The organism is Roseisolibacter agri, assembly GCF_030159095.1.
Classification (GTDB): domain Bacteria; phylum Gemmatimonadota; class Gemmatimonadetes; order Gemmatimonadales; family Gemmatimonadaceae; genus Roseisolibacter; species Roseisolibacter agri.
In genome coordinates this window covers 396,886-453,895 of sequence record NZ_BRXS01000001.1, presented here as the reverse complement: position 1 = coordinate 453,895, position 57,010 = coordinate 396,886, and the positions used below count along the sequence as shown (strand labels likewise).

Sequence of the window (57,010 nt, the reverse complement as noted above, 5' to 3'; positions counted from 1 at the left end):
GAAGATCGACTCCGACTGCCGCACCAGGCTGTCCATCGTGTAGACCTGGTACAGCGCGACCTGCGGATCGAGCGCGCGCACCGCACCGCGGATCGCCGCCTCCAATCCGCCGACGTCCCCGCGCGTACGGAGCACGACGCGCATCGACACGTCGGGCAGCTGGCCGAACGGCAGGTAGAAGGTCGGCGCGACCCCTTCCTCCAGGCGGCCGATGACGACGTCGCCGACGACGCCCACGATCGTCGCCGGCTCGGCGTTGATCGTGAGCTGGCGGCCGATCGGGTCCTCGCGGCCGAACGCCTCGCGCGCCAGCGACGCGCTGACGATCACCAGCGCCGGCGTCGTCGAGTCGATGCGCGCGGGGAAGGTCGCGCCGCGCAGCAGCGGGATGCCCATCGCGCGGAAGTAGTCGGGCGTCACGCTGCGGAAGCTCGCCGACGGCTCGCGCCCTGGCGCCGGCTCGGGTGCGCCGACCACGCGGTAGCTGCTGCTGTTGCCCGCATCGAGTGGGAGCTTCGATGTCAGCCCCACGCTCTCCACCCCCGGCAGCGCGCGCAGCCGCGCCTCCAGCCGCGTGAAGAAGTCGATGCGCGAGGCCACCGGCGCGTACGCCACGCGCGGCAGCGGGATGAACGCGGTCGTCACGCGCTCCGCGCGGAAGCCGGGATCCACCGCCATCAGCCGCGTCCAGCTGCGCGCGAACAGCAGCGCGCCGCTCAGCAGCACGACCGTGAGGCCCAGCTCCGTGGCGACCAGCCCGTCGCGCAGTCGGCCGCCCGCGGCGCCGTCCGAGAGGCCGCGCCCCTGCCGCAGCGCCTCGAAGGCCTGCGGGCGCACGAGCCGCAGCGTGGACAGCAGCCCGAACGCCGCCGCCGCGAGCAGCGACCCGGCGACGGTGAACGCGGCCAGCCGCCAGCCGCCCACCGCCGCGAGGTACGGCATGCCGCGCAGCCGCTCCGGCGGGATCGCCGCGATCAGCGCGCGCACGCCCGCCTGCGCGAGCACGAAGCCCAGCGCGCCGCCGAACGCCGCGAGCAGCGCGCTCTCGGTCAGGAGCTGGCGCACCAGCCGCCCGCGCCCCGCGCCCAGCGCGGCGCGCACGCCCAGCTCGCGCGCGCGTCCGGTGCCGCGCACGATCAGCAGGTTGGCGACGTTGGCCAGCGCGACGATCAGCACGAGCCCCGCGCCGCCCAGCAGCGTCACGAGCAGCGGACGCACCGGTCCCGTGATCTCGTCGCGCAGCGGCACCGCGCGCAGCCCGCGCTCCGCCGACGTCTGCGGGAACTCGCGCGCGAGCGCGGCGGCCACCGCGTCCAGCTCCTGGCGCGCGCGTGCGACGGTGGCGCCCTCGCGCAGCCGCGCGAAGCCGCGGAACCAGCTCATCGAGCGCCGCGTGCGCCAGTCCGCCGGCCGGTCGAACGGCACCCACACGTCGGCCGCGCCCACCGGCGCGAACTGGAACGTGGCCGGCAGCACGCCGACGACCGTGTACGACGCGCCGTCGAGCTGCACCGCGCGTCCGACGATCGACGCGTCGCCGGCGAACTGCCGCTGCCAGAGCGCGTGCGACAGCACCGCCACGCGTGCGGCGCCGACGGCATCCTCGCCCTCGGCGAACAGGCGGCCGGCCGCGGGGCGCACGCCCAGCACGGCGAAGAAGTTGGCGCTCGTCTTCCCCGCCCACAGCACGCGCGGCTGCTCGCCCGTGCCGAGCACCATGCGGTTGCTGTGGTAGCCGGCGACGCCGGCCAGCGACCGCGCGCGCTCGCGCAGGTCGAGCAGCTCCGGGTACGAGAGGTCGCCGCGCGCGTCGGGCGCGTTCGTCGCGGTGCGCCACAGATGCACGAGGCGATCGGGCGCGGCGTACGGCAGCGGGCGCAGGAGCGCCGCGTCGGCGACGCTGAACACCGCCCCCGTGACGCCGAGGCCGAGCGCGATCGTGAGCAGCACGGTGGCGCTGAACGCGGGGCGGCGGCGCAGCGTGCGCCACGCGAACCGCAGGTCCTGTCGCCAGCTGGCGAACGACTCGGCCCAGCCGCGCCGGCGCAGCCGCTCGCGGTCGATCGCGGTCAGCTCCTCGCGCGCCGCGCGCACGTCGCCGAACTCGCGCGCCGCCAACCGCTCGGCCTCCTCGCGCGGGTGGCCGGCGGCGAGCAGCTCCTGCACGCGCGACTCGAGGTGGAACTGCAGCTCGTCGTCGACGTCGCGCGCCGCGCTGCGGGCCGAGGGCGCGGGGCGGACGAGCCGGCGGAATCCGTCGGATCCGGTCATCGGGGGCGGTCTCGGTGGGGGTCAGGCGGTGCGCAGGATCCGGAAGACGGCGGTCGCGTAGACCGTCCAGTCCTCGGCCTTGCGGGTCAGCTGCTGGCGCCCCAGGTCCGTGAGGCGGTAGTACTTCGCCTTCCGGTTGTTGTCGGAGAGCCCCCACTCGCTCTCCAGCCACCCGCGTGCCTCCAGGCGGTGGAGGGCGACGTAGAGGGCGCGGTCCTCCACCTGGATGGTCCCGTCGCTGGTGTCGCGGATCCAGCGCGCGACGGCGTAGCCGTGGCGCGGGCCCCAGGACAGGGTCTTGAGCACGAGGACGTCGAGCGTCCCCTGCAGGAGGTCGAGATCGGTCGGCGGCATGGTCTCCCCGGAACGTTTCCGGTGAGACAGTACGCGGCGCCCGATGGTTTGCGGGGCCCGCCCCGGGCTTTTCACCGCACGAGAACACGACGCGGGCGGCCACCGCGACTGCCGGCGACCGCCCGCGCGTCTCCCGCCAGGGAGGCTCAGCCCTCGTGCAGCACCGCCGCCGGGTCCACCCGCCCCGCCCGCCGCGCCGGCCACACGCTCGCCGCCAGCGCCACCGCGCCCGTCACCACCAGCACCGTGACGAACGTCGCCGGGTCGGTCGGCGCGACGCCGTGCAGGAACGCCCGCATCACGCGCGTCAGCGCCAGCGCCGACACGACGCCGATCGCCAGCCCCGCGCCGGCCTGCACCGCGCCCGCGCGCAGGCTCAGCCCCACCAGCTCGCGCGGCCGCGCGCCGAGCGCGGCGCGGATCCCGAACTCGTGGCTGCGCGACGCGACCACCTGCGCGACGATGCCGAAGATCCCGATCGCCGACAGCGTCAGCGCCAGCACGCCGAACAGCCCGAGCAGCCCCATCGCGAAGCGCGGCTCCGCGATCGACTGCCCGACGACGTCGTCCATCGTGCGGATCTCGGACACCGGCAGCCGCGGATCGAGCGCGCGGATCTGCGCGCGCACCGGCGTCACGAGCGTCGCCGGATCCCCGGAGGTGCGCACGACGAGGCTCATGCTGCGCGCCGTGTTGCCCGGCGCGCGCGCGTACTGCGCGAGCGTGGCGTAGAACTGCGGCTTCACGTCGAGCGTGAGCGCGTTGTGTCGCACGTCGTCCACGACCCCCACCACCGTGTACGTCAGCGAGTCGGGGCTGCCGCCCACGCGCACGCGTGCCCCCAGCGGATCGCGGCCCGCGAGGTACTTCTCGGCGAAGCGGCGGTTGATCACCATCGCCTGCGGCGCGCCCATGCCGTCGCGCGCGTCGAGGAAGCGGCCCGCGCGCAGCCGCAGCCCCATCGCCTCGAAGTAGCCCGGCGTGACGACCTGCCAGTCGCCCGGCACGCCCTCGCCCGGCGGCGGCGTGTAGCCCTCGACCCTGAGGCCCCAGTCGCCCATCTCGCTCGCCAGCGGCAGCAGCCGCGCGGCGCCCACGCGCTGCACGCCGGGCAGCGCGGCCACGCGCCGCTGCAGCTCGTCCCAGAAGCCGGCCACGCGCACCGAGTCGCCGTACCACGTGGACGGCGTCGACAGCCGCATCGTCAGCACGTGCTCCGCGCGGAAGCCCGCGTCGATCGCGAACAGGTTGCGCACGGAGCGGATCATGAGGCCCGCGCCGGCCACCAGCACGACCGCGAGCGCGACCTCCGCCACCACGAGCGACTGCCGCCAGCGCAGCCGCGCCGCACCGACCGTCGCGCCGCGGCCGCCGTCGCGCAGCTCGTGCGCGGGTGCGACGCGCGTCCCCTCGAACGCGGGCAGGACGCCCGACAGCACCGCCGCGATGGCCGCCACGCCCAGCGCGAAGCCCAGCACCGGGAGGTCGAGCTGCGTGTCGGCGACGCGCGCGAGCCCCGCGGGCGCGGTGTTCCGCACCAGCCACACGCCGAGCGCGGCGAGCATCACACCCAGCGCGCCGCCGAGCACCGCGAGGATCAGGCTCTCCATGAGCAGCAGCCGCGCGAGCCGCGGCGCGCCGATGCCGAGCGCCACCCGCACCGCGAGCTCGCGCCGCCGGTGCTCGCCGCGCACCAGCAGCAGGCCCGCGACGTTCGCGCACGCGATCAGCAGCACGAGGCCGACGGCCGCGAAGACGACGAGCAGCACGGGCCGCACGCGCTGGGTGATCTGGCGCTCGACGGGCACCGCGTAGGCGCGGAACTGCGGCGGCATCTGGTAGCCGTTCTGGCCGTCCACGCGCGCCAGCAGCGCCTTCAGCTGCGCGTCCGCCTGGTCGGTCGTCGCACCCGGCGCCATGCGCGCGACGCCGTAGTAGCCGTGGTTCCCGCCGTTCGGGTTGAACGCGGGTCCCGGCGTCGCGCCGTTCTGCGACGCATCGGTCGCGAGCGGGAGCCAGAGCTGCGTCGCGCCCGCGGCGCCGTAGTCGAGCGGGAGGCGGAAGCCCGCGGGCATCACGCCGACGACGGTCGATGCGCGCCCGCCGATCTGGATCGCGCGCCCGACGATCGCGGGATCGCCGCCGAAGCGGCGCTGCCACACGTCGTGCCCGAGGATGACGACGTTCGCGCCGTTCGGGCGGTCCTCCTCCGCCGTGAAGGCGCGGCCGAGCTGCGGCGAGACGCCGAGCACCTGGAAGAGGTTCGCGCTCACGCTGCCCGAGCGCACCCGCTCCGGCTCGCCCGTGCCGTCGGTGAGCATCGCCGCGCCGTCGGTGAAGATCGCGACGTCCTGGAAGGCGCGGATCTCGGTGCGGTACGCCTCCCACTCGTCGTACGAGAGCCACGTCTGGTCGAAGCCCTTCCACGCGCTCCAGACGACGGCGAGGCTCTCGGGGCGGCCCCACGGCAGCGGCGTGAGGAGCGCGGCCTTCACGACGCCGAACAGCGCCGTCGTCGCGCCGATGCCGAGGGCGAGCGTCAGCGCGGCGACGAAGGTGAAGCCGGGCCGCCGCCGCAGCGAGCGCCAGGAGAAGCGCGCGTCGTGCGCGACGTCCTCCAGCCAGCGCGTGCCGCGCTCGTCGCGCACCTCTTCCTTGTAGCGATCGACGCCGCCGAAGTCGCGCCGGGCGCGACGCCGGGCCTCGTCGGGCGGCACGCCGGCCTTCTCGAGCGCCTGCGCTTCCATGTCGAGGTGGAAGCGGACCTCCTCGTCGAGCTCGATCTCGTCCTGCCGGCGGCGACCCAGCGCGCGCGCGGCGGCCGCGAGCTCGTGGAACCGACCCATGTCACCCTCCCTGGAAGGCGTAACGGAGCACCCGATCGACGGCGCGCGAGGAGTGCTGCCACTCGGCCCGCTGCTCGGCGAGCTGGCGCTCGCCGGCGGGGGTGAGTCGGTAGTAGCGCGCGCGGCGGTTGTTCTCCGACACCCGCCATTCGGCCTTCACCCAGCCGCGGCGGAGCATCCGCTGCAGCGCGGGATAGAGCGATCCCTGCTGGACGTCGAACACCTCGCCGGAGATCTGGCGCAGCCGCACCGAGATCCCCCAGCCGTGCATCGGCTCGAGGGACAGGGTGGTGAGCACCAGCAGCTCGAGGGTGCCCTGCAGGAGGTCGCGGCGGGGATCGGGCATCGGAGTCTCCTTTAGACCAACTACAGGAAGAGATGGTTTGCATCCCGGTTCCGCGCCAGCTCCGGCGGGTGCCGCGGGCTGCGTGGCCGGCCCGCGCACCGGACCCATTCCCCTGTGGGGGAGGATGCGGATGCTCCGGATGAAAGCGGATCAGACGGATCGCTCCGTGTGGCGCATGGGACGTCGCGCCGCGAGGGACGATCCGAAGCATCCGTCTCCATCCGGAGCATCCGCATCCCTCCCACAGCCAAGGGGCCCGGGCGCGCCGGCCCCTGAAGAGCAAACGACGTTGACGGGATGACCGGATGACCAGGAGGCCCCGCGCCGGCGCTTGGAGCAATGCGCCACACGGAGCCTCCTCGTCATCCTGTCATCCTGTCTGCTCTTGCAGTCGATCCGCAGCCCGCAGACCGCGGCGCTCGAACGACTACCAGTCCGTCGGCTTGTAGTCCTTCAGGAACTGCCCCCACGTGTGCTCGCCCGTGTTGATCCCGGCGATGATCGGGTCCACGATGCGTGCCGCGCCGTCCACGATGTCGAGCGGCGGATGGAAGCGGTGCTCGGCCGTCTTGCGGGCCGCGATCTCCACCGGATCCTCGTCCGTCACCCACCCGGTGTCCACGGCGTTCATGTGGATGCCCGAGCTGTGGTAGTCGGCGGCCGAGGTGCGCGTCATCATGTTCAGCGCGGCCTTGGCCATGTTCGTGTGCGGGTGGCGCGTCGTCTTGAAGCGGCGGTAGAACTGCCCTTCCACGGCCGACACGTTCACGATGTGCTTGTCGCGCTCCGGCGTGCGCGTCATCAGCGGCTTGAGGCGCGCGTTGATGAGGAAGGGCGCGACGGCGTTCACGAGCTGCACCTCCAGCAGCTCCACCGACGGCACCTCGTCCATCTGCATGCGCCACGAGTTGCGGTCGCGCAGGTCCACCTGCTGCAGGTCCTGGTCGAGGCGCCCCTCGGGGAAGAGGTGCGCCTGCGCCTGCATCTCCTCGGGGAGCAGCGCGACCTGCGACAGCTCGGCCGCGTGCGTGAGGCCCGCCACCACCGTCGCCGCGCGCGCCACCTGGCCGCCCGTCGTCGCCAGCGCCAGCCCCGCGTCCTCGGCCCCGCCCTCGGGCAGCATGCGGTAGCCGCGCAGCCCCTCGTACGCGCCGAGCACGCGGCGCGCGCTCTCGGGCAGCTCGTGCAGCGCCGCCGTCTCGCCCGCCATCATGTGGGCGTAGAAGTCGGGCGGCCGGCGCACGGTCTGGCAGGCGTTGTTGATGATGAAGTCCAGCCGGTCGCGCGTCTGCAGCAGGTGGTGGCAGAACGCCTCGACGCTGGGCGTGTGGCGCAGGTCGAGCCCGAAGATCTCGAGGCGGTGGCCCCACTCCGCGAAGTCCGGCTCCGCCGCGTAGCGCGCGGCCGAGTCGCGCGGGAAGCGCGTCGTGACGATGAGCGACGCGCCCGCGCGCAGCAGCTTGAGGCCGGCCTGGTAGCCGATCTTCACGCGCCCGCCGGTCAGCAGCGCCACGCGGCCGGTGAGGTCGGCCAGCTCGGTGCGCTTCCGGTAGTTCAGCTCCGCGCACTCGGGGCAGAGCTGGTCGTAGAAGTGGTGGATGGCCGAGTAGTCGCGCTTGCAGATGTAGCAGTTCTGCGGCTCGACGGCCTCGCGGAACTCCGGGTCGCCCTCCACGTCCTGCTGCTCGAAGTTCACCGGCGGGAAGTAGTTCTGCGCGGTGAACACCGGCTCGCGGCGCAGCTTGCGGATGCCGGTCGCGTTCAGCACCTGCTCGGCGCGCTCGACGCGGGTCGCCTTCCGCTGCCGCTTGCTCGCCTTCACCAGCTGGCGCCGGTCGACCGCGTCGGGACGCGAGACCTGGCCGGCCGCCTTCAGCAGGCGCGTGCGGTCCTCGGGCGACACGCGCGCCAGCAGCGCCCGGTCGTCGACGATCGCCTCCAGGAGCTCGGCCGCGGCGCGCAGCCGCTCGGCCAGCGACTCGGCGTCGTCGGCCGGCAGGAGGAAGGGGTCGGTGGAGGTGGAGCTGAGCGTCGAGGACATGCGGCGAAGCGACTGCGGGACGGGCCGCGGGAGGGGCGTGCGGCTGGCACCCCGGGGACTGGAGCGTGCCCGGGGCCCTTGCAACATAACGACTTAGGCCCGCTTTTCGACCCCATCGGACCGCCTGCGGTTCCCGCGCCGGCCCCCTGTGGCTCTTGGAGAGGTTACGGATGCTCCGGATGATACGGATGCTTCGGATCGTCCCGCGTGGCGGCGACGTCCCATGCGCCCGAACGGTGCGATCCGAAGCATCCGCCAGATCCGGAGGATCCGTATCCTCCCCAAAGGCGAACGGGCCCCGCGCGTCGCCATCACGGCGAACGATCGACTTCCTCCGGCGTCTCGACGCCCGGCTCCTTCCGCACCCGCAGCCCGTCCACGACCGCCTGCTGCACCAGGTCGTGCACGCGCCGCCGCGCTCCGCCGATCCCCACGCTCTCGCCGCGCTGGTGCACGCGGTGGAGCAGCAGCACCACGAACAGCTCGCGGTCCGGGTCGATCCAGAGCGAGGTGCCCGTGAAGCCCGTGTGCCCGTAGCTCCGCCGCGAGAAGAGCGTCCCCGCGCCCGTCGCGGGCGCCATCGACGTGTCCCAGCCGAGGGCGCGGCTGGCGTCGGCGCGCTGGGCGGCGGTCCAGCGCGCGACCGTCGCGGGCGACGCGATGCGCGCGGTGCCGTAGCGGCCGCCGTTCAGCATCGTCTGCGCGAACACCGCGAGGTCGCGCGCGGTGGCGAACAGTCCGGCGTGTCCCGAGACGCCGCCCATCGCGCGCGCGTTCGGGTCGTGCACCACGCCCCACGCGACGTCCGTCGGCGCGATGCGGCGGCGCAGCGCGTGGTCCGACGTGTCGGGGCGGAACCGCGCCTCGCGCATGCCGAGCGGGCGGAAGATGCGGTCGCGCACGAAGGCGTCGAGCGGGCGGCCGGTGACGTGCTCGATCACGGCCTGCAGGAGCACCATGTTCCAGTCGCCGTACTCGGTGTACGCGCCGGGCGGCGCCTGCACGGGGCGCGCGTTGATGGCGCGCACGTACGCCTCCTTCCCGCGCACGTGCGCGTAGAGCGGCGCGCCCGCTTCCAGCCCGCTGCGGTGCGTGAGCAGCATGCGCACCGTGATCCCCGCCTTGTCGCGCGCGTCCAGCGCGGGCACGTAGCGGCGCACCGGGCGATCGAGGTCCAGCCGTCCCGCGTCCTCCAGCGCCATCGCGGCGGTGGTGGTGGCGACGACCTTCGTGAGCGACGCGAGGTCGTAGAGCGTGGACGCGTCCGCGACCGGCGCGCCCGCGCGCCAGTCCGTCGTGCCGTAGCCCTGCAGGTGCACGAGCCGCCCGCGCCGCCCGACGGCGAGCACCGCGCCCGGCACCTTCGCCTCCGCGACCAGCGCGCGCATCGCGGAGTCGAGCTGCGCGCTCAGCCCGGGCGCGAAGCCCGCGGCCTCGGGCGGTGCGGCGACGAGCGTGTCGCCCCACGTCGCGCGCGCCTGCGCCGTCGCGCCGCGCGACGCGAGCGCGAGCAGCAGCGCCAGCCGCGCGACCCGTCTCACGGCGCCGAGACGCCCGCCGGCAGCGTCGGCGCCTCCCACTGGATCAGCGGCGCGTCGGTGATGGCGCGCTGCACCGCGTCCGCCACCTGCCGTCGCAGCGCGGGGTGCAGCGTCCCCTCGCCGCGCGAGTGCACGCGGTTCAGCAGCAGCACGACGAACACGCCGCGCTCGGGATCCATCCAGAGCGACGTGCCCGTGAAGCCCGTGTGCCCGAAGCTGCGCGGCGAGAAGAACTGGCCGGCGCTGGAGCTCTGAGCGGGCGTGTCCCACCCCAGCGCGCGGCTGGCCGAGGGCCCCTGCGGCGACGTCCAGCGCGCGACGGTCTGCGGCTTCAGCAGCCGCACGCCGCGGTAGCTCCCGCCGTTCAGCAGCATCTGCGCGAACACGGCGAGATCGCGCGCGGAGGAGAAGAGCCCCGCGTGCCCCGACACGCCACCGATCGCCCACGCGTTGCCGTCGTGCACGGTGCCCCACTGCAGGCCGCCGCGCGACGTGTCCACCATCGTCGGCGCGATGCGGCGGCGCAGCGCGGCGTCCGACGTGTCGGGCGTGAAGCGCGTGTCGCGCATCCCCAGCGGCGCGAACACGCGCTGCGCCACGAACGCGTCCAGCGCCTGCCCGGTGATGCGCTCGATCACCGCCTGCAGGAGCACCATGTCCCAGTCGCTGTACACGGTCTGCGTGCCGGGCGCGGAGCGCAGCGGGCGCGCGTTGATCTGCGCGAGGTACGCCGCGCGGCCGCGATGCTGGCGATACAGCGCCGCGCCGGCCTCCAGCCCGCCCTGGTGCGTCAGCAGCATGCGCACGGTGATGCCGGCCTTGTCGGGCGCGCTCAGCTCGGGCACGTAGTCGCGCACCGGCCGCGCGAGGTCCAGCCGCCCCTCCTCCTCGAGGATCATCGCCGCCGTCGTCGTCGCCACGACCTTCGTCAGCGACGCGAGGTCGTAGAGCGTCGCGGCGTCCACGCGCGGCGCGCCGTCGGGCCAGTCGGTCGTGCCGTAGCCCTTCAGGTGCACGAGCCGTCCGTATCGCCCCACCGCCAGCGCCCCGCCCGGCGCGGCGCCCGCCGCGAGCGACGCGCGCATCAGCGAGTCGAGGCGCGCGGTGAGCGTGGGCGCGAGACCCACGGTCGGCGGTGAGCCGACGACGAGCGAGTCGGTCGCGGCCAGTCGCGCGGGCGCGGCCACGGGCGTCGGCGCCGTCGCGATGGGCGTGACGGCGGGCGCGCACGCCGCGCTGCCGAAGAGCGCGAGCAGCGCGAGTGGGGAGAGGGGTCGCGGGAGCATCACGCCGCCCCGTCGCACGCTCCGCGCCGCGTGAGCCGAACTGCTCATGCGACGCGCGCCCGCGATCCGTACGATGCGCGCGTTCGTCGATCCTTCCGATTCCGTCATCACCGCCGTCTTCACCGTGGGCTTCACCGTCATGCGACTCCCGATCCTCTCCCTGATCGCCGCGGGCCTCGTGGCCGCGCCGGCGCTGCACGCGCAGTCCGTCGTCACCGAGACCGGCACCACGTACACCACCGCCCGCCTCTCGTCGGCGTCCACGACCGGCTCGGCGATGGCCGGCATGCAGGTGACGGCCACCTTCGCCGACGGCGAGATCGTCTCCGGCGTGTGGGGCGACCTGGGCGACGAGCTGTTCGGCGTCAGCACGCAGCGCTTCCGCCTCTCCCTCGGCGCGGAGCTCAACACGGGTGCGCCGTTCGACTTCCTCTGGTCGCTCGACAACCTGTGGTCGGGCGGGCTGACGCGGCTCGTGCTGAGCGGCGCGCCGGGCGGCACGGTGTTCGACATGAACGGCGACGAGGTGCTGACCGAGAACTCCGCGCTCGGCATCGCGCTGCGGCTGCAGGGCGAGGATCCGTTCAGCCCCTCGCGGTACGACGCCACCGCGACGGTCACGTACCGCAACGCCGTGGCGCTCGTCGGATCGTCGCCGATGGGCGACCTGTTCGAGCAGGTGGACCTGCTCTTCGGCGGCGCGTCGCCGCTCGCCGCGGGCACCAGCGTCGCGTTCGACCTCGACACCGACACGATCGGCGAGGGCACGACGCTCGATCCACAGGGCGGCACCGGCGGCGGGAACGGCGGCGGCGGTGGCGCTCCCGTGTCGACGGTCCCCGAGCCGACGACCGTCGCGCTGCTCGGCGGCGGGCTCGCGCTGCTCGGCGGCGTGCGCGTGCGGCGCCGCCGCACCGTCACCCTGGGCTGACGGGGAGCGCGGCCAGCGCGGCGCGGGCGCGAGTCGCGATCGGGCCCGCGCCCACCGACTCCGCCAGCTCCGCGGCCAGCGTGTAGCAGCGCGCGGCGACGCCGTCGAGCATCGGCTCGCCGCGCGCGCGCTGCACGTCGCCCAGGATCACCAGGCACTCCGCGCGGCGCGCCTCGTTGCCCACCTTCGAGAAGTGGCCGAGCGCCTCGCCGATGTACTGCTCGGCCTCGTCGAGGCGGCCGAGCTGCAGGCACACCTCGGCCTCGTTGCGCACCGTCAGCAGCAGGAGGTCGAGCTCCTGCAGCTCGCGCGCGATGGCCGCCGCCTCGCGCAGCAGCGGCACCGCGGCCGCCGGCTCGCCCACCTCGATGCGCGCGGCGCCGAGGTTGTTGAGCGCGATCAGCACGCCGCGCCGGTAGCCCGACTCGCGGAAGCAGCCGAGCGACGCGACGAACAGCTCGACCGCGTGCGCGTGCTCGCGCCGCCGAGCGGCGAGCATGCCGACGTTCTGCAGCAGCAGCCCGCGCACGCGCGGGCCGGGATTGCACTGCAGCGCGCGCTCGAACACCGCCGTCGCGCGCTCCGCGTCGCCCTGCAGGATGGCGACGCCGCCGTCGGCGTTCAGCGCCTCGGCGTACAGGTCGGTCAGGCCGGCCTCCTCCGCGAGCGTGGCGCTGCGGTCGTAGGCCGCGCGCGCCTCCGTCCACGCGCCGCGCGCGCGGTGCGTGTCGCCCATGCGCCGCACCGCCTCCGCGCGCAGCGCCGGCGTCTCGGCCAGCGCGAGCGCGGTCGCGTACGCGCGGTGCGCGCGCGCCTGGTCGCCCGCGTACTCGAAGCGCTGGCCCTGCGCGATCGCCTCGCGGACCTCGTCGTCGGCGCGCTGCACGACCGGCGTGTACGCGGTGCGCGGCGGCATCGGCGACGTCCCCTGCGACGTCGACTGCGGCGCCGTCACCAGGCGATCGTGTAGCCGGAGAAGTGCGGCGTCTGGAACCGCAGCGTGCGCGCCGTCGGGTCGAGCAGGCCGCCCATCGGCGCCAGCAGCGCCTTGGTGTCCGAGTCGATGTACCACGCCTGTAGCCCCGCGGGGAGCAGCCCGCCGCACGTGGACAGGTCGAGCGTCACCGTCACCGGCCGCGCGAACAGGTAGTGCGCGTAGCCCTCGGCGTGGACCTCGATCTCGAGGTTCTGGCCGGCGACCACCTCGAGCGAGAACGTCTCCGGCTCCGGAACCGCGCCCGCGGGGAAGTCGACGCGGAAGCCGTCCACCACCAGCGCGCCGCCCTCGGGTCCCACGACCGCCGTGCCGCGCCGCGACGCCTCGGTCGGACAGGCCAGCCGCGTGACGGTGCCGAGCACGCCGCCGACGACGCTGCCGAGGAGGCCGCCTGACGGCGCGGCGGTCGGGGCCAGCGCGCGCGGCGCGGTGGGGGCATCCGGGCGGTCGCAGCCGGCGCCGGCCAGCGCGAGCAGGAGCGTGGCGGCGCGGAGGAAGCGGAAGGCTCGCATGGACGGGGAGTGCGCCCGCACGCCACGGGGACGTGCGGAGGGTGGTGCGTCCTCCCCTGGTGGAGGAGGACCGCGCTGCGGACCGCCGGACGACGGCCCTCCGTCGGACGCGCCTGGGGCGCGCGACCGACACTGGCGACGATGGATCAGCCTAGCGCGTCACGCAGCCGGGGCCGCGTGACGCAGCGCACCCAGCCATGCAATTCTCGGGCACGCCAGAGGCCGTCCGTCGTCACGCTGCGGGCCATCGGCGCACGGTGTGCGCGACGGGCTCGACCGTCGGAATCGACGTCAGGATCGCGCGCCGCGGTCAGTCGGTAGCGCGGGGCAGCGCGCGTCCGACGACGAGGGTGACGTTGTCGCTGCCGCCGCGGTCCAGCGCCAGCTGCAGCAGCTCGCGCGCGACCTGCTCCGACGACTGCATGCGGCGCAGGCGGTCGGCGATCTCGTCGTCGCTGACGTGCTTCGTCAGGCCGTCGGTGCAGACGAGGATCACGCTCCCGCGCTTGCCGACGTCCACGCGCGTGATCTCGGGGAGCGCCTCCTTGGCGCCGATCGCGCTCGAGAGCACGTGCGCCAGCGGCGACGCGGTCGCGCGCTCGCGCGACAGGACGCCCTGGTCCACCAGCTCCTGCGCCAGCGTCTGGTCCTTCGTCACCTGCTGCAGCACGTCGTCGCGGAAGAAGTAGACGCGGCTGTCGCCCACCTGCACGACGTACATCCACGGCCAGATGACGATGCCGAGCGACAGCGTGGTGGCCATGTCGCGCGCGTCGCTGCGCGTGCTCGCCTCGGCGCGCACCGCCTCGTGGGCCTCGATCGCCGCGGCGCGCAGCGCCTCCATCAACTCGGCGTCGCCCGCGGATCCGGCGGCGTGGTACGAGCGCAGGCTCGACGCGACGTAGTGCGTCACCGCCTCGGTGGCGAGGCGGCTGGCCATGCTGCCGGCCGCGCTGCCGCCCACGCCGTCGGCCACGAGCATGATCGTGGCGAGCCGCTGCCCGCGCAGCGACATCGCGGCCGCGTCGGGGAGGCTGGTGCCGTGCACCACGACCTGCGGGTGCACCGTGCAGAGGAGGAAGTGGTCCTGGTTCTCGGTGCGCACGCGGCCGGCGTGCGTCAGCCCGTAGAGATCGAGCTCGTCGTCGCGCGGGCGGTCGTCGCGCGCCTGGGGATCCTGGGTGGCGAAGGGCGAGGCGAACTTCATGGCCGACTCGGCTCGGGGGAGCGGCGGGGACTCCGGACGGTCCGGGGCACGATGCGCGAGCAACGTCGGCGCCACAAGGCACGGGCGGCACCGCGCCTCGCCGCGCCGCGCCCCGCCTCGCCACGCCGCGCGACGAGCGAATCCGCGACGGCGGATCGCCAACGCGCGGACCGCAGGCGATATTCGCGCAGGACGGCCCGGGCACGCACCCCGGGCGACCGCCGTCCATGCCGCCGTCAGCCGCCGAGGAGGGTACGGTGCAGGCCCAGGAATACGATGCGATCGTGGTGGGGTCGGGGATCTCCGGCGGCTGGGCCGCCAAGGAGCTCACCGAGAAGGGGCTGCGGGTCCTGATGCTCGAGCGCGGGAAGAACATCGAGCACATCAAGGACTACGTGAACGCGACCAAGGGGCCGTGGCAGTACCCGCACCGCGGGGGACGCACGGTGGCGATGGAGGAGCTGTATCCGGTCCTCAAGCGCGACTACCCGCTGAACGAGAAGAACCTCGACTGGTGGGCGAGCGACCGCGACGCGCCGTACACCGAGGTGAAGCGGTTCGACTGGTACCGCGGGTACCACGTGGGCGGCCGCTCGCTGATGTGGGGGCGCCAGAGCTACCGCCACGGAGACCTCGACTTCACCGCCAACGCGCGCGAGGGCGTCGCGACCGACTGGCCGATCCGCTACGCCGAGATCGCGCCGTGGTACGACCACGTCGAGCGGCACGCGGGGATCGCGGGCACGCGCAACGGCCTGGAGGTGCTCCCCGACGGGCAGTTCCAGCCGCCGATCCCGCTCAACTGCGTGGAGGAGGAGTCGGCGCGGAAGATCGCGGCGCGCTTCGGCGGCGCGCGCCACATGATCCACTCGCGCGTCGCCAACGCGACGCTGAAGCTGCCGCACCGCAATCCGTGCCAGTTCCGCGACGCGTGCTGGCTGGGCTGCCCGTACGGCGGGTACTTCAGCACGCAGTCGTCCACGCTGCCGGCGGCGGCGGCCACGGGGCGCCTGACGCTCAAGCCGTTCGCCATCGTGAGCGAGGTGCTCTACGACCGGGACGCGAAGCGCGCGACGGGCGTGCGCGTGATCGACGCGATGTCGAGCCAGACGACGGACTACAAGGCGAAGCTCGTCTTCCTGTGCGCGTCGGCGCTCAACTCGACGTGGCTGCTGCTGCGCAGCGCGACGGACGTGTGGCCGGGCGGGCTGGGGAGCAGCTCGGGTGAGCTGGGGCACAACCTGATGGACCACCACTTCCGCATCGGCGCGTCGGGGCGGATGGAGGGGTACGACGACAAGTACTACTACGGCCGCCGGCCGGCGGGCTTCTACATCCCGCGCTACCGCAACGTGGGGCGCGACAAGCGCGAGTACCTGCGCGGCTTCGGCTACCAGGGGAGCGCGAGCCGCGACGGCTGGTCGCGCGCGGTGGCGGAGCTGGGGATCGGCGGGGAGTTCAAGGACATGGCGTCGGAGCCGGGCCAGTGGCGCATGGGCGCGACGGCGTTCGGCGAGATGCTGCCGCACCACGACAACAAGGTCACGCTGGACCCGAACAAGAAGGACAAGTGGGGGCTGCCGGTGCTCGCGATCGACTGCCAGATCCGCGAGAACGAGCACAAGATGCGGAAGGACATGGGCGTCGACATGGCCGAGATGCTGGAGGCGGCGGGAGCGAAGGACGTGAGCGTGTACGACGGCGACTACGCGCCGGGCATGGGCATCCACGAGATGGGCACGGCGCGCATGGGCACGAGCGCGAAGAACTCGGTGCTGAACAAGCACAACCAGGTATGGGACGCGCCGAACGTGTTCGTGACCGACGGCGCGTGCATGACGAGCGCGTCGTGCGTGAACCCCTCGCTCACCTACATGGCGCTGACGGCCCGCGCGGCGGACTTCGCCGTGAACGAGCTGAAGCGGCAGAACCTCTGACCGGGGCCGCGACGATGGCGAACGACTTCGAGAACGGCACCGAGTCCCAGACGCCGTCCCCCGCCCTGCTGACGCGCCGCGAGGCGGTGTGGCGCGTGAGCGCGATGCTCGGCGGCGTCGCGCTGGTGGGCGGCACGTCGTTGCTGGCGGCGTGCGAGCGCGGCGAGCGGCCGGCTGCGGCGGCCGACGGCGCGTACAAGCCGGTCGGAAAGTTCACGGCGCAGCAGGTGGCGCTGCTCGACGAGATCGCGGACACGATCCTGCCGACGACGGCGCGGAGCCCGGGCGCGAAGGCCGCGGCCACGGGCGCGTTCATGGCGCTGATGGTGACGGACAGCTACCGCGCGCCCGAGCAGCAGGTGTTCACCGACGGGCTGGCGAAGATCGACGCGGCGACGCAACAGGCGCACCGGGTCGGCTTCATGCAGGCGACGCCCGCGCAGCGCACGGCGGTGCTGACGGCGCTGGACCGCGAGGCGAAGACGTACATGGACGCGCGCGAGCGGGCCAAGACGCTGGCGGCGGCGAGCGGGCAGCGCGTCGAGCGCGGGCCGCAGGCGCCGCCGGAAGGGACGCAGGTGATCACGGACAAGCAGGCCGCGAGCGACTCCGCCGACAAGAACCTGCCGGACCAGCGGCAGGAGAACGCGGGCACGGGCGAGATCGCGAGCGGCACCGTCGCCGCCGACGCGCCGGCGCACTACTTCCGGATGATGAAGGAGCTGGCGATGCTCGGCTTCTTCACGTCGGAGATCGGCTACACGAAGGCGATGCGCTACGTGGAGTCGCCGGGGCGCTACGAGCCGTGCGCGCCGTACGCGCCGGGCGACCGCGCCTGGGCGCCGCACGCGTGATGCAGCGCGGCGGACCCGAACGTCGAACGGCATTTGCAAGGATCAAAATCTGAGAAGATCTGATAACGACGGATGGCTCCGCGTTGGGCGGCGTTCCTCGCCACCACGCGGAGCCATCCGTCGTTATCGGACGTTATCCGATCTTCATCCTTGCAATGCCGTTCCCGCTTCCGCAGCGCTCAACGGGCGGGCGTGATCACGACATTGCGGAACTCGACCGCCGTGTGGTCGCCCTGCAGCAGGATCGGCCCCGGCGCGCCCTCCTCGCTGTCCAGCGCGCCGCCGGTGATGCCGGGGATGATCTGGTCCGCGATCACGGTGCGGCCGTTCAGCACCACCGTCACGCGCCGGCCGACGAGCGTGATGTCGTACGACTGCCACTCGCCCGGCCTGCGCGACGCATTCTCGCTCGCGGGGAGGAAGCCGTAGACGCCGCCGACGTTCAGCGGCAGCAGCTCCGGGCGGTCGCCGCTGTCCTCGACCTGCACCTCGTAGCGGCCGCGCAGGTAGACGCCGCTGTTGCCGCCCTTCGGCACGCGGAACTCCACGTGCAGCTTGAAGTCGTCGAACTTCCGCGTCGTCACCAGGTTCGCGCCCGACGCGGTGTTCGTCAGCACGCCGCCGACGACCTTCCAGTTGTTGGTCCCGCCCTGCGTCGTCCAGCCGGCGAGGTCGCGGCCGTTGAAGAGCGGCACCGGCGTCCCCCACCGCGGTGCGGCCGCGCGGCGCAGCGTCGGGGCGCGCGTCGCGGTCCAGGTGCGCCGCTCGCCGTTCGGCAGCACGAGCGATCCCGTCATCCGCTCGCCCGCGACCGTCCCCTCGACCGTCAGGTCGCCCGTCCCCTGCTCCCACTGCGGCGGGATCGCGAAGCGCATGGTGCCGTCCGCGAAGTCGATGCGCCCGATGGGCCGCGCGCTGCCGACGTTGCCCACGAAGCGCCCCACCAGCGCGCTGTTCCCGGAACGCGACACCTCCAGCCACGACGGCGCGATGGAGCCGTCCGGCTGCGTCACCCGCAGGTCCCACCGGCCGACGATCGGCGGCTCGGCCGCCTGCGCGCGAGCGGCCGCGGGCAGCGCGAGCAGGGTGAGGGCGAGCCAGGAACGCGCACGTGGCGCGCGGCGATCGGGACGGGACACGGGTCGGCTCCGCGAGAGTGTGGATGGTACGCTACCGCGCGGACGCGGCGCGCGGAACGGGCGGAATCCGAGCTGCGATGACAGCAGGGATACCTCGGCGCCCAACTTCGCGCCCGAACTCTTCTCCGGTTGGAGAGGATACGGATGCTCCGGATGGAGCGGATCATTCGGATCGTCCCCCGTGGCAACGACGTCCCGTGCGCCACGCGGAGCGATCCGGAGCATCCGCCGCATCCGGAGCATCCGCATCCTCTCCAATGGCCACAGGGCCCGGCGCGCAGGACGCGAAACGGCGAACGGCTTTGACAGGATTGGACGGATTCGACGGACAAGCGCGGATTACGCTCCGCGTGGCGGCGAGGTGTCGTGCGCCGCGAGGAGCGTAATCCGGCTCTTGTCCGTCCAATCCGTTGTAATCCTGTCGAATGCAGTTCGCCGTTCGGGTCCGGCGAGACTGCGTGACGCGTGCTCAGTCGCCCTGCTTCAGCCGGAACAGGTAGCTCAGCTTCACGAACAGCGCGTCGTTCACGCGGCGCAGCTGCTGGAACGCCAGCGCGTCCGGCTCCGTGAGCGTGTTGCCGTAGCCCGCGAACACCACCGTGCCCGGCGTCGGCCGGTACGAGAACAGCCAGTCCGTGCGCAGCGCGTTGCCGCGGCGCTCCACCGACGGCACGAAGCTCCCCGCCGTCGGCCCCGTGGTGAGCAGCACCTCGCCCGTGCGCGGATCGCGCAGCGCCGCGCGCCGCGTCGACTCGTACTGCGACACCACCCGCACCAGCACCGGGCGCGCCACCTGGTACTCGGCCCGCACGCGCGGGATGCGCAGCGACTGGATGCGCGCGCCGTCGCGGCGGCGCGTGAAGCTGCTGGCGACGTACGTCGCGCCCACGCGCAGCCGCTCGTTCGGGCGCAGGTCCAGCGACGCGTTCCAGTCCTGCCGCCGCACGCGCGACGACTCCAGGAAGTCCACGTCGTTGCCGACCGTCGTGCCGGCGGACGCCGCGAAGCGCCGGAACTGCGGCGTCGCGACCGAGAACGAGGACACCGTCGTTCCCGTGCGCGCCGACGGCACGAACGGCGCCGGCGCCGCGCCGTTCGTGCCCGCCGTCCGCAGCCCGCGGTAGTTCGCCGGGTCGAACGCGTAGCTCGCGAGCGCCGGCGTCACCGACACCGACCAGCCGCGGCGGAAGGTCAGCTGGTTGTTCGCGGAGAGGCGGTGCTCCAGCCGGCTCTCGCCGTCGAAGAAGCCGTCGTAGCGCCAGAGCGCGCTCGTCTGCACGAAGACGTTGTAGCGCTCGAAGAACCCGCCCGGCCGCCCGAACGCCGTGAAGCGGTTGTTGAAGCTCGGCTGCACGAACCCGGTGCGCGGCACGAAGCCGTTGTCCGTCTGGAAGTCCGGCGCGATGCCGAGCAGCGCGTAGTGGAAGCCGAAGCTGCGGCCCGTGCGGTCCACGACCGCCTCCCACATCGGCGCGGTGCGGCGCACGCCGTCCTGCGACGTCGTGCTCCCCACCGCCTGGAACTGCGCGAAGTACATCCCGCCGAAGACGAGGCGCGCGTCGGCGCCGACGACGTGGTTGTCGCGCGCGCCGCTCGTGCGGCCGCTGTACAGCACGCCCGCCGTGGACTGGGTGCCGAGGTCGCGCCGCAGCCGCATGATGCCGACGAACGGCCGCGAGCCGTCGAGGGTCGTCGCCCGGTCGTCCATCGCGGTGAGCAGCGCGACGTCGTTGCGCCCGATCTTCCCCGTCAGCTTGGCCGCCGCCTCGGGACGCACGATGCGCCGCGTGTAGACGAGCGTGTTCGGCACGTTGAACTGATCGCTTCCCTCGACGAAGAACGGGCGCCGCTCCGGATAGAAGAGCGCGAATCGCTGGTCGGTGGCGATCTGCGTCGCGTCCGCCTCGACCTGCGAGAAGTCCGGGCGGATGGTGCCGTTGAGGACGAAGTCGCTCCCCATCGCCCAGCGCACGTTGCCACCGACGTTGGCGTCGTTGGCGTAGCGCCACCCGTCGCCGTTCGACACGCGCGGCGTGCCCGCCGTCGTGTTGGTCAGCTCCGGGTTCAGCTCCACCACCTGCCCGTGGCGCATCCCGGTCAGCCCCACCAGGCGTCCCGCCTGCGCGATGAAGGAGGCCGAGCCGCGACGTGCGGGCGTCCACGTCTGCTCGTAGCCGCTGTGCTGCACGCGCCGCACGACCTGCAGCCCCCACCGCTGCGGATTGCCCACCGCGTAGCGGATGCTGCTGAACGGGACGCGCACCTCGACCTCGTAGCCCTGCTCGGTGACGCGGCCCTTGGAGCGCCACTGGAAGTCGGCGCTGAGGTCGTTCTGCCCCGGCGCGACGTTGGCGCCGGGGATGAAGCCGCCGCCCTCGCTCTTCGTGCCGTCCGCCTGCACGCCGAGCGGGTTGACGATGAACACCAGCGCGCGGCGCCGCTCGTCGAAGGTGTCCAGGTGCAGCTCGACGTAGTCGTCGCTGCTCACGCGGTCGCGGTCGGCCAGCGTCGCGCGCACCGCGCCGTGCGGCTCGAAGGCGCGGATGCCGAAGTGGATCGCGGTCGGCGAGTACCACACCAGCACCTCGGTCGAGTCGGGCGCGGGGCGGCCGTCCACCGGCTGGTAGAGCGAGAAGCCCGTGAGCACCGCGGCCTCGCGCCACGCCGGCTCGTCGAGCCGGCCGTCGACCTCGATCGCCTGCTCCAGCCGCGGCGCGCGCACCTCGAGCTGGCCGCGGAGGCCGTGGTGGACCGGCGGCGCGGCGGGGTTGGCGGCGGCGAGCTGCAGCGGGAGGGCGAGGAGGGCGGCGAGCGGCATGCGGCGGTGCGGGACGATTCGGAGCGGTGGGAGACGGCCGGCCCAAACGTAATGCGCCCCGCCCCACGCCTCTTGCGGCGACATCCGTTCCCGGTAGCTTGGCGCTCCCGAAGAAAATCCGAACACGCCCCACCCACCACCACTGTCCGAGGGAGTCCGCATGGCCGCGTCGTCCACCCCCACCGGTTACCACAGCGTCACGCCCAGCCTCATCGTCCGCGACGCCGCGAAGGCGATCGAGTTCTACAAGCAGGCCTTCGGGGCCGAGGAGCTCAGCCGGATGGCCGGCCCCGGCGGCGCGATCATGCACGCCGAGATCCGCATCGGGGACTCGATCGTGATGCTGGGCGAGGAGAACGTCGAGTGGGGCACGAAGTCGCCGCTCAGCACCGACGGGAACCCCGGCTCGCTCCACCTCTACGTCGCGGACGCCGACGCCGCGTTCCAGCGCGCGCTCGACGCCGGCGCGACCGTGCGCTACCCCCTGGAGGACGCCTTCTGGGGCGACCGCTACGGCAAGCTCACCGACCCGTTCGGGCACGAGTGGGGGATCGCCACCCGCCAGAAGGAGATGACGCCCGAGGAGATGGAGCGCGCGGGGGCCGAGTGGATGGCACAGCAGGCCGCCGGGCAGTCCGCGCAGCAGCAGCCGGCCTGACGCCGCTGGCGCGGCGCGTCCGGTCCGCTCACGCCCCTCAGGGCACGACCGGGCGCGCCCTCGCCATCGCGGCCTCGATCTCCGACGCCTCGCGCGGCGCGCGCGACAGCCACTCCACGCCCTGCTTCGTCACCGCGTAGTCGTCCTCGATGCGCACGCCGACGTGCTTGTAGCGGTCGACGACCGCGCGGATCTTCGCCAGCATCGCGCGGTTGCGCGGCGTGTCCGGGATCAGGCGCAGCACCTCGGGGTTCACGTAGATCCCCGGCTCGATGGTGAAGGCGTCGCCCTCGCGCAGCGTCTGGTCGTCCATGTAGTACTGCGCCGGGTCGTGCACCTCGATGCCGATGCCGTGCCCGAGCCCGTGCGGCATGAACAGCGCGAACTGGCGGCAGAGGCGCGAGCGCGCCGTGCACTGCCCGCCCCACGGCGCGTCGAACATCGCGTCGGCGGACTCGATGAGGCCCAGGCGCGCCAGCCCGCGCGCGATGACCGAGTCGGCCGCCTCCTGCACCGCCGCCCACTTCGCGCCCGGCTTCGCGGTCGTCTCCGCCGCCTTCTGCGCGTCGCGCACGATCTGGTAGACGGCGCGCTGCTCCGGCGTGTAGCGGCCATTGACGGGCACCGTGCGCGTGACGTCGGCCGCGTAGCCCTCGTACGACGCGCCGATGTCCATCACCACCACCTCGCCGTCGCGCATCACGCGGTCGTTGCGCATGTAGTGCAGCGTCGTGCTGTTCGGCCCCGACCCGATGATGCTCGCGAACGACGGCCCCTCGGCGCCCGCCTGCAGGAAGGCCGACTCGACGGTCGCCTGCACCTGGCGCTCGTTGGCGTTGGGGCGCACGGCGCGGAGCGCGGCCGCGTGCGCGGCGCCGGTGGCGTCGATCGCGCGCTTCAGCAGCGCCAGCTCGCGCGGCGACTTGCGCGCGCGCAGCCGGTCCACGATGGGGTGCGCGTCGCGCACGACGAGCGCGGGATGCGCGGCCGCGAAGCCCTGCATGAAGCGCGCGCCCAGCGTCACCGTGTCGCGCCCCGCCGCGTCGCCCGACGCGAAGTCGCGCAGCGTGTAGAACGGCAGCCCCGCCGCCGCCAGCGAGTCGAGCGCCGGCCGCAGCTCGCGCATGTGGCGCCGCGCCAGCCCCGTCTCCCGCGCGACGGTGGCCGAGTCGGCGGGGATGCCGACGTAGAGCTGGTAGCGCACGTCGGGGATGTCGACGAACACCGACGTCCGCGTCACCCCGCCGCGCTTCACCATCACGAGCACGGCGTCCGGCTCGTGGAAGCTCGTCAGGTAGCGGAACGCCGGCAGCGGCCGGTACGCGGTCCAGAGCGCGACCGGCTCGCGCGCGCCGAACGCGACGACGACGCCACTGTCCAGGTGCGCCGCGAGCGAGTCGCGGCGCGCCTGGTACTCCTCCGGCGGGATCGACTGGGCGGCGGCCGGACGGCCGGCCGCGAGGGCGCAGGCGAGACCGACGACGGCGGCGAGCGGGGAGCGACGCATGGCGGGCGGGGCGCGGGTGGACGGGACGACGAACCGTACCATGCGCGCGACCCCGCGGCCAGCGCCGCGTCGCCGTGCGCGCTCAGTGCGGCCGCAGCCCCGTGAGCGCGCCCTGCGCGAACGACCAGCGCTGCCCCGAGAGCGCCGTCATCGGCTGCGCCATGCTCACGATGGCGCGCGGGTCGCGGCTGGGCGCGACCGTCTGCGTCGCGCCGGCCAGCACCGCCAGCCGCACCATCCCCGCCCCCGCGGCGGCGCCCGCGGGGAGCCGCAGCGTGCCCCGCGCCCCCGGCGCGAGGCGGCCGAGGTGCCAGTCGCGGGTCTCGTCCAGCAGGTAGACGTCGAGCCAGGCCGTGCCCGCGTTGTCCACGAGGACGACGGGGCGGGCGGCCGCGGATGGGGTGGCAGTGGTCGTGGCCGCGTTGTGCGTGGCGCAGGCGGCGAGCGGCAGGACGGCGAGCGAGAGCGCGGCGAGGAGCGCGCGGACGTGCGTGGAAGCGGGCATGGGTTCCTCCGGCAGGGGGTGCGTGGCGGCGGAGGCGCCTGGAATCGGGCCTCGTACAGGAGCGCGCAGAACGCGGCCGGATCCACTCACGGCATCCATGCACGACGCGAACGCCCCCGCGCTTGACCCCGTCCGGCGCGGCGCCCTATCGTCGCCCATGGCCCTCCCTCCTTCTCCGTGACGCCCGAGCGCTGGCAGGCGGTCGAGGCGGTGGTACAGGCGGCGCTCGACCGCACGCCGGCCGAGCGGCCGGCGTACGTCGCGACCGCGTGCGGGGACGACGCGGAGCTGCGCCGCGAGGTCGAGTCGCTGCTGGGCGCCGCCCCGCCGACCGGGTTCCTGGAGCACGGCGCGATGGTCGACGCCGCGGCCGCGGAGCCGGCGGTGGACCGCGCGCGGCTCGACGCGGCGCTCGCGGGGCGCTACGCGATCGAGCGCGAGCTGGGGCGCGGCGGCATGGCCACCGTCTACCTCGCGCGCGACCTGCGGCACCGCCGGCACGTCGCCGTGAAGGTCCTGCTTCCCGACCTCGCCGCGGCGCTGGGCGCCGAGCGCTTCCTGCGCGAGATCGAGGTCACCGCGTCGCTGCACCACCCGCACATCCTGCCGCTGTTCGACAGCGGCGCGGCCGATGGGCTGCTGTGGTACGCGATGCCCTACGTCGACGGCGAGACGCTGCGCGCGCGGCTGACGCGCGAGTGGCAGCTGCCGCTGGACGACGCGCTGCGCATCGCGCGCGAGGTGGCCGACGCGCTGGCGTACGCGCACGCGCGCGGCGTCGTCCACCGCGACGTGAAGCCCGAGAACGTCCTGCTGCAGGGCGGGCACGCGCAGGTGGCCGACTTCGGGATCGCGCTCGCGGTGGCGCAGGCGACCGGCGGCGCGCGCATGACGCGCACCGGCATCTCGATCGGGACGCCGCAGTACATGGCGCCCGAGCAGGCCACCGGCGAGCGCACGGTGGACGCGCGCGCCGACGTCTACGCGCTGGGCGTGCTGCTGTACGAGATGCTCGCGGGCGAGCCGCCGTTCACCGGCCCGAACGTGCAGGCCGTGATCGCGAAGGCGCTGCGCGACCGGCCCGCGCCACCCTCGCGCGCGCGCGACACCGTGCCGCCCCACGTCGACGCCGCGGTGCTCGCCGCGCTCGAGCGGCTGCCCGCCGACCGCCTTCCGAGCGCGACGGCCTTCGTGGCGGCGCTCTCGCCGTCGAACGCGCCGGCGGTCCGCCCGCGTCCCACGCCGGGCGTCACGTGGCGCGGCGCGGCGCTGCTCGGCGGCGTCGCCCTCGCGATGGCGGCGCTGGGCTGGGCACTCGGCGCCGCGCGAACCCGTGCGTCCGGCGCGGCAGCCGCGGCGCGCGCGGGCGCGGTGCGCTTCACCGTCGACGTCGACTCGGGCTCGTTCGGCACGACCGGCCCGGCCATCTCGCCCGACGGCCGCACCATCGTCTTCCGCCTGGAGGACGCCACGGGCGCGCGGCTGTACGCGCGGCGCCTGGACGAGCTGCGGGCGCGGCCGCTCGCCGGCACCGACGACGCGCGCGAGCCGTTCTTCTCGCCCGACGGCGTGTGGGTCGCGTTCTACGCCAACGGCATGCTTCGGCGCGTCCGGCTCGACGGCGGGCCGTCGGTGGACGTCGTGAAGGCCGCATGGTTCGGCGGCGGCGCGTGGGGCGAGGACGACACGATCTGGTTCGCCGACACGCCGGCGCGCGCGATCTACCGCGCCTCCACGCGCGGCGGCGCGCCCACGCGTGTGCCGATCGCCGACACCGCGCTCGCGCTCGCGGACCCGCACCCGTTGCCGGGCGGCGGCGCGCTCCTGGTGACGATCACCAGGCGGACGATGGGGCCGCGCTTCGGCGTGCTGGACGTCGCGACCGGCGCGGTGCGCGAGCTGGGCGCCGGCTTCGCGCCGCACTACGTGGCGGGACACGTCGTGTTCGGCGGCGTGGGCGGGGAGCTGTACCGGCAGCCGTTCGACGTGCGGCGCCGGACGCTCGACGGCCCCGCGGAGCAGCTCACCGGCGGCCTCGCGTTCCTGATGGACGGCGCGCCGTTCGACGTGTCGGCGTCCGGCGCGCTCGTGTACCGCGCCGGCGGGTCGGACGAGACGCCGGGCTTCCTGAAGCTGTCCGTGCTGGACCGTCAGGGCCGCGAGCTGCAGCGGGTGCCGGCGCGCATGCCGTGGGCGCCGCGCTTCTCGCCCGACGGCGCGCGCGTGGCGTACGGTGCCTTCGCGGCCGATGCCGCGGCCAGCGACGTGTGGATCGCCGAGCTCGCGACCGGCGCCACGCAGCGGCTCACCACCGACGCCAACAACAACAACGATCCGCAGTGGAGCCCCGACGGGCGGACGATCGCGTACTCGGCGGACGCCGGCGACGCGAAGGACGTGTTCACGCGGTCGCTCGCGGGCGGCGCGGCGCGGCTGCTGACGCGGCGACCGGGCTACCAGTTCCCGGGCGACTGGCTGCGCGACGGCAGCGCCGTGGTATTCATCGACGTGCCGGTGGGCGGCGCCGGGAACGGGGACCAGGATCTCTGGATCCAGCCGACCGACGGCAGCGCCGCGCGCCCGTACGTCACCGGACCGGCGCGCGAGGTGGGTCCGCGCGTCTCGCCGGACGGCCGCTGGGCGGCGTACACGTCGAACGAGAGCGGCCGCGACGAGGTGTACGTGCAGTCGTTCCCGACGCCGGGCGCGCGCACGCTCGTCTCGGTGAGCGGCGGCATGCACCCGGTGTGGCGCGCCGATGGACGGGAGCTGTACTACTGGGAAGGCGAGCGGCTGATGGCGGCGCGCGTGGAGTCCGCGGGCGGCGCGCTGCTGAAGGTGCGCGACCGCACGCCGCTCTTCCACGCCTTCTACCCGGGCGGCCTGCTGGCGATGTACGACGCGTCGCCCGACGGCCAGCGGTTCATCGTGGTGACGGGCCACCAGCGCGCCAACCGGCTCGTGGTCGCGCTCGACGCGCTCCGCTGAGCGTCGCCCCGCTCAGCGTCGGCCCCGCCGCCGCTACCTCCGCGTGCGCGGCGCGCTAGCTTGCAGCCCGTGCGACCCCTCCCCCCTTCCCGTCCCGCCGCATGACGCTCACCGCGCGCCAGCAGCTCGTGCTCGCCGAGGTGGTGGCGGAGATCGACGTCGTGCTCCCGGGCCGCGACGAGGGGCCGCGCTGGGACGGGCTCGTGCTCGACATCCGCAACCGGCTGGCGGCGCGCCATCGCTCCGCCCTCGCGACGGGGATGGAGAAGCCGGGCCCGATGCTCTCGTCGGAGCAGGTCGCGCAGATCCTCACGCAGCTCTGCGACAAGGGGCTGCTCGTCGTCGCGCGCGGCGCCGACTACACGCGCCGCGTGCGGGTGACCGACGCCGGGCGCGCCGCGCTGCCGCTGGACGGCTGACGCGCGCCGTGTCCTCGTCCGAGCGTCGCGGCCCCGTGATCCCGAGCGGGGTGATCGAGTACGAGCTCCCCGACGGCTGGCAGGCGTTCGCGGGCCGCACCGATGCCGCCAACGACTACGTGAGCATCAAGCTCGCGAAGCCGCGCGACCGCTGGTTCCACGTGCGCGGGATGCCGGGCGGCCACGTGGTGCTGCGCGTGCCCGAGGACCGCGAGCCGGACCGCGCGACGCTGGAGCGCGCCGCGGCGCTCGCGGCCTACCACAGCAAGGCGCGCACGGGCGGCGTGACGTCGGTCTCGACGACCGAGGGGCGCCACGTCTCCAAGCCGCGCGGCGTGAAGCCCGGCACGGTGGAGATCCGCAAGGAGAGCGTGCTCAAGGTGCGGCCCGCGACCGAGGCCGAGGTGACGGCGATGCGGCGCGGGCCGGCGTAGACACGCCGAAGCGACGACGAAGCGACGGCGTCGCGGTCAGGCCAGCGCGACCTGCTGCGCCCGGTCGTCGAAGGTCGCCTTGCGACCGCTCTGGATCGCCGCGATGGTCATGACCAGCGCGACCGAGTGGTTGTAGCCCGCCTCGATGTCGGCGTTGGGCTTCCGGCGCGCGCGCACCGCCTCCATCCAGTCGCGCACGTGCAGCAGCGAGTCGCGATCCGCGCCCGTGCTGGCCGCGGTCTCGACGCGCGCGCCCGACTCCACGAGCGTCGTCTCGGGCAGCAGGAACGCCTCGCGGCCCATCGCCTTCGCGAAGCTCGCGGTGAGCCCGCCCTCCGGCGTCACGCGCCCCGTGTCGAGGTTGAGCATGCCGCCGTTGGAGTAGTAGTACTCCTTCACGTCGCCGGCGGCGTTGGTCATGCGCGACGCGTACACCACCTGGAAGCCCTTCGTCGGGTCGTCGAGCGGGCCGTAGTCGAACACGATGGTGGCCGTGTCCCAGTTGCGGCGCCCGTCCTTCCACAGGTAGATGCCGCCATTGGCGACCACGCTGCGCGGGCGCGGGAAGCCGGTGAACCAGTGCACCGTGTCGATCTGGTGCACCATCCACTGGTCGGGGATGCCTGACGAGTACGGCCAGAAGAGGCGGTACTCGACGTACTTGCGCGGGTCCCACGGCTCGAACGGGCGGTTCAGCAGGTAGCGCGTCCAGTCGGTGTCCTGCTCGCGGATCTGCGCCACGAGCTCCGGGCGGCGCCACCGGCCCGGCTGGTTCACGTTCCACGTCATCTCCGCCATCACGACGTCGCCGAACTTCCCGGCCCGCAGGTAGTCGTTGGCGGCGCGGTACTTCGGCGAGCTGCGGCGCTGCGTGCCGATCTGCACGATGCGCCGGCTGGAGCGCACGGCGTCGCGGATCGCCTTCGCGTCGGCCATCGTGTTGGCGAGCGGCTTCTCGATGTACGCGTCCTGCCCGGCCTGCATCGCCTCGACGCCGTGCAGCGCGTGCTGGAAGTCGGCGGTGGAGATGATCACCGCGTCCGTCACCTTGGCGTCGTAGAGCGCCTCGTTGTTGCGGAAGCCGCGGATCGCGCGGCCCACGGCCTGCCCCACCTGCGCGACGCCCTCCTCGCGGCGGCGGCTCCAGATGTCCGAGAGCGCCACGACCTCGAAGTTCAGCTCCTTGGCCGCCGCCTGGAACGCGGGCAGCAGCGTGCTGCGGCAGCGGTCGGACCAGCCGACGATGCCCACGCGCACGCGCTCGTTGGCGCCGCGGATGCGCGCGTAGCTCGCGGCGGTCGTCGCGGTCGCGTGCGTGGCGTGCGCCGCGCCGGGCGCCGCGGCGAGCGCGAGGCCCGCGGCACCGGCGGCCGCCTGCTTCAGGAAGTCGCGGCGGGGCAGGTCCGGGGCGAGCGTCTGGTCGGACATCTCACTTCCTCCCGTGTGGCGCGAGGCCGGCGAGCACGCCGCGCATGTACGCGAACGAGCGCTGCATCCCCGGCAGCGGATCGGCGGCGTCGATCTCGTACTCGAGGTTCACGACGCCGGCGTAGCGCATCGCCTGCAGCTGGCGGAAGATCTCGGGGAACGGGATGCGCCCCTCGCCGACGATGCACTGGCTGTCGCGCGCCGTGAGGTCGCGCAGGTCCTTCGCGTGCATGTCGAGCAGGCGCGGGCCGGCGTCGGCGATGGCCTGCACGACGTCGGCGCCCGTGCGGGCCGTGTGCCCGACGTCGATGCACAGCCCCATGCGCGGGTCCATCGTCCGCACGTGCCGCAGCGCGTCCGCCGGCGCCGGGTAGTGCCGGTCCTCCGGGCCGTGGTTGTGGATCGCGACGCGGACGTCGTAGCGCGTCGCGAACCGCTCCACGCGCGGCAGGATCGCGGGGTCGCACGTCGCGACGATGAGCGGCAGGCCGAGCGCCCGCGCGTAGTCGAAGTAGCGCCGCACGTCGTCGTCGGTGTCGTGCGCGAAGGTGATCGTGCCGCCGCCGACGAGCTGCAGCCCCGCCGCCTCGAACTCGCGGCGCGCCGCCGCCAGCTCCGCCGCCGACAGCGCGTAGTCGGCGTGCACCGACTTCACGTTGACGTAGGGCGTCCCCAGCGCGCGCACCATCTCGATCGCCCGCGCGCGCGGGAACTTGCGCAGCGAGTAGCTCGCCACGCCCAGCCGCACTGCGGCCGTAGTCGCGGGCTGCGCGCGGACCCGAGACGGCGCGCCGAGCGCGAGGCCCGCCGCCGCGCACGCGGAGGTGTGCAGGAACGCGCGCCGGGTCGGCGACGGATGGGCCATGGCGACGTCGCCTCGCTCAGCGCAGCTCGCGGACCTTCAGGCTCCGGAACCACACCGCGTCGTTGTGGTCCTGGAGGACGACGTGCCCGCGCCGGCGCTCGCCGAACCACGCCCAGTCCCGGTACTTGCTCGCCGCCAGCGCCGCGGCCATCGCCGGCGTGCCGAGGTCGTAGGCGACGACGCGCTCGCCGTTCAGCCAGTGCTCGCCGTGCGTGCCGCGGAACACGATGCGCGACCGGTTCCACTCGCCCACCGGGCGCACCGCCTTGCGATCGTTCGCCGCGAACAGGTCGTACAGGTCGGCCGTCTGGTGCTTCACGATCCGGCCGTCCGGATGCACGTCGTCGTCGATGATCTGGTACTCGAAGCCCTTCGCGGCGTGGCGCGGCTCGATGGCGGTGGAGAGCGACTCCGCCACGTTGTACTTCACGCCGCTGTTCGCGCCGCGCGCGACCTTCCACTCCCAGCTCAGCTCGAAGTCGCCGTAGGTGGCGACGGTCATCAGGTCGCCGCCGCCGACGGGCTGCCCGTCCGCCTGCACGGCGACGCGGCCGCTCGGGATCTTGTGGATCGCGCCGTCCTCGACGCGCCAGTGCGCGGTGGGCACGGTGTCGCGCCCGAGGCCGCGCCAGCCGCGCAGCGTCGTCCCGTCGAACAGCAGCGTCCATCCCGCGGCCCGCTCGGCCGCCGTGAGCTGGTTCGGGGTGCTCGGGTCGGCGTCGAGCGTGGCGCGAGGCGTGGCGCAGGCGATGCCCGCGAGCAGCACCGTGGCAACGCAGGGCGTGAGGAGTGAGCGCACGGCGGGGCGGGAGGCGTGGGACGCATCGCGCGAGGCGTCGACAGCGCGATGATCGGTCCGCGGTCCCGCGCCGTCAAGCGCGCGCCGACGTCAGCGGTCGACCTGCGCCATCTGCTTCTCGCCGTAGCGGGGCCCCGCGATCTGCCCGGGCGCGAGCGCGGCATCGAGCGTCGCCAGCTCCTCGGCCGTGAGCCGCAGCTCGGCGGCGGCGACGTTCTCCTCCAGGCGCGCACGCCGCTTCGTGCCCGGGATCGGGACGATATCCTCGCCCTGGTGCAGCAGCCACGCGAGCGCGACCTGCGCCGCGGTCGCGCCCTTCCGCGCCGCGACGTCGCGCACCGCGCCGGCCGCGCGCACGTTGGCGTCGAAGTTCGCGCCCTGGTAGCGCGGGTCGCCGCGGCGGAAGTCGTTCTCCGGATACTCCTCCGCGCGCTTCACCTCGCCCGTGAGGAAGCCGCGGCCGAGCGGCGCGAACGGCACGAGGCCGATGCCCAGCTCGCGCAGCAGCGGGATGATCCGCGGCTCCAGGTTGCGCTCCCACAGCGAGTACTCGCTCTGCAGCGCGGTGATGGGATGCACCGCGTGCGCGCGGCGGATCGTCCGCTCGCCCGCCTCCGAGAGGCCGAGGAAGCGCACCTTCCCCTCGCGCACGAGGTCCGCCATCACGCCGACGACGTCCTCGATCGGCACGTTCGGATCGACGCGGTGCTGATACAGCAGGTCGATGCGGTCCGTGGCGAGGCGGCGCAGCGAGCCCTCGACGGCCGCGCGCACGTGCGCCGGCCGGCTGTCCACGCCCGCGATCGCGCCATTCTCGAAGGTGAAGCCGAACTTGGTCGCGACGGTCGCGCGGTCGCGCGCCCCGCTCCCCAGCTCGCGCAGCGCGCGCGCCAGCAGCTCCTCGTTCGCGTGGGGACCGTAGGCCTCCGCCGTGTCGAGGAAGGTGCATCCGAGCTCGATCGCGCGGTGGATGGTCGCGATCGACTCGCGCTCGTCGCGCTCCTCGGGCGTGCCGTAGGCGTGGCTCATCCCCATCAGGCCGAGGCCGAGCGCGGAGACGGTGAGGCCCTGCGTGCCGAGGGTGCGGGTGGGCAGCATGTCGACGATCGGTTCGGGACGGGACGTGCGACGCTCCGCAGGATAGCCGGGACGCGCGAAACCGCGCGAGCGACCCCAGCGTACGGCCACCGCCACGCTCGCCCCCCTCCCTCCGCCCGCGTGCCGATGCGAACCGGGTCCCCGCCCGACGCGCGCCCTCCCCGAGGCGTGCACCGCCTGCTCCTGCTCGTCGCCTCCCTGCTCGCGCTCTCCGGCTGCCACGCCGAGCACGCGGAGGCCAAGCGCCTCGACGCCGCGTGCGAGGGCGGCGAGATCAAGTCCTGCGGCCTGCTCGCGGAGCGCCTGCAGACCGGCCGCTACGTCCTCCGCGACGAGTCGCGCGCGGCGACGCTCTTCACGCGCGCCTGCGACGGCGGCCTGGGCGACGGCTGCGCCAGCCTCGGCGTGCTGCACCAGCGCGGCCGCGGCGTGAAGCGCGACTCCGTGCGCGCGGTGCGCCTCTTCCGGCAGGCGTGCGACCGCGACGGCCTCGATGGCTGCACGCGGCTGGGAATCCTGCACCGCACGGGCGACGGCGTGCCGCGCGACGTCGCGCAGGCGGGCGCGCTGTTCACCCGCGCGTGCGACGGCGGCAACCTGTCCGGCTGCGCGCAGCTCGGCGCGCTGCTGGCGGCCGGCGAGGGCATGACGCGCGACGACGCGAAGGCCGCGAGCCTGTTCCAGCGCGCGTGCGACGCGAAGGTCGCCCCGGGCTGCCTGGGCCTCGCGCGGCTGCACGCGAGCGGCGCGGGCGTGGCCCGCAACGACTCCCTCTCCCTCGCGCTCTACGACCGCGCGTGCGACGCGGAGGAGGCCACCGCCTGCTTCGAGCTCGCCGGCGTCTACGAGTCGGGCCGCGGCGCGCCGCAGAACTACCAGCGCGCCGCGCGCCTCTATCGCCAGGCCTGCGAGAGCCGTCACGGCGAGGCGTGCTACCGGCTCGCGGGGCTGTACCGCAACGGCGCGGGCGTCTACCGCGACTCGTCGGAAGCGGCGCGGCACACCAGCGAGGCGTGCACGCTCGGCTTCGACGCGGCGTGTCCCCCCAAGCCGAGGAAGAGCTGATGGCATCGGGCCAGCCGCTGCTCGTCGCCGAGCACCTGACGAAGCGCTATGGGAGCGTCGTCGCGCTCGACGACGTGAGCTTCACCATCGACGACGGCATCACCGGCATCCTGGGCGAGAACGGCGCCGGGAAGAGCACGTCGATGAAGATCTTCCTCGGCCTGCTGCGCCCGACCTCGGGGCGCGCGACCGTGCTCGGCGAGGAGGCGTCGACGGACGCGCGCGTGCGGGCGCGCATCGGCTACATGCCGGAGCACGACTGCCTGCCGAGCCAGGTCAGCGCCGCGGAGTTCCTGACGCACATGGCGCAGGTGAGCGGGCTGCCGCCGTCGGCGGCGCGCACGCGCGCGGCCGACACGCTGCGGCACGTGGGACTGTTCGAGGAGCGCTACCGTGCGATCGGCGGCTACTCCACCGGCATGAAGCAGCGGGTCAAGCTGTGCCAGGCGCTCGTGCACGATCCGGCGTTCGTCTTCCTCGACGAGCCCACCGCGGGCCTCGACCCGATGGGGCGCGAGGAGATGCTGACGCTGATCCGGAAGACGCACCGCGAGTTCGGGATCAGCGTGCTGCTGTCGTCGCACCTCATGGCCGACGTCGAGCGCACCTGCGACCGCATCCTCGTCATGCAGGGCGGCCACCTCGTGCACGCGGGCGAGGTCGGGCACTTCACGCGGGAGACGGAGACCGTGTTCATCGAGGTCGACACCAACCGGGAGCGGCTCGTCGCGGCGCTGGAGCGGCGCGGCGTGCGCATCACCGCGGACGGCGGCGGGTTCACCATCGAGGGGCCGGACGCGTCGGTCTACGACCACGTGCGCGACGCGCTGGTCGAGGCGGAGGCGCCGCTGCGCCGCATGGGGCCGCGCCGGCGCGCGCTGGCCGAGCTGTTCGAGCGGGTGCCCGCATGACCGGCACCGTCTTCGACATCGGCTACCGCAGCTACACCGGGCCGCGCGAGGGGCGCGGGCGGGCGCGGCGCGCGGTCTTCCACGACGGCGTGCGCATCGCGCTCGGCCTCGGCCGCGGGCCGCGGGCGCTGATCCTGCCGTGGTTCTTCATCGCGGTGCTGTGCGTGATCGCGCTGGTGATGGCGCTCATCGCCGGCGCGGCGGAGCGGATGGGCGGGCCGGGCGCGGCGCAGCAGCTCGACCTGCCGTCGCACAACGACTACTACGCGATCGCGTCGCTGATCCTGTTCGTGTTCGGCGCGGTCGTCGCGCCCGAGCTGCTCTGCCGCGACCGGCGGGAGGGCGTGATCCAGCTCTACCTCGTGCGGCCGCTCAGCGGCTCCGACTACATCGTCGCGCGGTGGGCGGCGTTCCTGGCGGTGATGGTGGCGGCCGCGTGGCTGCCGCAGGTCATCCTGCTGCTGGGGCTCGCGGCGGGCGACCCGAACCCGGGGCAGTACCTGCGGCAGCACTGGCTCGACATCCCGCGCTTCCTCGCGGCCGGCCTGGCGATGGCGGCGTACATCACGTCGCTGGCCATGCTGACCGCGTCGTTCACCACGCGGCGCGCGTACGCGGCGGTGTTCCTCGTGGGGCTGGTGGTGATCACCGCGCCCTTCACCGTGGGGCTCTCGCAGGAGATCGGCGGCACGGCCGGCCAGTGGATCTCGATGTTCACCCTCACCAACATCCCGGTGCACGTGAACGACATCCTGTTCCGCGAGATCAGCGAGCTCACGGAGGACGCGCCCGCGGGCCAGCTGCCGGAGTGGATCCGCGTGTCCTGGTACTTCGTGTGGACGCTCGTGCCGGCCGCCGCGCTGTGGTGGCGCTACCGGAGGCTGACGCCATGAGCGCCGTCGCCACCATGCCCGTGGACGCGCCGCGCGAGGTCGCCGGCCCGCGCGCGGACGCGCCGCCCGTCATCCGCGTCGACGGCGTCTCGCGCTGGTTCGGGAGCGTCGTCGCCGTCAGCGACGTGAGCTTCGACATCGGCCCCGGCATCACCGGGCTCCTCGGCCCCAACGGCGCCGGGAAGACGACGCTGCTCCGCATGATGACCGGCCTCGCCGCGACGTCCAGCGGGACCGTCACGATGTTCGGCCAGCCCGTGCGCGACAATCCCCCGCTCTACCGGCGCGTGGGCGTGATGTCCGAGCACGAGACCGTCTACGGCTTCATGCAGGGCCGCGAGTTCGTGCGCATGATGGGCCGCCTGCGGCACGTCGAGGATCTCGAGGCCGCCGTGGACCGCGCGATCGCGCTCGTCGACATGGCCGACGCGCAGCACCGCGCGATGGACACTTACTCGCGCGGCATGCGGCAGCGCATGCGGCTCGCCGGGACGCTCGTGCACGACCCGGACGTCCTGATCCTCGACGAGCCGCTCAACGGCGCCGACCCGCGGCAGCGGCTGCACTTCAAGCGGCTGCTCCAGCAGCTGGCCGCCGACGGGCGCACGATCGTGCTCTCGTCGCACATCCTCGAGGAGGTCGAGGAGCTGGCCGACACGGTGCTCCTCATTGTCAACGGGAAGCTCGCGGCGTCGGGCGGGTTCCGCGCCATCCGCGCGGCGCTCGACCAGCGGCCGTACCACGTGCGCGTGACCTGCGACGCGCCGCGCGCACTGGCGGCGGCAGCGGTCGGGCTGCCGTCGGTGGACGCCGTCAACCTCGATCCCGACGGCTCCGTCGTCATCCTGAGCCGCAACGTCAGCGACGTGCAGCTCGCGCTGCCGCGCCTCGCGCGCGGCGCCGGCATCCGGCTGCAGCGCGTGGAGCCGCTCGACGACTCGCTCGAGAGCGTGTTCGGCTACCTGGTGGAGGGCTGAGCGATGCGTGCCGTGTACCAGCTCACCCTCCGGCAGCTCGCCGGCCGCTGGCGCCTCCTCATCATGGCGGTGCTGGCGCTGATGCCGGTCGTCATCGCGACGCTGATGCTGGGCGACGCCCACGCGCCGTCGGTGAAGGAGTTCGAGACGGCGATCCTCAGCGCGATGCTCGCGGGCTCCATCGCGCCGCTGGTCGTGCTCGCGATCGCGGCGCCCGCCTTCGCGAACGAGATCGAGGACCGCACGCTGGCGAACCTCACGCTGTCCCCCATCCCGCGCTGGCAGATCGCGCTCCCCAAGCTGCTGGCGACGATCACGATCGCGGGCCCGTTCATCCTCGCCAGCGCGCTCGCCACGAGCTGGATCGCCTTCCTCGGCGACCCGCGCGCGGTGCTGGCCGTGACGACGTCCGCGGTCGTCGGCGTGGCGCTGTACGCGTCGGCGTTCGTGTGGCTCGGGCTCGTGAGCACGCAGGCGATCGGCATCGGCCTGCTCTACATCGTGCTCTGGGAGGGGCTCTTCTCGGGCTTCGTGTCGGGCGTGCGGCTGCTCAGCATCCGCCACCACGCGATCGCGCTGATGCACGGGCTGGACGCGCGCCGCTTCGCCGGCGGCGACCACCTGGGCCTCGCGCCCACGCTCGTGATCGCGACGCTGGTGTTCGGCGGCTTCCTGTTCCTGTCGGTGCGACGGCTGCGGCAGCTGGACGTGCCGTGACGCGGTGACGCGCGTGTGGTGCTGGCGCCTGCGCGCCGGACTCGAACGGCAAGAGCAGCAAGGATGAAAGTCCGAGAAGATCCGATGACGACGGATGGCTCCGCGTGGCGCGAGGCTGCTCGCACTCCACCGGAGCCATCCGTCGTTATCCGATCTCATCCGAACTTCATCCTTGCTGCCGTTGCAGTTCGGGTCCGACGCGCAGGGCTCCCGTGCCTATTGGGGAGGATATGGATGCTCCGGATGATGCGGATCATGCGGATCGCTCCTCCCCTGTGCAGGGAGCGTCGCCGCCACGCGGAGCGATCCGGAGCATCCGCTCGATCCGCAGCATCCGCGTCCCCTCCAAAGGCAAACGGGGCCAGCGCGTTGGACGCAAACGACGAGGGTAGACAGCATGAAGGTCGCGGAGCCGAAGCGCGCGTCCTCCGGCTATCTTGCGGCGCACGAACCAGACGCCGACTCCACCACGCCATGACGCCACAGCTCGAGCTCGGGATCGACACCTTCGGCGACGTCACGCGCGACGCCGACGGCCGTCCGCTGCCCCACGCGCAGGTCATCCGCAACCTCGTCGACGAGGCGGTGCTGGCCGACGAGGTCGGGATCGACTTCATCGGCGTCGGCGAGCATCACCGCGCGGACTTCGCGGTCTCGTCGCCCGAGATGGTGCTCGCCGCCATCGCCGGCCGCACGCAGCGCATCCGGCTCGGCTCCGCGGTCACGGTGCTCAGCTCCGACGATCCGGTGCGCGTCTTCCAGCGCTTCTCGACGCTCGACGCCGTGTCCAACGGGCGCGCGGAGGTGATCCTCGGACGCGGCTCGTTCACGGAGTCGTTCCCGCTGTTCGGCTTCCCGCTGGACCAGTACGAGGTGCTGTTCGAGGAGAAGCTGGCGCTGTACGCCGCGCTGCTGGAGGCCGACCGCACGGGTGAGCCGGCGTCGTGGCGCGGCAGCACGCGCGCGCCGCTCGCGGGACTGCGCGTCCACCCGCCCACCGAGCGCGGACGCCTCACGACGTGGATCGGCGTCGGCGGCAGCCCGCAGTCGGTCGTGCGCGCGGCGCACCACGGGCTGCCGCTCATGCTCGCGATCATCGGCGGCAATCCGCGCCGCTTCGCGCCGTACGTCGCGCTCTACCACCGCGAGCTCGCGCAGCGCGGCGTGACGCCGCTGCCGGTGGGCGTGCACTCGCCCGGCCACGTCGCGGAGACGGACGCGCGGGCGCGCGAGGAGCTGTGGCCCGCGTACCGCGAGATGCGCGACCGCATCGGCGGGGAGCGCGGGTGGGGCCCGACCAGCCGCGCGGAGTTCGAGCACGAGGCCGACGCGGGCTCGCTCTACGTCGGCTCGCCCGAGACCGTCGCGCACAGGATCGCGGCGACGGCGCGCGCGCTCGGCCTCGCGCGCTTCGATCTGAAGTACAGCTCGGGCCCCCTCGCGCACGAGGCGATGCTGCAGAGCATCGCGCTGTACGGGCGCGAGGTGATCCCGCGCGTGCGGGCGCTGCTCGCGGCAGCGCCCGCCGCCTGACGCGCGGCGCGACTACTCGTCGCGCAGCGCCTCCGTGGGCTGCACCGCGAGCCCGCGCCGCGCCGGCCCGAGCGTCGCCAGCAGGCCGACGGCGATCATGAGCACCGCGACGCCGGGCAGCAGCAGCACGCCCGCGCCCTCCATCACGCCGGTGCCGATCGCGCGGGCCACCACGACCGCCAGCCCGAGGCCCGCGGCCACGCCCACGCCCAGCTGCGTGCTCGCGCGCGCGAACACGCCCGCGAGGATGCGCCGCGGGTTGGCGCCGAGCGCGGCGCGGATGCCGATCTCGCGCCGCCGCCGCGTGACGGTGAACGACATCATCGCGTAGATGCCCGTCGCGGAGAGCAGCAGCACGCTGCCCGTCACCGCCACGACGCCGATCGCCAGGTAGAGCATCGAGCGCCGCTCGTGGTACTCGAAGTCGGAGGCCGCGGACACCTCCTCCAGCTGCAGGTTCGCGTCGACGGCCAGCGCGACCTGCCGCAGCCGTCCCCCGAACGCCGCCGGCGACGAGCCGCGCGTGCGCACCGCGACGTGCAGCGGCCCGGTCGCCTGGGCGACCGACATCGGGAAGTACATCGCCGGGTCCTCCTCCCCCCCGAGGCCGACCTCGAGCGAGAAGTCGGGGACGACGCCGACGACCTCGAGCCACGGGCCGGCCACCAGCTCGCCCTCCGCACCGCCCTCCTTCGGCGTCAGCACCCGCACGCGCCGGCCGAGGACCGGACCGCCCGCGAGCCGGCGGTCGGCGAACACCTGGTCGACGACGACCGCCGTCGCCCCCTCGTGCGCGTCGGCCTCGGTGAACGTGCGCCCGGCCACCGTCGGCACGCCGTACACGCCGAAGAAGTTCGCGCCGACGTTGCTGGTGCGGACCCACGGATCGTTCGCCCCTCCCGGACCCTCTGCCCCATCCGACATACGAGGGGCGCCCTCGACCTCGATGCGCGCCTGGTTCTCGCGGCCCGGGATGTTGGTCGTGAACGTCACGCCGGCCACCGCGGGCTCGGCCTCCAGCCGGCGGAGCAGCTCCGCGGTGCGGTCGCGGAAGCGCGGCAGGATGGCGACCGCGCTCGTGTCGCCGCCCGGGACCGGCAGCGTCGCGTCCCGGTCCATGAACACGCGCGCGCCCAGCAGCGCGGCCGCGTCGTACCCGGGCTCCGTGGCGCCCTTCCGCACCGAGTCGCCGGCGATGCCGATGGCCGACGGGAGCACCGCGACGGCGATCGCGACCTGCACGACGATGAGCGCGGTCCACAGGCGCCCGAGCTGCTGCGAGGCGCCGCGCGTCGTGAGCTGCTGCAGGCCGGTCTGCGCGCGGCGGCCCGTGACCTTGAGCGCGGGAATGACGCCCACGATCATGCCGGCCAGGATCGCCAGCCCCGCGGCGTACGCGATCAGCCCCGGCGTGAGGCTGAGGTCGAACCAGAAGGGCACCGTCACGTCCGAGCCGGGGCCGCCGTGCAGGCGGCTCAGCTGGCGGAACGCCGCGGCCGTGATCGACAGCCCGATCACCGCCGCGATCGACGAGAGCACGAACGCCTCGACGAACAGCTGCGTGATGATCCGCCGGCGGCTGGCGCCGAGGGCGCTGCGCATCGCGATCTCGCTGGTGCGCGTCGCGACGCGGGCGTACACGAGGATCGCGACGTTCGCCGCCACGAGCACCAGCAGCAGCGCGACGGACGCCTGCAGCGTGCGCGCCGCCATCACGGCGCTGGGATCGCTGATCCCCATCAGCGGGAACGTGTACGGCATCACCTGCGGCCGCAGGTGCTGGTGCGTCGCGGGGAAGGTCGTGGCCATGCGCGCGCCGACGACCGACAGCTCCGCCTGCGCCTCGTCGAGCGTCGCGCCGGCGGCCAGGCGGCCGAAGACGAAGACGTTCCCACCGCCGCCGGTCTCCACGTCCGCCACGCGCTGCTGCAGCGGGACCCAGTACTTGTGCGCGAACGGGAAGCCGAACCCCGCCGGCATCACGCCGACGACGGTGTGCACCTCGTTCCCCAGGCGCACGGGCCGGCCGACGATCGCGGGGTCTGCGTCGAACACGCGCCGCCACTCGTCCTCGCCGATCACCACCACCGGGGCCGCGCCCTCGCGCTCGTCCGCCTCGAGCAGCGTGCGGCCCATCAGCGGCGCGGTGCGCGTGAGGCCGAAGCCCGACGCCGTCATGCGCGCCAGCTTGACGCGCTCGACGCCCTGGCCGGGGAGCACGAGGTTGCGCCCCGCGGACGCGAACGCGCCGATCTCGCGCACGGTGCGCAGCTGCGTGCGCCACGCCGCGAGGTCGCGCAGCGTCTGCCGCTCGTCGCCCGGGTTGGCCACGTCCGCGTTCTGGATCGCGACGATGCGGTCGCCCTCGGGCAGTGGCAGCGTCGGGTCCATGAAGGCGTTGATCGCGCCGACGTAGCCCGCGCCGACCGCGATCGCCACCGACATGCCGATCACGGAGACGATCGAGAGGCCGGGATACTTCTTCAGCATGCGCGCGCCGAGCTTCACGTCGAGCCACGAGACGCGTAGCGAGTCGAACGGGGCGAGCCCGCGCGCGGCGCGCGCGTCCTCCTGGTGGTTGGCGATGCGCCCGAACTCGACGCGGGCGCGGCGCGCGGCCTCCGCGGGCGCGACGCCCGACCGCACGAGGTCCGCCGTGCGCAGCTCCAGGTGGTGCCCGAACTCCTCGGCCATCTCGGCCTCGAAGTCGCGGCGGCGGCGCAGGCCGCTCCAGAGCGAGCGGGTGCGCGCCATGATCGAATGCAGCATCAGACCTCCTGCGGCGTGACGGCCAGCGCGCGCGCCATCGCCTGGGCGAGGTGCTGCCAGCTCGCGGTCTCCTCCCCCAGGCGCCGGCGGCCGGCGACGGTGAGGTGGTAGTACTTGGCGCGCCGGTTGTTGTCCGACGTGCCCCACTCGCTGTCGATCAGCCCCTGGTGCTCCAGCCGGTAGAGCGCGGGGTAGAGCGCCCCCTGCTGGATCTGCAGGGCGCCGCCGGAGATCTGCTCGATGCGCAGCAGCACGCCGTAGCCGTGCAGGCGGCCGAGCGAGACGGCCTTGAGGATGAGCAGGTCGAGCGTCCCGGGCAGGACCGCCGCATGGTCGGCCATCGTGTTCTCCTAGATCGGTTAGGAGACACGATGGGGCCGCTCTCCTAACCTGTCAAGGAGAGCGGCCCCCGCCGATCGGTGGGACCGGACGTGGCCCGCCTCAGCGCACCTCCACCCACCCGTACATGTTCGTCGGGACGAAGTGGAAGACGAGCGTGCAGATCACGAGGTAGCGCCCCGGCCGATCGAACGTCGCCGCGTCGGGCGTCCACGTCATCCGCTCGAACGAGATCGGACTGAGCGCGAGACGGTTCGCCGGGTCGTCGATCAGGACGTCCGGAAACGTCCCCCACGGCGTCTCCGCGTCGGCCAGATGCTCGGCGTCCACCCGGATGTCGGCTGGCCGCGTGCCCGGCGCGTACACGGCGATCTGGTGGACCGGGAAGGACTCGAACGCGACCGTCTGCCCGCGCGCGATGACGACGGTGCCGGGAAAGACCCGGTCCACCGCGTGCCCGGCCTGCGTGTGCGGCATCGCGCTCGGCGACATCTGCGCGAAGGCGTTCATGTCCGGGCGGCCGAAGCGCATCGTCGCGCCCACCAGCGGCAGCGCGGCGGAGGCGCTGCGAGCGGGCGTGGCGGACGGCGCGGGCGCGGTCGGCGCGTCGGCGGGAGCGGCGCAGCCGACGACCGCGGCGAGGAGGACGAGGGTGGCGGAGCGGCGGATGCTGTAGGGATGCATGGGTCGTGAAGTCGTGGGAGAAGAAGGAGATGAAGGAGCGGCGTGGCTCGGTCAGGCGGCGACGGTCTGGCTCGCGACCGCATCCGCGGCCGGCGCGCGCCGCGACGCGACGCCACGAACCAGCGCGACGCTGACGGCGATCCACCAGAGGAACGAGCCCAGCCAGCCGATCCCGCCCCCGACGTTGTGCAGCAGGTCGCCGCCGAAGACGACCCACGCGCCCGTCGCCGCCATCTCGAGCCCGATCGCGACGCCGAGCCACGCCAGCCAGCGCGCCCCCACCTGCGCCTCGCGCAGGGTGAGCCCGGCCGCCACGCTGAACAGGCCGAGCGGGATCACCGAGAGGTGGGCGAGCATGTGGCCGAACTCATCGAGCGCGCGCGGGATCGCCGCGTCCGTCGCGTGATGCCCGACCGCCGCGGTCGCCGCCGCACCGGCCTGGGCCGCGACCAGCATCCCCACGGCGGTCACGGCCATCAGCAGCGTCACGGTCGGCAGGACCCCGGGCTCTCCGCCGGCCGCGCGCGTGGCCCGCTCGGCGCGCCGCGCCACGACGGCGGCGAACACCAGCACCGCCATCGCGCCCAGCATCCAGACGAACACGCCCCGCATGGTGCCGTCGTAGTAGGTGCGGAAGTGCGCCAGCAGCGCCGCGTCGGTGCCGCCGTGCGACGGCGGACCGGGGGCGAAGGCGCCGGACATGAAGATCAGCACGCTCGCCAGCGCGCCGCTGGCGCCGGCCCAGCGCTCGACGCGGCCGACGGTGGGCGGGGTGGCGGGCAGGTAGACGGTCGGGGACATGGATGTCTCGAGGCTCGGGGTGGTCTGACTGGCTCGGCCGTGGCGCCGTAGATTCGGACGTTCGGACGCCTCGGCCGATCGGCGGCGGAGGTGGCGGAACGATCCGCGGCGGGCGTCACGGCGCCATCACCAGCACCGTCAACTCGCTGACGTGCCGACAGTTGACGCTCCTCCCCCGCACCGCCTCCGGACCCTCGGCGCCCTCGAGCTGACGGCCCCCGACGGCTCGGTCGTGTCGGCGCACCGGCGCGAGCTGCTCCTGCTGGCCTACCTCGCGGGGCACCCTCGCCGCGCCGACACGCGGGTCGCGATGGCGACCCTGCTCTGGGAGGACCGCGACGACGCCCGCGCCCGCGGGTCGCTGCGGCAGGCGCTCTTCCGCCTCCGGCGCACGCTGCCCGACGTCCTGCTCCTCGACGGCGAGACGGTGGCCCTGGCCCCGGATCGCCTCGTGACCGACGCGGGCGAGCTGCTACGCCTCGCCGCCGCGGACCGCCTCGACGACGCGATCGCCCGCTGGACCGGCGACTTCCTGGGCAACGACGAGCCCGCCGAAGGCTCCGCCCTCCGCGAGTGGGCGGACGCGGAGCGGGAGCGCCTGCGCGTCGCCTACCGTCGCGTGCTCGACCGCCGGGTCGTGCAGGCGGAGTCGGCCGGCGACTGGCCGGCGGCGGTCGCGGCGGCGGAGCGGCTGGCCGCCCTCGACCCGCTCGACCCGGGCGCCGGCGGGCGGCTGGCCACGGCGCGGCGGCGGGCCGGCGACCCGGCGGGGGCGCTCGCCGGCCTCGACGCGCTGGCGGCGCGGCGGCGCGCGGAGCTCGACGCGGGGCTGCCACCGCGCCTCACGGCGCTCGTCGAGGAGCTGCGCACCGAGCTGGCCGACCGCTCGGCTCGCTCGGCACGTGCGGAGCTCCGCCAGGCCCCCGACGGTGCGGACGACGCCGCGCGGGCACGGCTGCTGGCGGCCTGGCGGCACGTGGCGGAGGGTGCGGACCCGGTCCTCGTGACGGCCGTGGCGGGCGCCGGCCGCACCCGACTGCTGGAGGAGCTGCAGGCGACCGCCGCCGCCGACGGCGCGATCGTGCTCGCCGCCCGCGGCTACGCCGCCGACCGCGACGTGCCCTGGGCGACGGCGCGCCCGCTCCTCGCGCCGCTGGCCGACGCGCCCGGGCTTGCGGGGCTCGCGCCGGCGGCGCTCGCGCGGCTGGCGATCGTCATCCCCGCGCTGCGCGACGCCTTCCCCGCCCTGCCCGCCGTCACGTCCGACGACTGGGGCGTGCTGGACGCCGCGCGCGCCGCGATCGAGGAGGTGGCGACCGAGGTGCCGGTGCTGGTGGCGGTCGACGACCTGCCGCGCGCCGACGCGATGACGCGCCAGCTGGTGCTCGCGCTCGCGCGACGGCTCCCGATCGCGGGGCTCTGCGTCGTGACCACCGCGCGCGACGACGAGCTCGCGCCCATGCCCGAGCGCGCGGCGCTGCTGGACCTCACATCGCTGCACCGGGTCGCGCTGCCGCCGCGAGCGTCGATCGAGTCGAGCGCGATCGATGCGCCACCTTCGGCCGCGCACGCGCCGTGGTGGCGCCGGCGCGCCATCGCGCTCGCCGCCGCGCTGGGGATCGCCACGATCGGCGCCGGCGTCGCGGTGCGCGCCGCGCGCGATCCCGATGCGGCGCTCGACGCGTCGCTCGTCGCTGTCGCGCCCTTCGACGTCGCGGACGCCGACCTCACGCTCTGGCGCCACGGCATGGTGGACGTGCTCGCGCGCCGCCTGGACGGCGCGGGCGCGCTGCGCACGGTGCCGCCCACCACCGTCATCCGCGGCTTCGAGGGGCGCGGCGATCCCGCCGGCGCCGCGGCGCTCGGCGCACGCACGGGCGCGGGCCTCGTGGTGTACGGCGGCATCGTGCACGCTGGTCGCGACTCGGTGCGCCTCGAGGCGCGCCTGTTCGACGTGCGACGCGGCACCGTCGTGGGCGAGGTGCGCGTGCACGACGCGCTCGCCGCGATGGACCGCGCGATCGACGCGCTGGGCATCGGGCTGCTGCGCGAGCTGGCGCGCGACCGCCCCATGGGTGCGGTGCGCACCGCGGGGATCAGCGCCGCGTCGCTCCCGGCGCTGCGCGCGTTCCTGGCGGCCGAGCAGCACTATCGCGGCGGCGAGTTCCAGCGCGCGAGCGCCGCGGCCGAGCAGGCCGTCGCGCTCGACAGCGGCTTCGCGCTCGCGTGGCACCGCCTCGGCAGCATCGTGTTCTACGAGGACGTCGAGACCGGTGCGCGGCACTTCCTGCGCGCAGCGGAAGCGCGTGTGGCGACCCCCTTGTCGCCGCGCGACAGCACCGTGATCGCGCTCGACTCGCTGCGCGGCGCAGCGCTGCTCGCGGGCGCGCGGCGCACCGACCGCGTGCCGCCGCTGGAGCTGGCCGCGCCGTACATGGAGCGCCTGCGCCACGCCCTGCTGCGCTTCCCCGAGGACCCCGAGTTGCGGCTCGCGCACGCCGAGGCGCTCGTGCGCCTGGGCGCGGCCGTGCGCAGCACGCGGGACGAGCAGCACGCCGCGTACGAGCGCGCGATCGCGCTCGACTCGGCGTTCTTCCCCGTGTACGTCGAGGCGGTCGGCATCGCGCTCGCCACGCACCACCCCGAGCGCGCGCGTCACCACCTGGCGACGATGCTGCGCCTCGCGCGCCAGCCGCAGAACGTCGCCGGCGTCGCCACGCTGGCGGCCGTCGTGCGCGCGGACGGCACGGCGGACACGCTCGCCCTCGCGCGCTTCCTCTCCACCGCGTCGCTCGGCGACCTCGCGATGGCGTTCGTGCTCCTGGCCAACTGGCCCGACGCGGCGGCCGTGCCCGTGCGCATCCTGCGGCAGGGCGAGATCGTCGCGCGCCGCGAGCGCCCCGAGGTGTGGACGCGCGACGTGGAGCCGATGCTGCGCGCGCAGCTGGACCATCGCGGCCGCCTCGCGGAGCGCCGCGCCCTCGGAGGCGAGGCCATCGCACCGGCGGCGCTGGTGCGCGACGCGATCCTCGGCGCCGTTCCGCAAGCCGTCGGCGACAGCGCGGCCGCCGCGTGGCTCGCGGGCGACGCGCCGTGGAGCGATCCGCAGCCGCTCGTGTGGCTGGCCGAGCGTGCGGACACGCTCGCGCTGCGCCGCTTCCTCGCGCGCGCCGAGCGCACGCCGAGCGCGCGGATCGCACGCGCGTACGTCGCCCTCGCGCGGCGCGACACGGCGGGCGCGCTGGCGCAGCTGCGCACGCTGGACTGGCGCGACTGCCCCACGCGCTGCGTCGCGAACGACGTGCTGCGCGCGCGGCTGCTGCTGGCTACCGGCGCGGTGGCGGAAGCGCGCACGCTCGTCGCCGGCGGCAGCCCCGCCGCGTGGCAGCAGCCGCCGAGCGCGTACGACGTGCTGTGGATGCTGACGCGCGCGCGGGTGGCGGAGCGCGTGGGCGATCGCGCGCGCGCGGCGGCGGACTATCGGAGCGTGGTCGGGCTGTGGGCGACCGCTGATGCGCCGCTGCAGCCGCTGGTGGCGGAGGCGCGGGCGGGGCTGCGACGTGCGACCGCGCAGCGGAACTAGCGCACGGCCGTGTGCGCGGCACTGGACGCACGCGCGGCGGCGGTCCACACTGCGAGCATGACTCCTCTCGTCCGACCGGCGACGCTCGACGACGCCCCCGCGCTGAGCCGGCTCGCGGCCAGCACCTTCCGCGAGACCTTCGCGCACGAGAACACGCCCGAGGACATGGCGCGCTACGTCGCGGAGGCGTTCACGCCCGAGCGGCAGGCGGCCGAGCTCACCGATCCCGCCGGCACCGTGCTCGTCGCGGAGTCGAGCGCAGACATGGGCGCGGCCGGCGCGGAGCTGGTGGGCTACGTGCACCTCGTGGCGGGACCCGCGCCCGCCGCGGTGCAGGGACCGGCGCCGCTGGAGCTCAAGCGCCTCTACGTCGCCCGCGCGTGGCACGGGCAGGGCGTGGCGCAGGCGCTCATGGACGCGGCCCTCGACGCGGCGCGTGCGCGCGGCGCGCGGTCGCTCTGGCTCGGCGTGTGGGAGCGGAACCCGCGCGCGGTCGCCTTCTACGCCAAGTACGGCTTCGCGCGCGTGGGCGAGCACACGTTCCGGCTGGGCGACGACGCGCAGACCGACTGGCTGCTGGCCCGGCCCCTCGACTGATCCGCCGCGCCGTTTCCGCGCGATGTCGATCCGCGGGCCGCTCGCTCGACGTCCCTGTGAAGCCCGTTCGCGAGGGCTCGCCCACACCCGCCACAGGAGACGCCACGATGACCACGCCGACGACCTTTGCCAACGCGGCCCGACCGGCCGGGATCGCCCACCGTGAGGCCGGTGCAGCCGCTGCCGCGGCGAGCAGCCGGGCGGTGCTCGCGGGCCGCATCCTCAGCGGGCTCGCGCTCGCGTTCCTCCTCGTCGACAGCGTCATGAAGGTCGCGCGGCTCGCGCCCGCCGTCGAAGGCACCGTGAGCCTCGGCTATCCGGCGTCGGCGATCCTCGGCATCGGGCTCCTGCAGCTCGCCTGCGTCCTGCTCTACGCGGTCCCGCGCACGGCCGTCCTCGGCGCGCTGCTGCTCACGGCGTACCTGGGCGGCGCGGTCGCGACGCACGTCCGCATCGCGAGCCCGCTCGTCACGCACGTCCTCTTCCCGGTGTACGTGGCGGCGCTGCTGTGGGGCGGGCTGTACCTGCGCGAGCCCCGGCTCCGCGCGCTCCTCCCCTTCCGCCGCTGAGCATGCGCTACCTCTGCCTGATCTTCCTCGACGAGCAGACGATGCGCGCGCTCCCGCCCGACGAGATGCACGCGCTGAACGTCGGGCACCTGCGGCTGAACGACGAGCTGCGGGCGAGCGGCCATCTCGTCGAGGCGGAGGCGCTGGAGCCGGCCGCGACCGCCGTCACGGTGCGGCCGCGCCGCGAGCGCGTGGTGGTCACCGACGGCCCGTTCACCGAGAGCAAGGAGCTCGTCGCGGGCTTCTACCTCATCGAGGCCGCGGACCTCGACGAGGCGATCGCGATCGCGGCGCGCTTTCCGGGCGCGCAGCACGGCGCCGTCGAGATCCGGCGCGTGATGCCGCTGCCCGTGTAGCGAACGGCGCGACTACCGGATGGCGTCGCGCTCGGTCTCGTACGCGCGCGTGGCCGAACGGTGCCACTCCAGCTCGGACGCCGTGACGGGGCGCAGCGTGAGGTCGAACGCGAGCCAGAGCAGCTTCGCGAACGGGAAGAACGCGAACAGCTCGACGAGCACGAGCAGCGGCAGCCCGTTCTCCAGCAGGTCCCACGGCGTCGCGCGTGTCACGAGCAGCGTGACCACGAGGACGGCGTAGGAGAACAGGCCGATCAGCGTGAAGAGGATGAACGCGAAGCCCATCACGGTGTCGTGCTCGCCGCGCTGCAGCCGCAGCCCGCACGTGCCGCACTTCAGGCGCAGCTTCATCCAGTGCTCCAGCACCGGTCCGTGGCCGCAGTTCGGGCAGCGCAGCAGGAACGCGCGCCCGAACAGGCGCAGGGTGCGGCCGAGCGTGGGGAGCTCCATCCCCGTCTCGGAATCCATCTCGGGGCCGTGCGTCATCGTCGACTCCAGGGTGTGGGCCGGCGGCGAGAATTCGCATGCGCCGGCACCCTGGAGAAAGCTAACAGCGTCGGTGCGGATCGGACGCGGCTATCGCGCGCCGTCCGTGCGCACGAAGGCGACGCCCCGCGCGCGCGGATGGCTGATCTCGAACCCGGCCACGCGCCCGCCGCGGCGCGTGAACCGGATCGTGTACTGCCCGCTCACGAACGCGTCGCGGAAGACGGCCCGCGCGACGAGCCCGGGCGTCGCGCCCGTGCGCAGCACGAGCGTCGAGTCGTGCACCTCCACGCGATAGGTCGCGTCCAGCTCGCGGCTCGCGTACGCGCCGGCGTACGTCGCCAGCGCGGCCCGGTCGAGCACCGGCGCCACGGGCGCCTGCCAGACGAACGTGTCGACGCGCCGCCCCGGTGCGAACCAGCGCACCCGGAAGCCGGGGTGCGCGCCGTCGCCGAACGCGAGCTCCAGCGGCACGCCGACGATGCGCGCGCGCCGCGCGTCCAGCGCCTCGATGCGCTCGCCGCCGTCGCGCCGGTTGTACAGCACGCCGTCGCGCGCGGTGAACTCGACCACCTGCCGCGTCCCGGGATCGAGGTACACGCCGGCCCACGCGAGCGTCCGCGTCTGGTCGGGCGCCACGGCGGCGGTCGCCGCGGGCGGTGGCGACGGCGTGGGGCGCGGGCCAAGCGCGAGGTCGGCCACCGCGTGCCCCAATCCGACCGGGTCGAGCGCGGCGGCGTTGCAGAGGAGCGCGACGGTCAGCGCGGGCTCCATCCATCGCCCCAGATACGCACGGAACCCGGGGTCGCGCCCCTCGTGCTCGGCCACCGTCAGCCCGCGGTCGCGCGCGAGCGCGAGCCCCAGGCCGTAGGCGAGCGTGTCGCCGTTCGCGAGCACGCCGGGCGCGTGCATCCGTCGCACGAGCGCCGCATCGTCCGGCGCCGGGTGGTCGAGGTGCGCGCCCCAGCGCAGCAGGTCGCCGACCGTCGTCTCGAGGTTCGTCGAGCCGACGACGTCGAAGTTCGGGACGCTGGTGCGCCAGCCGGCGCCGCGGCGCGCGTAGCCCACCGCGCGGCCGGGGACGAGCGTCGCGACGTCGTCGCGCAGCCGCGTGTGTGACATGCCGAGCGGCGCGAGGATGCGCGACGTCACGAAGGATGCGAACGGCTGCCCGCTGACGCGCGCCACGACGTGCGCGGCGAGCAGGTAGCCGGTGTTCACGTACTGGTGCTCCGTGCCCGGCGCGAAGTCGACCGTCCGCTGCCGCGCGATCATCGCCATCGCGTCCGCGTCGGTGATGCGGTCCTCCTCGAACCGGCCGCGCGCGAGGATCAGCAGCTCGAAGAAGTCGCGCAGCCCGCTGGTGTGCGTGAGCAGGTGGCGGATGGTGATGCGGTGCCCGTAGTCCGGCAGCTCGGGGACGTGGCGCCGCACGTCGTCGTCGAGCGAGAGCTTCCCGTCGCGCTCCAGCAGCAGGACCGCGTACGCCGTCACCGACTTCGCGAGGGAGGCGGCGTGGACCACCGTGGCCGGCGTCATCGGCGCCGCCGACTCCAGGTCGGCCATCCCGTAGCCGCGCTCCAGCACGACGCGGCCGCGGTGGCCGACGCCCACCGCGCATCCCGGCCGGTCCGTCCCGCGCCACCGGTCGAACAGGCTGTCGACGCGCGCGGCGAAGTCGGGCCGGTGGACCGGGAGCGCGTCCGCCGTATCGGCCGGCGCGGTCCGGGCCTGCGCCGCCCCCGCGGCCGGCAGGGCGACCGCCAGAGCGATCGCCAGGGGGAGCGCGAGGGTGCGCGGCCGTGTGGCGAGGAGCGTGCGGGGTGCCATGTGCCGTCGGACAGCGGGGCCCCGGCCCGGGTTTGTGCCCGGTGCCTTTACGATCATGACACCCGTGTCACATAATTGGCCCATGCAACTTCGCCGTGGCCCCAGCCAGCTGCCCGCGCTCGCGTTGCTCGCGCTGCTGGCGGGCGCCGAGCCGCCCCGGCGCGAGACGATCGACATCGGCGTCGAGGACGCGGCGGCGCCCTGGTCCCAGGCGGACGGGACCGGCTACGCCAACGACGTCGCCCGCGCCGCGTTCGCCGCGGTCGGCGTCGACCTCCGCATGCACGTGCTCCCCTACGCGCGCTGCAAGCAGCACGTGGTGCGCGGCGAGCTGATCGCCTGCGTCAGCATGTCGCCGGCACCGGAGCTGGACGGCGTCGTGCGCTTCTCGGCGAAGCCGCTCTTCGTGTTCGCGTGCGACTTCTTCGAGAACCCCGCCCGCCCCCTCCCCCCGCGCATCGCCGACTTCCGGCCCGGCACGCGCGTCGGCACGGTCCTCGGCTACGAGTATCCGCTCGAGATGATGGAGGCCCTGCGGCGCAGCGGCGCGGTGCTCGAGGCCACGCCGATGGAGGAGCTGAACCTCCGCAAGCTGGCCGTCGGCCGGCTCGACGCGGCGATCGTGAACCGCGACGCGGTGAAGTCGCCCGACTGGGTCGCGGCGCGGGCCGGCGTCACCGGCAAGGTGCGCTCGGTCTTCCGGACGGGCGGGATGCCGGCCTACGTCGGCTTCAGCCTCGTGCACCGCGGCGGCGCCGCGCTCGCCGCGCGCTTCGACGCGGGGCACGCCCGCATCATCGCCAGCGGGGAGCGCGACCGCATCCAGCGCCGCTGGATCGCGCGCAACGCCTCGGCCGGCGCCACGCGCGCCGCGACGCGCGCCACGACGCGATGAGGTCCATCTCTCGCCGACTGCTGGTCGGGCTGACGGCGGCCGTCGGGATGAGCGCCGCGCTCACGGTCGCCCTGCTCGCCGCCTACGGGATGCGGAGCGCGCGCACCGACCTCCAGACGCAGCTCGAGTCGTCGGTGAGCGCCTTCGCGCGCATCATCGAGCCGGCGCTCTGGGACATGGACTTCGACCGCGCCGAGCGCCTCGCCGAGGCGTTCGGGCGCGATCCGCGCATCGCGAGCCTCACGGTGCGCGAGCGCAGCACGGGCACGACGCACGCCTTCGTGCCGCTCCGCACCGCGGACACGGTGGTGCGCGCGATGGAGGTGCGGCGCGGCGATCAGATCATCGGCGAGGTGCGCGTCGCGTTCGACCGCGGCTACTACCGGAGCCAGGTCCAGCGCCAGGTCGTCAACGCCGCCGTCGTCTCGCTGATCGCGCTCGTGGCCACGCTGATCGGGCTGCGCATGCTCTTCCGGCGGCTGTTCCAGCGCCCGCTCTACGACCTCTCCGGCGTCGTGCGCGGCTACGCGGAGGGGCGCCACCCGCCGTTCGCGAGCGCGGTCCCGTACCGCGAGTTCGCGGAGCTCGGGCGCGTGCTCGACTCCATGAGCGCGCAGATCCGCGAGCAGCTCGCCGCCCTCGGCGCCGCGAACCGCGAGCTGGCCGCGCGCAACCGCTTCCTCGCGATGACGACCGCGGACGTGGAGCCGAACGAGCTCGTCGCCGAGGCCGGCCGCGAGCTGCGCGACCTGTTCGGCGCGACCCGGGTGCGCGCCGAGGTGGCGCCGGCGGCGGCCCTCGCACGCGGCGACGGCGCGGACGACGGCGCGGACGATGGTGCGGACGACCACGCCGCCGCCGTCGCGGTGCCGATCGTCCTCAACGCGCAGCCGGTCGGCCGCATCGCCCTCGCCCGCGAGCGCGAGCGCCCGTTCACGCCCGCGGAGCTGAACCTCGTGAACGCCGTGGCAGCGCAGCTGGCGTCGGCGATCTCGCGCAACCGTGCGCGCGCGGCCGAGCGCCTGCTGCGGGCCGCGATCGAGCAGCTGCCCGAGAGCGTCATCATCTGCGACCGCCAGCTGCGGATCGTCTACGTGAACCCGGGCTTCACCGCGACCACGGGCTACACGGCCGAGGAGGCGATGGGGCGGAACCCGCGGGCGCTCAAGCGCGTGAGCGAGCCGGACGCCTCGGGCACCGCGATGCTGGCGGCCATCGCGGCGGGCGAGCCGTGGGTGGGGCGCCTCACGAACGCGAAGAAGACCGGCGAGGTGTACTTCGAGCACGTGGTGATCACGCCCGTGCGCGACGAGCGCGGCGAGATCACGAACTTCGTCGCGATCGGCCGCGACATCACGGCGGAGATGCAGCGCGACGAGCAGTACCGGCACGCGCAGCGGATGGAGGCCGTCGGCCAGCTCGCCGGCGGGGTCGCGCACGACTTCAACAACATGCTCGGCGCGGTGATGCTGCAGCTGGAGCTGCTCGGGCTGGAGGACGACCAGCCGCCGGCGTTCCACGCGGCGCTGCAGGAGATGCGCGAGCCGCTGGAGCGCGCGGCGAACCTCACGCGCCAGCTGCTCGCGTTCAGCCGCCGGCAGGCGATGCGGCTGGAGGTGCACGACCTCAACACGATCGTCGCCGAGATGCTGCGCATCCTCTCGCGCGTGCTCGGCGAGCGGATCGAGATCGACTTCGCGCCCGCGCCCGAGCCGGTGCCGCTGGAAGGCGACGCGGGGATGATCGAGCAGGTGATCGTCAACCTGTGCGTGAACGCCCGCGACGCCATGCCCGCGGGTGGGCGCCTCGGCATCGCCACGCGCCTGATCGTCGGTGACGACGACGCCGAGCATCCGGGCGCCTGGGCATGCCTGGAAGTGCGTGACAGCGGCGTCGGCATGACGGCCGAGGTGCAGTCGCGCATCTTCGAGCCGTTCTTCACGACGAAGGACGTCGGACAGGGCACGGGGCTCGGCCTCGCGACGACGCACGGCATCGTGGCGCAGCACGGCGGCTGGATCGACGTCGAGAGCGTCGTGGGCGAGGGCTCGACGTTCCGCGTCTACCTCCCCGCGCGCCCCGACGCGACGCCCGCGGTGCCGCTCGCGCGCGGGCTCGACGTCGGCCGCGGCGATGCGACGGTGCTGCTCGTGGAGGACGAGCCGCTGGTGCGCCAGATGGTGTCGTACTCGCTGCAGCGGCTGGGGCACCGCGTGCTGGAGGAGACCAACGGCCCCGACGCGCTGCGCCGGTGGGCCGAGCACGGCGACGCCATCGACCTCGTGATCACCGACATGGTGATGCCGGGCGGGATCAGCGGCGTGCAGCTCGTGGAGCGCATCCGCGAGACCGCGCCCGACGTGCGCGCGATCGTGATGAGCGGTTACAGCCGGCACCTCGCGTCCGACGTGCTGCCGCCGGGCATCCGGTTCCTGCCGAAGCCGTTCTCGCTCGCGGTCCTCAGCGACGCGATCGACCAGGCGCTCGGCCGCGGCGCGCCGCAGCGGTAGTCGCGCGCCGGTTCGCGCTCAGGCGCGCGGCAGCACGAGCGTGAAGGTGCTGCCGATGCCGGGCGCGCTCTCGGCCACGAGGTCGCCGCCCATCCCGCGCGCCAGCTCGCGGCTGATCGGCATCCCGAGCCCGGTGCCGCGGTGCTGCCGTGAGAGCGCGCTGTCGAACTGCACGTACGGCTCGAAGACGAGCTGCAGCTGGTCGGGCGACATGCCGATGCCCGTGTCGGCGATGGTGATCGCGCCGGTCGTCGGGGTCGGCGCCGCCGTCGTCACGGTGATGCGCCCGCCCTCGGGCGTGAACTTGGCCGCGTTCGAGAGCACGTTGGCGAGGATCTGCACGAGCTTCTCGCGGTCGGCGCGGAAGACGAGCTCGGGCTCGCCCTCGTCGCAGACGTAGGCGATCCGCCGCGCCGACCGCTGCGGCGCGGTGAGCGCGTCCACCGCCTCCAGCACGTCGTGGGCGCGCACGTCGCCCAGGCGGTACGTCACCTTCCCCGCCTCCAGCTTCGCGTGCGTCAGCACCGCCTCGATGAGGCCGAGGAGGTGCTGCTGCCCGCGCGTGATGCGGAGGAGGTAGTCGCGCTGCCCCTCCGACGCCGGCGTCGGGATGTCCTCGAGCATGAGCTGCGCGTAGCCCGCGATCGCGTTGAGCGGCGTGCGCAGCTCGTGGCTCATCATCGCCAGGAAGTCGGCCTTCGACTGGTTGGCCTGGCGCGCGTCGGCCAGCGCCGCGTCGAGCGCGGCCTCGAGGCGCTTGTACTCCTCGATGTCGGTGTTGCAGCCGAACCACTGGAGCACCCGCCCGTCGTCCGCGCACATCGCGTGGGCGCGCACGAGGTGCCAGCGGTACGCGCCGTCCTGCCCGCGCAGGCGGAAGCGCGCCTCGAACGGATCGCCGCTCTGCAGCGACCGCGTCCAGCGCACGACGACGCCCTCGACGTCCTCGGGATGCACGACGTCGAGCCAGCCGTTGCCGAGCAGCGCGTCGGCCGGGCGCCCGACGGCGGCGGCGGTGCGCGTGGTCACGAAGTCGAAGCTCCCGTCCGGACGCGCGGTCCACACCTGCACGGGGATCGTCTCGGCCATCTGCCGGAAGCGCGCCTCGCTCTCGCGCAGCGCGCGCGCCCACCGCTCCGCCGTCTCCGTGCGCGCGCGCAGCGCCACGGCCGCGCGCGCCCGCACGATGATGTTCTTGGCGAGCAGCGTCGCCGTCTCGGTGAGCGCGATGTCGGCGGGCGTCGGGTCGCGCGGCTCGTCGTAGTACATCGCGAACGTGCCGAGCACGCGCCCGTCGCTCTCCATGATCGGCGTCGACCAGCAGGCGGCGAGCCCGTACGGCGCCGCGAGCGCGCGGTAGTCGGCCCACAGCGGGTCGGTCGCGATCTCGCGCGCGATCACGCGCTCGCGCCGGTACGCGGCCGTCCCGCACGAGCCGGCCGCAGGCCCGATGTGCGCACCGTCGATCGCCTGGCAGTACGCGGCGGGGAGGTTCGGCGCCGCGCCGTGGTGGAGCGTGACGCCGTCGTCGTCCAGCAGGAGCACGGAGCCGCGCATCCCCGGCGCCACGCGCTCGATGAGCCGCACGAGCGACTCCAGCGCGTCGCGCAGCGCGCCCGGCGCCGCCTCGTCGACGTCGTGCAGGCGCCCGAGCCCCGGGTCCCACGTCACCGCGCGCAGCTCGCTCGTGAACGACGACGTCCGCGGATCGGTGTAGGCGTGGGGCTCCCGCGCAGCGTCGAGCCGGCGCGTCTCGCTGTCGCCTGCCTGGAACGTGGCCATGGCTCCCCCTCGCGCTCGAAAGCGCGCCTGCTCACGTCGGGCGTCGTCGCGTCCGCGTCGGCATCCCTGCGATCGGGTCGGGTTCACCTTAGACCGCGGTCGCGGACTCCCGCAATAGCGTTCGCGCTCCGCTCTTGACGGCCCGCGCGTCGAGTGTCAATGTACTGACAGCCTGTCAATACACTGACACCAGGAGGCCGTGTGCCCGAGCCCCTTCCGCGCCCGCTCGACCAGCTCGGCCGCCGCGAGCGGCAGATCGTCGACATCCTCTTCCGCCGCGGACGCGCCACCGCGGCGGAGGTGCAGGCGGACCTCGGGGAGCCCGTCAGCAACTCGGCCGTGCGCGGGATGCTGCGCCTGCTGACCGAGAAGGGCTACGTCGCCTACGAGCAGGACGGCCCGCGCTACGTGTACTTCCCCGCCGACCGGCCCGAGGAGGTGAGCCGCTCCGCGTTGCGCCACCTGGTGGCGACGTTCTTCCGCAGCTCGCCCAGCTCCGCGATGGCCGCGCTGCTCGACATGACGGACGAGCCGCTGCCCGAGGCGGAGTACCGGCGGCTGTCGCAGCTGCTCGAGCAGGCGCGCGAGCCCGGGGAGGACGCATGATCGCGCTCGCGGACGTCTCCGGCGCGCTGCTCCCGACCGCGCTCAAGGCGACGGCGCTGCTCGCGCTGGCGGCGATCGCCGACCGCGCCGTGCTGCGCCGCCACGCGTCGGCCGCCGCGCGGCACCTGCACTGGTGCCTCGCGCTCGCGGGGCTGATGGCGCTGCCGGTGCTGGGCGCGCTGCTGCCGGCGTGGCGCGTGCCGCTGCTGGCCACGGCTCCCGCGCCCGCGGTGCCCGCGCCCGCGGTGATCGCGCCCGCGCCCGCGATGCGGCAGGAGCGCGTCGCGCTGCCCGATCCGACCATTCCCGCGGCGAACACGATGCGCGCGCCCGACGTGCTCCACGAGGCGGCGCCCGCAGCGGCCGTCGACGTGCGTGCTCCGATGCTGCCGTCGCTCCCGTCGCCGGCGAGCGTCGCGCTCGCGCTCTACGTCGCGGGCGTCGTGGCGCTGCTGCTGAAGGTGGCCGCGGAGCAGCGCCTCGTCCGCCGGCTCGCGCGCGACGCGGCACCGGTGGACGGCGCGGACTGGCACGCGCTGCTCGACGACGTCCGTCGCACGCTCGGCGTGCGCCGTGGCGTGACGCTCCTGCGCGGCGGCGCACCCACGATCCCGCTCACGTGGGGCGTCGTGCGGCCGACGGTGCTGCTGCCCTCGAACGCGGCCGACTGGTCGGAGTCGCGGCGGCGGGCCGTGCTCCTGCACGAGGTGGCGCACATCGCGCGGCGCGACTGCCTCACGCAGACGCTGGCCGCCGTCGTGTGCGCGCTCTACTGGCCGCATCCGGGCGCGTGGTGGGCAGCCGCGCGGCTGCGCGTCGAGCGCGAGCTGGCGTGCGACGACGCGGCGCTGGCGCGCGGGATCCGCCCGCGCGACTACGCGGGCCACCTGCTGGAGCTGGCGCGCGGTGCCGCCGCGCCGCGCGGCCTGGTGACGCTCGCCGTGAGCATGGCGACGCCGTCGCAGCTCGAGTCGCGCCTGCGCGCCGCGATCGACGGGACGCGCGTCCGCACCGCGCCCGGCGCGCGGGCGCGCACGCTCGGCGCGCTGCTCACCGCGGTGCTGCTCGCGCCCGTGGCGGCGCTGCGGGCGGGCGCGGCGGCGGACGTCGCAGTGCCCGATGCTCCCGTGGCGATGACCACGGCCGCGCCCGCGCCCGCGCCGACGCAGCCCGCCGCGCCGATCGACGCCGGCACGTGGCACGTGCGCCCCGCGTCGCGCGCGGAGGCCGGGTCCGACGCGCCGGCGGTGCACGTGATGGTGACGACCAACGGCATCACCACCTTCGTCGTCCCGCTCGCCCGCATGGAGGGGCTCACGGCGCAGG

46 protein-coding genes (2 of these 46 running past the window's edge) are annotated in these 57,010 nt (G+C 74.4%); 21 read left to right on the top strand and 25 right to left on the bottom strand.

Going from position 1 to position 57,010, the window contains the following annotated elements:
* The 7 genes from rosag_RS01915 to rosag_RS01885 form a co-directional block, all read right to left on the bottom strand.
* Positions 1 to 2,271, bottom strand: partial view of an ABC transporter permease gene (locus rosag_RS01915; RefSeq protein ID WP_284348318.1) — the 5' portion only. The gene continues 396 nt to the left of window position 1, outside the view; 2,271 of the gene's 2,667 nt are visible here — the first part of the coding sequence; its start codon is at positions 2,269 to 2,271; its stop codon lies beyond the left edge, outside the window.
* Between the two features lie 21 nt (positions 2,272 to 2,292).
* On the bottom strand, positions 2,293 to 2,625 hold the full coding sequence (locus rosag_RS01910; RefSeq protein WP_284348317.1) for a PadR family transcriptional regulator: 333 nt from the start codon (positions 2,623 to 2,625) through the stop codon (positions 2,293 to 2,295).
* Positions 2,626 to 2,771: 146 nt separating this feature from the next.
* Complete coding sequence (locus tag rosag_RS01905) at positions 2,772 to 5,471, bottom strand: ABC transporter permease (RefSeq protein WP_284348316.1); 2,700 nt, start codon at positions 5,469 to 5,471, stop codon at positions 2,772 to 2,774.
* Position 5,472: 1 nt separating this feature from the next.
* Positions 5,473 to 5,817, bottom strand: a complete 345-nt coding sequence (locus tag rosag_RS01900) for a PadR family transcriptional regulator (RefSeq protein ID WP_284348315.1) — start codon at positions 5,815 to 5,817, stop codon at positions 5,473 to 5,475.
* A gap of 427 nt (positions 5,818 to 6,244) precedes the next feature.
* Positions 6,245 to 7,858 (bottom strand): SDR family NAD(P)-dependent oxidoreductase, encoded by a 1,614-nt coding sequence (locus rosag_RS01895; protein WP_284348314.1) that lies wholly within the window; start codon positions 7,856 to 7,858, stop codon positions 6,245 to 6,247.
* A gap of 311 nt (positions 7,859 to 8,169) precedes the next feature.
* Complete coding sequence (locus rosag_RS01890) at positions 8,170 to 9,399, bottom strand: serine hydrolase domain-containing protein (RefSeq protein ID WP_284348313.1); 1,230 nt, start codon at positions 9,397 to 9,399, stop codon at positions 8,170 to 8,172.
* Positions 9,396 to 10,685, bottom strand: coding sequence for a serine hydrolase domain-containing protein (locus rosag_RS01885; RefSeq protein ID WP_284348312.1), 1,290 nt, complete (start codon positions 10,683 to 10,685; stop codon positions 9,396 to 9,398). The genes rosag_RS01890 and rosag_RS01885 overlap by 4 nt, the downstream gene beginning before the upstream one ends.
* A gap of 73 nt (positions 10,686 to 10,758) precedes the next feature.
* Here rosag_RS01885 and rosag_RS01880 point away from each other — a divergent pair, with 73 nt between their 5' ends.
* The gene (locus tag rosag_RS01880) at positions 10,759 to 11,616 is read left to right on the top strand and encodes a PEP-CTERM sorting domain-containing protein (protein ID WP_284348311.1); all 858 of its coding nucleotides are present in this window, start codon (positions 10,759 to 10,761) and stop codon (positions 11,614 to 11,616) included.
* Here rosag_RS01880 and rosag_RS01875 read toward each other — a convergent pair.
* The 3 genes from rosag_RS01875 to rosag_RS01865 all read right to left on the bottom strand — a co-directional run bounded on the left by rosag_RS01875 (position 11,603) and on the right by rosag_RS01865 (position 14,332).
* Positions 11,603 to 12,571, bottom strand: coding sequence for a tetratricopeptide repeat protein (locus rosag_RS01875; RefSeq protein ID WP_284348310.1), 969 nt, complete (start codon positions 12,569 to 12,571; stop codon positions 11,603 to 11,605). The two genes, rosag_RS01880 and rosag_RS01875, sit on opposite strands and share 14 nt — an antisense overlap.
* A complete protein-coding gene (locus rosag_RS01870) occupies positions 12,568 to 13,125 on the bottom strand; it encodes a hypothetical protein (protein ID WP_284348309.1) in 558 nt (185 codons plus the stop codon). Before rosag_RS01870 ends, rosag_RS01875 begins: the two co-directional genes overlap by 4 nt.
* A 310-nt stretch (positions 13,126 to 13,435) precedes the next feature.
* On the bottom strand, positions 13,436 to 14,332 hold the full coding sequence (locus rosag_RS01865; RefSeq protein ID WP_284348308.1) for a PP2C family protein-serine/threonine phosphatase: 897 nt from the start codon (positions 14,330 to 14,332) through the stop codon (positions 13,436 to 13,438).
* A gap of 227 nt (positions 14,333 to 14,559) precedes the next feature.
* On the opposite strand from rosag_RS01865, the gene rosag_RS01860 reads away from it, so the two are divergent.
* Positions 14,560 to 16,269 carry a GMC oxidoreductase gene (locus tag rosag_RS01860; protein ID WP_345784806.1) on the top strand — a complete coding sequence of 570 codons (1,710 nt, stop codon included), beginning with the start codon at positions 14,560 to 14,562 and terminating at the stop codon, positions 16,267 to 16,269.
* A gap of 14 nt (positions 16,270 to 16,283) precedes the next feature.
* Positions 16,284 to 17,123, top strand: coding sequence for a gluconate 2-dehydrogenase subunit 3 family protein (locus rosag_RS01855; RefSeq protein WP_284348306.1), 840 nt, complete (start codon positions 16,284 to 16,286; stop codon positions 17,121 to 17,123).
* A gap of 179 nt (positions 17,124 to 17,302) precedes the next feature.
* On the opposite strand, the gene rosag_RS01850 is transcribed toward rosag_RS01855, so the two are convergent.
* Positions 17,303 to 18,262, bottom strand: coding sequence for a 3-keto-disaccharide hydrolase (locus rosag_RS01850; RefSeq protein WP_284348305.1), 960 nt, complete (start codon positions 18,260 to 18,262; stop codon positions 17,303 to 17,305).
* Positions 18,263 to 18,731: 469 nt separating this feature from the next.
* Positions 18,732 to 21,080: a carbohydrate binding family 9 domain-containing protein gene (locus rosag_RS01845; RefSeq protein ID WP_284348304.1), complete on the bottom strand. Its 2,349-nt coding sequence runs from the start codon at positions 21,078 to 21,080 to the stop codon at positions 18,732 to 18,734.
* A gap of 160 nt (positions 21,081 to 21,240) precedes the next feature.
* On the opposite strand from rosag_RS01845, the gene rosag_RS01840 reads away from it, so the two are divergent.
* On the top strand, positions 21,241 to 21,738 hold the full coding sequence (locus rosag_RS01840; protein WP_284348303.1) for a VOC family protein: 498 nt from the start codon (positions 21,241 to 21,243) through the stop codon (positions 21,736 to 21,738).
* Between the two features lie 37 nt (positions 21,739 to 21,775).
* Here rosag_RS01840 and rosag_RS01835 read toward each other — a convergent pair whose 3' ends face one another.
* Complete coding sequence (locus rosag_RS01835; protein WP_284348302.1) at positions 21,776 to 23,245, bottom strand: aminopeptidase P N-terminal domain-containing protein; 1,470 nt, start codon at positions 23,243 to 23,245, stop codon at positions 21,776 to 21,778.
* An 82-nt stretch (positions 23,246 to 23,327) separates the two neighbouring features.
* The gene (locus rosag_RS01830; protein WP_284348301.1) at positions 23,328 to 23,750 is read right to left on the bottom strand and encodes a hypothetical protein; all 423 of its coding nucleotides are present in this window, start codon (positions 23,748 to 23,750) and stop codon (positions 23,328 to 23,330) included.
* A 177-nt stretch (positions 23,751 to 23,927) separates the two neighbouring features.
* Here rosag_RS01830 and rosag_RS01825 point away from each other — a divergent pair, with 177 nt between their 5' ends.
* The 3 genes from rosag_RS01825 to rosag_RS01815 all read left to right on the top strand — a co-directional run bounded on the left by rosag_RS01825 (position 23,928) and on the right by rosag_RS01815 (position 27,591).
* Positions 23,928 to 26,738, top strand: coding sequence for a protein kinase domain-containing protein (locus rosag_RS01825; protein ID WP_284348300.1), 2,811 nt, complete (start codon positions 23,928 to 23,930; stop codon positions 26,736 to 26,738).
* A 101-nt stretch (positions 26,739 to 26,839) separates the two neighbouring features.
* Entirely contained in the window at positions 26,840 to 27,157 is a 318-nt protein-coding gene (locus tag rosag_RS01820) for a hypothetical protein (RefSeq protein WP_284348299.1), read from the top strand.
* A 35-nt stretch (positions 27,158 to 27,192) separates the two neighbouring features.
* Positions 27,193 to 27,591 carry an NFACT RNA binding domain-containing protein gene (locus rosag_RS01815; protein ID WP_284348298.1) on the top strand — a complete coding sequence of 133 codons (399 nt, stop codon included), beginning with the start codon at positions 27,193 to 27,195 and terminating at the stop codon, positions 27,589 to 27,591.
* Positions 27,592 to 27,627: 36 nt separating this feature from the next.
* Here the strand turns inward: rosag_RS01815 and rosag_RS01810 are convergent, their stop codons facing one another.
* From rosag_RS01810 to rosag_RS01795, 4 genes are all read right to left on the bottom strand, one after another.
* Positions 27,628 to 29,019 carry a Gfo/Idh/MocA family protein gene (locus tag rosag_RS01810; RefSeq protein WP_284348297.1) on the bottom strand — a complete coding sequence of 464 codons (1,392 nt, stop codon included), beginning with the start codon at positions 29,017 to 29,019 and terminating at the stop codon, positions 27,628 to 27,630.
* Position 29,020: 1 nt separating this feature from the next.
* Positions 29,021 to 29,884, bottom strand: coding sequence for a sugar phosphate isomerase/epimerase family protein (locus rosag_RS01805; protein ID WP_284348296.1), 864 nt, complete (start codon positions 29,882 to 29,884; stop codon positions 29,021 to 29,023).
* Positions 29,885 to 29,900: 16 nt separating this feature from the next.
* Positions 29,901 to 30,683, bottom strand: a complete 783-nt coding sequence (locus rosag_RS01800) for a 3-keto-disaccharide hydrolase (protein WP_284348295.1) — start codon at positions 30,681 to 30,683, stop codon at positions 29,901 to 29,903.
* Positions 30,684 to 30,773: 90 nt separating this feature from the next.
* The gene (locus tag rosag_RS01795) at positions 30,774 to 31,781 is read right to left on the bottom strand and encodes an aldo/keto reductase (RefSeq protein ID WP_284348294.1); all 1,008 of its coding nucleotides are present in this window, start codon (positions 31,779 to 31,781) and stop codon (positions 30,774 to 30,776) included.
* Between the two features lie 168 nt (positions 31,782 to 31,949).
* Here rosag_RS01795 and rosag_RS01790 point away from each other — a divergent pair, with 168 nt between their 5' ends.
* The 6 genes from rosag_RS01790 to rosag_RS01765 all read left to right on the top strand — a co-directional run bounded on the left by rosag_RS01790 (position 31,950) and on the right by rosag_RS01765 (position 37,877).
* Positions 31,950 to 32,846 carry an SEL1-like repeat protein gene (locus tag rosag_RS01790; protein WP_284348293.1) on the top strand — a complete coding sequence of 299 codons (897 nt, stop codon included), beginning with the start codon at positions 31,950 to 31,952 and terminating at the stop codon, positions 32,844 to 32,846.
* Positions 32,846 to 33,757, top strand: a complete 912-nt coding sequence (locus rosag_RS01785) for an ABC transporter ATP-binding protein (RefSeq protein WP_284348292.1) — start codon at positions 32,846 to 32,848, stop codon at positions 33,755 to 33,757. The genes rosag_RS01790 and rosag_RS01785 overlap by 1 nt, the downstream gene beginning before the upstream one ends.
* Entirely contained in the window at positions 33,754 to 34,650 is an 897-nt protein-coding gene (locus rosag_RS01780; protein WP_284348291.1) for an ABC transporter permease subunit, read from the top strand. Before rosag_RS01785 ends, rosag_RS01780 begins: the two co-directional genes overlap by 4 nt.
* 14 nt (positions 34,651 to 34,664) lie before the next feature.
* Positions 34,665 to 35,627 (top strand): ABC transporter ATP-binding protein, encoded by a 963-nt coding sequence (locus rosag_RS01775; protein ID WP_345784807.1) that lies wholly within the window; start codon positions 34,665 to 34,667, stop codon positions 35,625 to 35,627.
* A 12-nt stretch (positions 35,628 to 35,639) separates the two neighbouring features.
* Positions 35,640 to 36,344 (top strand): ABC transporter permease subunit, encoded by a 705-nt coding sequence (locus rosag_RS01770; RefSeq protein ID WP_284348289.1) that lies wholly within the window; start codon positions 35,640 to 35,642, stop codon positions 36,342 to 36,344.
* Between the two features lie 474 nt (positions 36,345 to 36,818).
* Positions 36,819 to 37,877, top strand: coding sequence for an LLM class flavin-dependent oxidoreductase (locus tag rosag_RS01765; protein WP_284348288.1), 1,059 nt, complete (start codon positions 36,819 to 36,821; stop codon positions 37,875 to 37,877).
* Between the two features lie 12 nt (positions 37,878 to 37,889).
* Here the strand turns inward: rosag_RS01765 and rosag_RS01760 are convergent, their stop codons facing one another.
* From rosag_RS01760 to rosag_RS01745, 4 genes are all read right to left on the bottom strand, one after another.
* A complete protein-coding gene (locus rosag_RS01760; RefSeq protein WP_284348287.1) occupies positions 37,890 to 40,646 on the bottom strand; it encodes an ABC transporter permease in 2,757 nt (918 codons plus the stop codon).
* On the bottom strand, positions 40,646 to 40,987 hold the full coding sequence (locus rosag_RS01755; RefSeq protein ID WP_284348286.1) for a PadR family transcriptional regulator: 342 nt from the start codon (positions 40,985 to 40,987) through the stop codon (positions 40,646 to 40,648). The genes rosag_RS01760 and rosag_RS01755 overlap by 1 nt, the downstream gene beginning before the upstream one ends.
* Positions 40,988 to 41,087: 100 nt before the next feature.
* On the bottom strand, positions 41,088 to 41,669 hold the full coding sequence (locus rosag_RS01750) for a hypothetical protein (protein ID WP_284348285.1): 582 nt from the start codon (positions 41,667 to 41,669) through the stop codon (positions 41,088 to 41,090).
* A gap of 51 nt (positions 41,670 to 41,720) precedes the next feature.
* Complete coding sequence (locus tag rosag_RS01745; protein WP_284348284.1) at positions 41,721 to 42,470, bottom strand: hypothetical protein; 750 nt, start codon at positions 42,468 to 42,470, stop codon at positions 41,721 to 41,723.
* Between the two features lie 151 nt (positions 42,471 to 42,621).
* Between rosag_RS01745 and rosag_RS01740 the strand changes: the two genes are divergently transcribed.
* From rosag_RS01740 to rosag_RS01725, 4 genes are all read left to right on the top strand, one after another.
* Positions 42,622 to 46,053 (top strand): ATP-binding protein, encoded by a 3,432-nt coding sequence (locus rosag_RS01740; RefSeq protein WP_284348283.1) that lies wholly within the window; start codon positions 42,622 to 42,624, stop codon positions 46,051 to 46,053.
* Between the two features lie 57 nt (positions 46,054 to 46,110).
* On the top strand, positions 46,111 to 46,650 hold the full coding sequence (locus tag rosag_RS01735) for a GNAT family N-acetyltransferase (RefSeq protein ID WP_284348282.1): 540 nt from the start codon (positions 46,111 to 46,113) through the stop codon (positions 46,648 to 46,650).
* A gap of 107 nt (positions 46,651 to 46,757) precedes the next feature.
* Positions 46,758 to 47,219, top strand: coding sequence for a DoxX family protein (locus tag rosag_RS01730; RefSeq protein ID WP_284348281.1), 462 nt, complete (start codon positions 46,758 to 46,760; stop codon positions 47,217 to 47,219).
* A gap of 2 nt (positions 47,220 to 47,221) precedes the next feature.
* Positions 47,222 to 47,575, top strand: a complete 354-nt coding sequence (locus rosag_RS01725; protein ID WP_284348280.1) for a YciI family protein — start codon at positions 47,222 to 47,224, stop codon at positions 47,573 to 47,575.
* Between the two features lie 12 nt (positions 47,576 to 47,587).
* On the opposite strand, the gene rosag_RS01720 is transcribed toward rosag_RS01725, so the two are convergent.
* Positions 47,588 to 48,061, bottom strand: coding sequence for a DUF983 domain-containing protein (locus rosag_RS01720; protein WP_284348279.1), 474 nt, complete (start codon positions 48,059 to 48,061; stop codon positions 47,588 to 47,590).
* Positions 48,062 to 48,151: 90 nt separating this feature from the next.
* Positions 48,152 to 49,891 (bottom strand): serine hydrolase, encoded by a 1,740-nt coding sequence (locus tag rosag_RS01715; protein ID WP_284348278.1) that lies wholly within the window; start codon positions 49,889 to 49,891, stop codon positions 48,152 to 48,154.
* Positions 49,892 to 49,973: 82 nt separating this feature from the next.
* Here rosag_RS01715 and rosag_RS01710 point away from each other — a divergent pair, with 82 nt between their 5' ends.
* Positions 49,974 to 50,786 carry a substrate-binding periplasmic protein gene (locus tag rosag_RS01710; RefSeq protein WP_284348277.1) on the top strand — a complete coding sequence of 271 codons (813 nt, stop codon included), beginning with the start codon at positions 49,974 to 49,976 and terminating at the stop codon, positions 50,784 to 50,786.
* The gene (locus rosag_RS01705) at positions 50,783 to 53,296 is read left to right on the top strand and encodes an ATP-binding protein (RefSeq protein ID WP_284348276.1); all 2,514 of its coding nucleotides are present in this window, start codon (positions 50,783 to 50,785) and stop codon (positions 53,294 to 53,296) included. The genes rosag_RS01710 and rosag_RS01705 overlap by 4 nt, the downstream gene beginning before the upstream one ends.
* Positions 53,297 to 53,314: 18 nt before the next feature.
* Here the strand turns inward: rosag_RS01705 and rosag_RS01700 are convergent, their stop codons facing one another.
* Positions 53,315 to 55,078, bottom strand: coding sequence for a sensor histidine kinase (locus tag rosag_RS01700; protein WP_284348275.1), 1,764 nt, complete (start codon positions 55,076 to 55,078; stop codon positions 53,315 to 53,317).
* A gap of 201 nt (positions 55,079 to 55,279) precedes the next feature.
* On the opposite strand from rosag_RS01700, the gene rosag_RS01695 reads away from it, so the two are divergent.
* Both rosag_RS01695 and rosag_RS01690 read left to right on the top strand, forming a co-directional pair.
* The gene (locus tag rosag_RS01695) at positions 55,280 to 55,684 is read left to right on the top strand and encodes a BlaI/MecI/CopY family transcriptional regulator (protein WP_284348274.1); all 405 of its coding nucleotides are present in this window, start codon (positions 55,280 to 55,282) and stop codon (positions 55,682 to 55,684) included.
* A protein-coding gene (locus rosag_RS01690) for a M56 family metallopeptidase (RefSeq protein ID WP_284348273.1) crosses the window boundary here: on the top strand, positions 55,681 to 57,010 show its 5' portion. 1,364 nt of this gene lie beyond the right edge of the window; the window shows 1,330 of its 2,694 coding nt (coding positions 1-1,330); it begins with the start codon at positions 55,681 to 55,683; its stop codon lies off the right edge, out of view. The genes rosag_RS01695 and rosag_RS01690 overlap by 4 nt, the downstream gene beginning before the upstream one ends.

What these genes read in the sequence shown, in the direction of transcription:
- rosag_RS01760 (WP_284348287.1), bottom strand. Translation starts at nt 40,646, where the DNA reads ATGCTGCATTCGATCATGGCGCGCACCCGCTCGCTCTGGAGCGGCCTG.
- rosag_RS01830 (WP_284348301.1), bottom strand. Translation starts at nt 23,750, where the DNA reads ATGCCCGCTTCCACGCACGTCCGCGCGCTCCTCGCCGCGCTCTCGCTC.
- rosag_RS01870 (WP_284348309.1), bottom strand. Translation starts at nt 13,125, where the DNA reads ATGCGAGCCTTCCGCTTCCTCCGCGCCGCCACGCTCCTGCTCGCGCTG.
- rosag_RS01840 (WP_284348303.1), top strand. Translation starts at nt 21,241, where the DNA reads ATGGCCGCGTCGTCCACCCCCACCGGTTACCACAGCGTCACGCCCAGC.
- rosag_RS01755 (WP_284348286.1), bottom strand. Translation starts at nt 40,987, where the DNA reads ATGGCCGACCATGCGGCGGTCCTGCCCGGGACGCTCGACCTGCTCATC.
- rosag_RS01745 (WP_284348284.1), bottom strand. Translation starts at nt 42,470, where the DNA reads ATGTCCCCGACCGTCTACCTGCCCGCCACCCCGCCCACCGTCGGCCGC.
- rosag_RS01725 (WP_284348280.1), top strand. Translation starts at nt 47,222, where the DNA reads ATGCGCTACCTCTGCCTGATCTTCCTCGACGAGCAGACGATGCGCGCG.
- rosag_RS01885 (WP_284348312.1), bottom strand. Translation starts at nt 10,685, where the DNA reads ATGCTCCCGCGACCCCTCTCCCCACTCGCGCTGCTCGCGCTCTTCGGC.
- rosag_RS01810 (WP_284348297.1), bottom strand. Translation starts at nt 29,019, where the DNA reads ATGTCCGACCAGACGCTCGCCCCGGACCTGCCCCGCCGCGACTTCCTG.
- rosag_RS01730 (WP_284348281.1), top strand. Translation starts at nt 46,758, where the DNA reads ATGACCACGCCGACGACCTTTGCCAACGCGGCCCGACCGGCCGGGATC.
- rosag_RS01795 (WP_284348294.1), bottom strand. Translation starts at nt 31,781, where the DNA reads ATGCTGCCCACCCGCACCCTCGGCACGCAGGGCCTCACCGTCTCCGCG.
- rosag_RS01780 (WP_284348291.1), top strand. Translation starts at nt 33,754, where the DNA reads ATGACCGGCACCGTCTTCGACATCGGCTACCGCAGCTACACCGGGCCG.
- rosag_RS01880 (WP_284348311.1), top strand. Translation starts at nt 10,759, where the DNA reads ATGCGCGCGTTCGTCGATCCTTCCGATTCCGTCATCACCGCCGTCTTC.
- rosag_RS01845 (WP_284348304.1), bottom strand. Translation starts at nt 21,080, where the DNA reads ATGCCGCTCGCCGCCCTCCTCGCCCTCCCGCTGCAGCTCGCCGCCGCC.
- rosag_RS01765 (WP_284348288.1), top strand. Translation starts at nt 36,819, where the DNA reads ATGACGCCACAGCTCGAGCTCGGGATCGACACCTTCGGCGACGTCACG.
- rosag_RS01720 (WP_284348279.1), bottom strand. Translation starts at nt 48,061, where the DNA reads ATGACGCACGGCCCCGAGATGGATTCCGAGACGGGGATGGAGCTCCCC.
- rosag_RS01860 (WP_345784806.1), top strand. Translation starts at nt 14,560, where the DNA reads ATGCCGCCGTCAGCCGCCGAGGAGGGTACGGTGCAGGCCCAGGAATAC.
- rosag_RS01835 (WP_284348302.1), bottom strand. Translation starts at nt 23,245, where the DNA reads ATGCGTCGCTCCCCGCTCGCCGCCGTCGTCGGTCTCGCCTGCGCCCTC.
- rosag_RS01750 (WP_284348285.1), bottom strand. Translation starts at nt 41,669, where the DNA reads ATGCATCCCTACAGCATCCGCCGCTCCGCCACCCTCGTCCTCCTCGCC.
- rosag_RS01700 (WP_284348275.1), bottom strand. Translation starts at nt 55,078, where the DNA reads ATGGCCACGTTCCAGGCAGGCGACAGCGAGACGCGCCGGCTCGACGCT.
- rosag_RS01900 (WP_284348315.1), bottom strand. Translation starts at nt 5,817, where the DNA reads ATGCCCGATCCCCGCCGCGACCTCCTGCAGGGCACCCTCGAGCTGCTG.
- rosag_RS01705 (WP_284348276.1), top strand. Translation starts at nt 50,783, where the DNA reads ATGAGGTCCATCTCTCGCCGACTGCTGGTCGGGCTGACGGCGGCCGTC.
- rosag_RS01785 (WP_284348292.1), top strand. Translation starts at nt 32,846, where the DNA reads ATGGCATCGGGCCAGCCGCTGCTCGTCGCCGAGCACCTGACGAAGCGC.
- rosag_RS01710 (WP_284348277.1), top strand. Translation starts at nt 49,974, where the DNA reads ATGCAACTTCGCCGTGGCCCCAGCCAGCTGCCCGCGCTCGCGTTGCTC.
- rosag_RS01895 (WP_284348314.1), bottom strand. Translation starts at nt 7,858, where the DNA reads ATGTCCTCGACGCTCAGCTCCACCTCCACCGACCCCTTCCTCCTGCCG.
- rosag_RS01910 (WP_284348317.1), bottom strand. Translation starts at nt 2,625, where the DNA reads ATGCCGCCGACCGATCTCGACCTCCTGCAGGGGACGCTCGACGTCCTC.
- rosag_RS01775 (WP_345784807.1), top strand. Translation starts at nt 34,665, where the DNA reads ATGCCCGTGGACGCGCCGCGCGAGGTCGCCGGCCCGCGCGCGGACGCG.
- rosag_RS01820 (WP_284348299.1), top strand. Translation starts at nt 26,840, where the DNA reads ATGACGCTCACCGCGCGCCAGCAGCTCGTGCTCGCCGAGGTGGTGGCG.
- rosag_RS01735 (WP_284348282.1), top strand. Translation starts at nt 46,111, where the DNA reads ATGACTCCTCTCGTCCGACCGGCGACGCTCGACGACGCCCCCGCGCTG.
- rosag_RS01805 (WP_284348296.1), bottom strand. Translation starts at nt 29,884, where the DNA reads ATGGCCCATCCGTCGCCGACCCGGCGCGCGTTCCTGCACACCTCCGCG.
- rosag_RS01855 (WP_284348306.1), top strand. Translation starts at nt 16,284, where the DNA reads ATGGCGAACGACTTCGAGAACGGCACCGAGTCCCAGACGCCGTCCCCC.
- rosag_RS01905 (WP_284348316.1), bottom strand. Translation starts at nt 5,471, where the DNA reads ATGGGTCGGTTCCACGAGCTCGCGGCCGCCGCGCGCGCGCTGGGTCGC.
- rosag_RS01715 (WP_284348278.1), bottom strand. Translation starts at nt 49,891, where the DNA reads ATGGCACCCCGCACGCTCCTCGCCACACGGCCGCGCACCCTCGCGCTC.
- rosag_RS01865 (WP_284348308.1), bottom strand. Translation starts at nt 14,332, where the DNA reads ATGAAGTTCGCCTCGCCCTTCGCCACCCAGGATCCCCAGGCGCGCGAC.